The sequence below is a fragment of the Sphingosinicella sp. SM1-17 genome (genome assembly GCF_056821765.1).
Map to the genome: position 1 here is coordinate 384,069 of NZ_JBPDIO010000001.1, position 54,377 is coordinate 438,445.

The 54,377-nt window shown below is 64.3% G+C and carries 59 protein-coding genes (2 of these 59 cut by a window edge); 19 read left to right on the plus strand and 40 right to left on the minus strand.

Annotated features, from left to right (window positions below):
* Positions 1 to 296 carry the end of an SGNH/GDSL hydrolase family protein gene (locus ACRYLT_RS02010; protein ID WP_482662439.1) on the plus strand. Its footprint begins 322 nt before the window's first position, so 296 of the gene's 618 nt are visible here — the last part of the coding sequence; its start codon lies off the left edge, out of view; the stop codon is at positions 294 to 296.
* Positions 297 to 357: 61 nt separating this feature from the next.
* On the opposite strand, the gene ACRYLT_RS02015 is transcribed toward ACRYLT_RS02010, so the two are convergent.
* A complete protein-coding gene (locus tag ACRYLT_RS02015) occupies positions 358 to 1,278 on the minus strand; it encodes a LysR substrate-binding domain-containing protein (RefSeq protein ID WP_482662440.1) in 921 nt (306 codons plus the stop codon).
* A gap of 112 nt (positions 1,279 to 1,390) precedes the next feature.
* On the opposite strand from ACRYLT_RS02015, the gene ACRYLT_RS02020 reads away from it, so the two are divergent.
* The 3 genes from ACRYLT_RS02020 to kynU all read left to right on the plus strand — a co-directional run bounded on the left by ACRYLT_RS02020 (position 1,391) and on the right by kynU (position 4,190).
* Positions 1,391 to 1,585: a hypothetical protein gene (locus tag ACRYLT_RS02020; RefSeq protein WP_482662441.1), complete on the plus strand. Its 195-nt coding sequence runs from the start codon at positions 1,391 to 1,393 to the stop codon at positions 1,583 to 1,585.
* A 419-nt stretch (positions 1,586 to 2,004) separates the two neighbouring features.
* The gene (locus ACRYLT_RS02025; RefSeq protein ID WP_482662442.1) at positions 2,005 to 2,970 is read left to right on the plus strand and encodes an alpha/beta hydrolase; all 966 of its coding nucleotides are present in this window, start codon (positions 2,005 to 2,007) and stop codon (positions 2,968 to 2,970) included.
* A complete protein-coding gene (gene kynU, locus ACRYLT_RS02030; protein ID WP_482662443.1) occupies positions 2,967 to 4,190 on the plus strand; it encodes a kynureninase in 1,224 nt (407 codons plus the stop codon). Before ACRYLT_RS02025 ends, kynU begins: the two co-directional genes overlap by 4 nt.
* On the opposite strand, the gene ACRYLT_RS02035 is transcribed toward kynU, so the two are convergent.
* On the minus strand, positions 4,163 to 4,534 hold the full coding sequence (locus ACRYLT_RS02035; RefSeq protein ID WP_482662444.1) for a VanZ family protein: 372 nt from the start codon (positions 4,532 to 4,534) through the stop codon (positions 4,163 to 4,165). The genes kynU and ACRYLT_RS02035 overlap by 28 nt on opposite strands.
* Positions 4,535 to 4,668: 134 nt before the next feature.
* Between ACRYLT_RS02035 and purC the strand changes: the two genes are divergently transcribed.
* Positions 4,669 to 5,448 carry a phosphoribosylaminoimidazolesuccinocarboxamide synthase gene (gene purC, locus ACRYLT_RS02040; RefSeq protein WP_482662445.1) on the plus strand — a complete coding sequence of 260 codons (780 nt, stop codon included), beginning with the start codon at positions 4,669 to 4,671 and terminating at the stop codon, positions 5,446 to 5,448.
* Positions 5,449 to 5,542: 94 nt separating this feature from the next.
* Here purC and ACRYLT_RS02045 read toward each other — a convergent pair whose 3' ends face one another.
* On the minus strand, positions 5,543 to 6,682 hold the full coding sequence (locus ACRYLT_RS02045) for a peptidoglycan DD-metalloendopeptidase family protein (protein ID WP_482662446.1): 1,140 nt from the start codon (positions 6,680 to 6,682) through the stop codon (positions 5,543 to 5,545).
* Positions 6,683 to 6,810: 128 nt separating this feature from the next.
* Positions 6,811 to 7,614 (minus strand): ferritin-like domain-containing protein, encoded by an 804-nt coding sequence (locus ACRYLT_RS02050; protein ID WP_482662447.1) that lies wholly within the window; start codon positions 7,612 to 7,614, stop codon positions 6,811 to 6,813.
* 42 nt (positions 7,615 to 7,656) lie between these two features.
* Between ACRYLT_RS02050 and purT the strand changes: the two genes are divergently transcribed.
* Positions 7,657 to 8,832, plus strand: a complete 1,176-nt coding sequence (gene purT, locus ACRYLT_RS02055) for a formate-dependent phosphoribosylglycinamide formyltransferase (protein ID WP_482662448.1) — start codon at positions 7,657 to 7,659, stop codon at positions 8,830 to 8,832.
* Here purT and ACRYLT_RS02060 read toward each other — a convergent pair.
* From ACRYLT_RS02060 to ACRYLT_RS02070, 3 genes are all read right to left on the minus strand, one after another.
* Positions 8,820 to 9,368 carry a hypothetical protein gene (locus ACRYLT_RS02060; protein WP_482662449.1) on the minus strand — a complete coding sequence of 183 codons (549 nt, stop codon included), beginning with the start codon at positions 9,366 to 9,368 and terminating at the stop codon, positions 8,820 to 8,822. The genes purT and ACRYLT_RS02060 overlap by 13 nt on opposite strands.
* Positions 9,369 to 9,477: 109 nt before the next feature.
* Positions 9,478 to 9,942, minus strand: coding sequence for a peroxiredoxin (locus ACRYLT_RS02065; protein ID WP_482662450.1), 465 nt, complete (start codon positions 9,940 to 9,942; stop codon positions 9,478 to 9,480).
* A complete protein-coding gene (locus ACRYLT_RS02070; protein WP_482662451.1) occupies positions 9,935 to 12,640 on the minus strand; it encodes a bifunctional [glutamine synthetase] adenylyltransferase/[glutamine synthetase]-adenylyl-L-tyrosine phosphorylase in 2,706 nt (901 codons plus the stop codon). Before ACRYLT_RS02070 ends, ACRYLT_RS02065 begins: the two co-directional genes overlap by 8 nt.
* A 106-nt stretch (positions 12,641 to 12,746) precedes the next feature.
* Here ACRYLT_RS02070 and ACRYLT_RS02075 point away from each other — a divergent pair, with 106 nt between their 5' ends.
* Positions 12,747 to 12,896: a hypothetical protein gene (locus tag ACRYLT_RS02075; RefSeq protein ID WP_482662452.1), complete on the plus strand. Its 150-nt coding sequence runs from the start codon at positions 12,747 to 12,749 to the stop codon at positions 12,894 to 12,896.
* A gap of 12 nt (positions 12,897 to 12,908) precedes the next feature.
* Here ACRYLT_RS02075 and ACRYLT_RS02080 read toward each other — a convergent pair whose 3' ends face one another.
* The 3 genes from ACRYLT_RS02080 to ACRYLT_RS02090 form a co-directional block, all read right to left on the minus strand.
* On the minus strand, positions 12,909 to 13,592 hold the full coding sequence (locus ACRYLT_RS02080; protein WP_482662453.1) for a sigma-70 family RNA polymerase sigma factor: 684 nt from the start codon (positions 13,590 to 13,592) through the stop codon (positions 12,909 to 12,911).
* 78 nt (positions 13,593 to 13,670) lie between these two features.
* Positions 13,671 to 13,808: a hypothetical protein gene (locus tag ACRYLT_RS02085; protein WP_482662454.1), complete on the minus strand. Its 138-nt coding sequence runs from the start codon at positions 13,806 to 13,808 to the stop codon at positions 13,671 to 13,673.
* A gap of 71 nt (positions 13,809 to 13,879) precedes the next feature.
* Entirely contained in the window at positions 13,880 to 14,668 is a 789-nt protein-coding gene (locus ACRYLT_RS02090; RefSeq protein ID WP_482662455.1) for a response regulator, read from the minus strand.
* A gap of 291 nt (positions 14,669 to 14,959) precedes the next feature.
* On the opposite strand from ACRYLT_RS02090, the gene ACRYLT_RS02095 reads away from it, so the two are divergent.
* Both ACRYLT_RS02095 and ACRYLT_RS02100 read left to right on the plus strand, forming a co-directional pair.
* Positions 14,960 to 15,163: a NepR family anti-sigma factor gene (locus tag ACRYLT_RS02095; RefSeq protein WP_482662456.1), complete on the plus strand. Its 204-nt coding sequence runs from the start codon at positions 14,960 to 14,962 to the stop codon at positions 15,161 to 15,163.
* A gap of 30 nt (positions 15,164 to 15,193) precedes the next feature.
* Positions 15,194 to 16,762: a sensor histidine kinase gene (locus ACRYLT_RS02100; protein ID WP_482662457.1), complete on the plus strand. Its 1,569-nt coding sequence runs from the start codon at positions 15,194 to 15,196 to the stop codon at positions 16,760 to 16,762.
* Here ACRYLT_RS02100 and ACRYLT_RS02105 read toward each other — a convergent pair.
* On the minus strand, positions 16,759 to 16,947 hold the full coding sequence (locus ACRYLT_RS02105) for a hypothetical protein (protein ID WP_482662458.1): 189 nt from the start codon (positions 16,945 to 16,947) through the stop codon (positions 16,759 to 16,761). The two genes, ACRYLT_RS02100 and ACRYLT_RS02105, sit on opposite strands and share 4 nt — an antisense overlap.
* Before the next feature lie 361 nt (positions 16,948 to 17,308).
* Between ACRYLT_RS02105 and ACRYLT_RS02110 the strand changes: the two genes are divergently transcribed.
* Complete coding sequence (locus ACRYLT_RS02110; protein WP_482662459.1) at positions 17,309 to 17,440, plus strand: entericidin A/B family lipoprotein; 132 nt, start codon at positions 17,309 to 17,311, stop codon at positions 17,438 to 17,440.
* 59 nt (positions 17,441 to 17,499) lie between these two features.
* Here ACRYLT_RS02110 and tatC read toward each other — a convergent pair whose 3' ends face one another.
* The 5 genes from tatC to ACRYLT_RS02135 are packed head-to-tail and all read right to left on the minus strand — an operon-like array spanning position 17,500 to position 20,360.
* Positions 17,500 to 18,291: a twin-arginine translocase subunit TatC gene (gene tatC, locus ACRYLT_RS02115; protein ID WP_482662460.1), complete on the minus strand. Its 792-nt coding sequence runs from the start codon at positions 18,289 to 18,291 to the stop codon at positions 17,500 to 17,502.
* A complete protein-coding gene (gene tatB, locus ACRYLT_RS02120) occupies positions 18,288 to 18,683 on the minus strand; it encodes a Sec-independent protein translocase protein TatB (RefSeq protein WP_482662461.1) in 396 nt (131 codons plus the stop codon). The genes tatC and tatB overlap by 4 nt, the downstream gene beginning before the upstream one ends.
* Positions 18,684 to 18,706: 23 nt before the next feature.
* Positions 18,707 to 18,970: a twin-arginine translocase TatA/TatE family subunit gene (locus ACRYLT_RS02125; RefSeq protein ID WP_482662462.1), complete on the minus strand. Its 264-nt coding sequence runs from the start codon at positions 18,968 to 18,970 to the stop codon at positions 18,707 to 18,709.
* Positions 18,971 to 18,996: 26 nt separating this feature from the next.
* Complete coding sequence (gene scpB, locus ACRYLT_RS02130; RefSeq protein ID WP_482662463.1) at positions 18,997 to 19,599, minus strand: SMC-Scp complex subunit ScpB; 603 nt, start codon at positions 19,597 to 19,599, stop codon at positions 18,997 to 18,999.
* On the minus strand, positions 19,596 to 20,360 hold the full coding sequence (locus ACRYLT_RS02135; RefSeq protein WP_482662464.1) for a segregation and condensation protein A: 765 nt from the start codon (positions 20,358 to 20,360) through the stop codon (positions 19,596 to 19,598). Before ACRYLT_RS02135 ends, scpB begins: the two co-directional genes overlap by 4 nt.
* 91 nt (positions 20,361 to 20,451) lie before the next feature.
* Between ACRYLT_RS02135 and ACRYLT_RS02140 the strand changes: the two genes are divergently transcribed.
* The 3 genes from ACRYLT_RS02140 (at position 20,452) to ACRYLT_RS02150 (ending at position 23,646) form a co-directional block, all read left to right on the plus strand.
* Positions 20,452 to 21,618, plus strand: coding sequence for an MFS transporter (locus tag ACRYLT_RS02140; RefSeq protein WP_482662465.1), 1,167 nt, complete (start codon positions 20,452 to 20,454; stop codon positions 21,616 to 21,618).
* A 70-nt stretch (positions 21,619 to 21,688) separates the two neighbouring features.
* The gene (locus ACRYLT_RS02145; RefSeq protein ID WP_482662466.1) at positions 21,689 to 22,582 is read left to right on the plus strand and encodes a UDP-2,3-diacylglucosamine diphosphatase; all 894 of its coding nucleotides are present in this window, start codon (positions 21,689 to 21,691) and stop codon (positions 22,580 to 22,582) included.
* On the plus strand, positions 22,582 to 23,646 hold the full coding sequence (locus ACRYLT_RS02150; RefSeq protein WP_482662467.1) for a glycosyltransferase family 4 protein: 1,065 nt from the start codon (positions 22,582 to 22,584) through the stop codon (positions 23,644 to 23,646). Before ACRYLT_RS02145 ends, ACRYLT_RS02150 begins: the two co-directional genes overlap by 1 nt.
* On the opposite strand, the gene ACRYLT_RS02155 is transcribed toward ACRYLT_RS02150, so the two are convergent.
* From ACRYLT_RS02155 to ACRYLT_RS02265, 23 genes are all read right to left on the minus strand, one after another.
* On the minus strand, positions 23,643 to 23,798 hold the full coding sequence (locus ACRYLT_RS02155; RefSeq protein ID WP_482662468.1) for a hypothetical protein: 156 nt from the start codon (positions 23,796 to 23,798) through the stop codon (positions 23,643 to 23,645). The genes ACRYLT_RS02150 and ACRYLT_RS02155 overlap by 4 nt on opposite strands.
* A gap of 72 nt (positions 23,799 to 23,870) precedes the next feature.
* Positions 23,871 to 24,878 (minus strand): beta-N-acetylhexosaminidase, encoded by a 1,008-nt coding sequence (gene nagZ / locus ACRYLT_RS02160; protein ID WP_482662469.1) that lies wholly within the window; start codon positions 24,876 to 24,878, stop codon positions 23,871 to 23,873.
* Positions 24,879 to 24,981: 103 nt separating this feature from the next.
* Positions 24,982 to 25,662, minus strand: a complete 681-nt coding sequence (locus ACRYLT_RS02165) for an SPOR domain-containing protein (RefSeq protein ID WP_482662470.1) — start codon at positions 25,660 to 25,662, stop codon at positions 24,982 to 24,984.
* On the minus strand, positions 25,662 to 27,395 hold the full coding sequence (argS, locus tag ACRYLT_RS02170; RefSeq protein ID WP_482662471.1) for an arginine--tRNA ligase: 1,734 nt from the start codon (positions 27,393 to 27,395) through the stop codon (positions 25,662 to 25,664). The genes ACRYLT_RS02165 and argS overlap by 1 nt, the downstream gene beginning before the upstream one ends.
* A 75-nt stretch (positions 27,396 to 27,470) precedes the next feature.
* Positions 27,471 to 28,625 (minus strand): deoxyguanosinetriphosphate triphosphohydrolase, encoded by a 1,155-nt coding sequence (locus tag ACRYLT_RS02175; RefSeq protein ID WP_482662472.1) that lies wholly within the window; start codon positions 28,623 to 28,625, stop codon positions 27,471 to 27,473.
* Positions 28,622 to 30,451, minus strand: coding sequence for an SPOR domain-containing protein (locus ACRYLT_RS02180; protein WP_482662473.1), 1,830 nt, complete (start codon positions 30,449 to 30,451; stop codon positions 28,622 to 28,624). Before ACRYLT_RS02180 ends, ACRYLT_RS02175 begins: the two co-directional genes overlap by 4 nt.
* A gap of 118 nt (positions 30,452 to 30,569) precedes the next feature.
* Positions 30,570 to 32,054, minus strand: coding sequence for a cell division protein FtsZ (gene ftsZ, locus ACRYLT_RS02185; protein ID WP_482662474.1), 1,485 nt, complete (start codon positions 32,052 to 32,054; stop codon positions 30,570 to 30,572).
* A 110-nt stretch (positions 32,055 to 32,164) separates the two neighbouring features.
* The gene (gene ftsA, locus ACRYLT_RS02190; RefSeq protein ID WP_482662475.1) at positions 32,165 to 33,430 is read right to left on the minus strand and encodes a cell division protein FtsA; all 1,266 of its coding nucleotides are present in this window, start codon (positions 33,428 to 33,430) and stop codon (positions 32,165 to 32,167) included.
* A gap of 13 nt (positions 33,431 to 33,443) precedes the next feature.
* The gene (locus ACRYLT_RS02195; RefSeq protein WP_482662476.1) at positions 33,444 to 34,379 is read right to left on the minus strand and encodes a cell division protein FtsQ/DivIB; all 936 of its coding nucleotides are present in this window, start codon (positions 34,377 to 34,379) and stop codon (positions 33,444 to 33,446) included.
* Positions 34,376 to 35,266: a D-alanine--D-alanine ligase gene (locus ACRYLT_RS02200; RefSeq protein ID WP_482665376.1), complete on the minus strand. Its 891-nt coding sequence runs from the start codon at positions 35,264 to 35,266 to the stop codon at positions 34,376 to 34,378. The genes ACRYLT_RS02195 and ACRYLT_RS02200 overlap by 4 nt, the downstream gene beginning before the upstream one ends.
* Positions 35,267 to 35,285: 19 nt before the next feature.
* Positions 35,286 to 36,188 (minus strand): UDP-N-acetylmuramate dehydrogenase, encoded by a 903-nt coding sequence (gene murB, locus ACRYLT_RS02205; protein ID WP_482662477.1) that lies wholly within the window; start codon positions 36,186 to 36,188, stop codon positions 35,286 to 35,288.
* Positions 36,185 to 37,597, minus strand: coding sequence for a UDP-N-acetylmuramate--L-alanine ligase (gene murC / locus ACRYLT_RS02210; RefSeq protein WP_482662478.1), 1,413 nt, complete (start codon positions 37,595 to 37,597; stop codon positions 36,185 to 36,187). Before murC ends, murB begins: the two co-directional genes overlap by 4 nt.
* Positions 37,594 to 38,760: an undecaprenyldiphospho-muramoylpentapeptide beta-N-acetylglucosaminyltransferase gene (gene murG, locus ACRYLT_RS02215; protein ID WP_482662479.1), complete on the minus strand. Its 1,167-nt coding sequence runs from the start codon at positions 38,758 to 38,760 to the stop codon at positions 37,594 to 37,596. Before murG ends, murC begins: the two co-directional genes overlap by 4 nt.
* Complete coding sequence (locus ACRYLT_RS02220; protein ID WP_482662480.1) at positions 38,757 to 39,965, minus strand: FtsW/RodA/SpoVE family cell cycle protein; 1,209 nt, start codon at positions 39,963 to 39,965, stop codon at positions 38,757 to 38,759. The genes murG and ACRYLT_RS02220 overlap by 4 nt, the downstream gene beginning before the upstream one ends.
* Positions 39,962 to 41,263, minus strand: coding sequence for a UDP-N-acetylmuramoyl-L-alanine--D-glutamate ligase (gene murD / locus ACRYLT_RS02225; RefSeq protein ID WP_482662481.1), 1,302 nt, complete (start codon positions 41,261 to 41,263; stop codon positions 39,962 to 39,964). The genes ACRYLT_RS02220 and murD overlap by 4 nt, the downstream gene beginning before the upstream one ends.
* Positions 41,260 to 42,330 (minus strand): phospho-N-acetylmuramoyl-pentapeptide-transferase, encoded by a 1,071-nt coding sequence (mraY, locus tag ACRYLT_RS02230; RefSeq protein WP_482662482.1) that lies wholly within the window; start codon positions 42,328 to 42,330, stop codon positions 41,260 to 41,262. Before mraY ends, murD begins: the two co-directional genes overlap by 4 nt.
* Positions 42,330 to 43,709 carry a UDP-N-acetylmuramoyl-tripeptide--D-alanyl-D-alanine ligase gene (locus tag ACRYLT_RS02235; RefSeq protein WP_482662483.1) on the minus strand — a complete coding sequence of 460 codons (1,380 nt, stop codon included), beginning with the start codon at positions 43,707 to 43,709 and terminating at the stop codon, positions 42,330 to 42,332. The genes mraY and ACRYLT_RS02235 overlap by 1 nt, the downstream gene beginning before the upstream one ends.
* A complete protein-coding gene (locus tag ACRYLT_RS02240; protein WP_482662484.1) occupies positions 43,706 to 45,121 on the minus strand; it encodes a UDP-N-acetylmuramoyl-L-alanyl-D-glutamate--2,6-diaminopimelate ligase in 1,416 nt (471 codons plus the stop codon). The genes ACRYLT_RS02235 and ACRYLT_RS02240 overlap by 4 nt, the downstream gene beginning before the upstream one ends.
* Entirely contained in the window at positions 45,121 to 46,818 is a 1,698-nt protein-coding gene (locus ACRYLT_RS02245) for a peptidoglycan D,D-transpeptidase FtsI family protein (protein WP_482662485.1), read from the minus strand. Before ACRYLT_RS02245 ends, ACRYLT_RS02240 begins: the two co-directional genes overlap by 1 nt.
* Complete coding sequence (locus tag ACRYLT_RS02250; protein WP_482662486.1) at positions 46,818 to 47,402, minus strand: hypothetical protein; 585 nt, start codon at positions 47,400 to 47,402, stop codon at positions 46,818 to 46,820. Before ACRYLT_RS02250 ends, ACRYLT_RS02245 begins: the two co-directional genes overlap by 1 nt.
* Positions 47,399 to 48,373: a 16S rRNA (cytosine(1402)-N(4))-methyltransferase RsmH gene (gene rsmH, locus ACRYLT_RS02255; protein WP_482662487.1), complete on the minus strand. Its 975-nt coding sequence runs from the start codon at positions 48,371 to 48,373 to the stop codon at positions 47,399 to 47,401. Before rsmH ends, ACRYLT_RS02250 begins: the two co-directional genes overlap by 4 nt.
* Complete coding sequence (locus tag ACRYLT_RS02260) at positions 48,370 to 48,855, minus strand: division/cell wall cluster transcriptional repressor MraZ (protein ID WP_482662488.1); 486 nt, start codon at positions 48,853 to 48,855, stop codon at positions 48,370 to 48,372. Before ACRYLT_RS02260 ends, rsmH begins: the two co-directional genes overlap by 4 nt.
* 289 nt (positions 48,856 to 49,144) lie before the next feature.
* The gene (locus ACRYLT_RS02265) at positions 49,145 to 49,435 is read right to left on the minus strand and encodes a hypothetical protein (protein WP_482662489.1); all 291 of its coding nucleotides are present in this window, start codon (positions 49,433 to 49,435) and stop codon (positions 49,145 to 49,147) included.
* Positions 49,436 to 49,585: 150 nt separating this feature from the next.
* On the opposite strand from ACRYLT_RS02265, the gene ACRYLT_RS02270 reads away from it, so the two are divergent.
* Entirely contained in the window at positions 49,586 to 49,969 is a 384-nt protein-coding gene (locus ACRYLT_RS02270) for a hypothetical protein (RefSeq protein WP_482662490.1), read from the plus strand.
* A gap of 64 nt (positions 49,970 to 50,033) precedes the next feature.
* On the opposite strand, the gene ACRYLT_RS02275 is transcribed toward ACRYLT_RS02270, so the two are convergent.
* On the minus strand, positions 50,034 to 50,513 hold the full coding sequence (locus ACRYLT_RS02275) for a VOC family protein (RefSeq protein WP_482662491.1): 480 nt from the start codon (positions 50,511 to 50,513) through the stop codon (positions 50,034 to 50,036).
* 91 nt (positions 50,514 to 50,604) lie between these two features.
* Here ACRYLT_RS02275 and purL point away from each other — a divergent pair, with 91 nt between their 5' ends.
* The 5 genes from purL to ACRYLT_RS02300 form a co-directional block, all read left to right on the plus strand.
* A complete protein-coding gene (gene purL / locus ACRYLT_RS02280) occupies positions 50,605 to 52,836 on the plus strand; it encodes a phosphoribosylformylglycinamidine synthase subunit PurL (RefSeq protein ID WP_482662492.1) in 2,232 nt (743 codons plus the stop codon).
* A 108-nt stretch (positions 52,837 to 52,944) separates the two neighbouring features.
* A complete protein-coding gene (locus tag ACRYLT_RS02285; RefSeq protein ID WP_482662493.1) occupies positions 52,945 to 53,355 on the plus strand; it encodes a hypothetical protein in 411 nt (136 codons plus the stop codon).
* Between the two features lie 70 nt (positions 53,356 to 53,425).
* Positions 53,426 to 53,596 carry a (2Fe-2S)-binding protein gene (locus tag ACRYLT_RS02290; RefSeq protein WP_482662494.1) on the plus strand — a complete coding sequence of 57 codons (171 nt, stop codon included), beginning with the start codon at positions 53,426 to 53,428 and terminating at the stop codon, positions 53,594 to 53,596.
* 103 nt (positions 53,597 to 53,699) lie between these two features.
* Positions 53,700 to 54,179 carry a bacterioferritin gene (gene bfr / locus ACRYLT_RS02295; RefSeq protein WP_482662495.1) on the plus strand — a complete coding sequence of 160 codons (480 nt, stop codon included), beginning with the start codon at positions 53,700 to 53,702 and terminating at the stop codon, positions 54,177 to 54,179.
* A gap of 165 nt (positions 54,180 to 54,344) precedes the next feature.
* A protein-coding gene (locus ACRYLT_RS02300) for a hypothetical protein (RefSeq protein WP_482662496.1) crosses the window boundary here: on the plus strand, positions 54,345 to 54,377 show its 5' end (the start). 471 nt of this gene lie beyond the right edge of the window; the window shows 33 of its 504 coding nt (coding positions 1-33); its start codon is at positions 54,345 to 54,347; its stop codon lies off the right edge, out of view.

Genomic DNA, 54,377 nt, shown 5'->3' on the forward strand with positions numbered 1-54,377 from the left:
CGATGCTCGACACAATCCTGTCGGCTGGCCTGCCGACCGCGCTCTGTTCGATCTACGACACGCCCAGCAATGCGCCCGACCAGCCGATCGTCCGAACGGCCCTGTCCGTGTTCAACGACGTCATCGCCCGATCCGCATTCGCTCACCGCCTGACTCTGATCGACCTGCGATTGATCTGCAGCAAGGACGAGGATTACGCCAATCCTATCGAGCCTTCAGCGATCGGCGGCGCAAAGATCGCCGCCGCTCTTGCGCGGTTCGCTTCCGGAGCGTCGACCGCCTCCGTCATCGCGTGACACTATCCGGTTCGATTGCCGTTGGCAGGCCTGCAGAGACCTCGGTAAGCCGGTTGGGGTATCAGGCGGGCAGGCTGAACAGTTCCGGCGGCTCCGTCTTTGCCATTTCGTGCACCTCGTTGAGCAGCCAGTCGCGGAAAGCGACGATCTTCGCCTGGTTTCGCCGTCCCTCCGGATATACGAGCCAGTGACTGGTTCCCGGAAAATGGAGATGTTCGAACGGCTGAACGAGCCGACCAGAACCTAGCTCCGCTCGCCAGAACATCGGCGTCATCATCGCGATCCCCGCACCGGCAAAGGCGGCATTAGCCTCCATGACCTGGTTATCGAGAACCAGTCCGGGCAGCGACTCGACTTCTCGTGCCTCGACTCCGACCTCGTGCAGCCAGGATCGCCACCATCCGTCACTCGGGCTTAGCCAGATCACGTCGTGCAACTGCTCGGGATGCTCCAGCCGATGCCGGGCCGCGAATTCGGCACTGCAGATCGGCGTGACGTGCGACCGGAACAGGAAGTGGGCCTTGAGACCAGGCCAGCCGCCACGGCCGATGCGGACCGCGGCGTGGAACTCACCGGTGGAGAAGTCCACGAGACGGTTGTCGGTACTGAGTCGAACCGCAAGATCCGGATGCTTCACCTGAAAGGCACCAAGCCGGGGCGCCAGCCAGGCCGTGGCAAAGGTCTGGGCGGTGCTGATCGACAGGATCGAGCGGTCGTCGGCCACCAGTCCGGAAAAGGCATCCTCGAGCGTGTCGAACGCGGAGCCGACGAGCGGCGAAATTCGTCTTCCCGCCTCAGTGAGCGCGACCCGGCCCTTGGCGCGCGTGAACAGGGGCAGGCCAAGCCGTTCTTCCAACAAGCGGATTTGATAGCTCACCGCGGCCTGGGTCATGCCAAGCTCGACCGCGGCCTGCGTAAAATTCTGGTGGCGAGCGGCTGCCTCGAACACTCGAACGGCACTGAGCGGGGGTATCCGGCGCATCCGAAGTTCATAAGGTCTGCTTATCGTACCTGTCCAGACTTTCGTTGGCGCAGGAGCCCCCCGAGGCGCATCTTCCGAAAACCGGTTCAATCGCTCTGGAAAGGAAAACGAGATGCGCGATGAAATGGATGGCAGGCTCTGGGTCGAGAACCATGACAGCCTCGTGGAGGGCCTGGACGAATTAGCTGGAGGCGTCCGCTCGCTGTTGAATCGGCTGGCAGGCTGGGACGGGACCACTCACCAGCTTCTCGCCTTCGTCGTCGCTTTCCTGATCACCACGCTGACCTTCAAGGCCACCGTCATCTAGGATGGAACCCGCAATGCTGCACGCCCACCCACTTCGATGGCGCCTGGGACTCCTGCTTCGCCGAGCCTTGCGGTCGGCCGAGCTGACCTTCTGCAAGCTCAACCGGATCCAGTTCGCTGCTCCATGGAGTCCGCCGCAACGCGGCTGCTGAGCCTCGCTCCTATTTCGACAATCCCCTCAACCTTTGCGGCCCGTTACTCAGCCGTCCCACCCGATGCGCGCCGGGCTGCGAGTGGGCTTCGCCGATCCCGAACACGGGCTGAGCAGCTCCGCGGCGGCGCTTGAGAGCTGACAGGCGAGGCCCTGTTTCCTTCGGATCCCGTTGCGGATCGGGAGCTGGCGACTGCACACCGTACGAGCACATTGCCTGCCATGATCGGGCCATAGCGGCAGCGCCCGAAATGCGCCAAGGAGCGGCGATGATCGGCTCCAGAAAAGCGCTTGCCCTCACCCTCGCCGCCGCTCTAGCCGCTTGTAGCGTGACCACGAACGGCGATCCCGGCGCAAGCGGCCCAGAGCGAATCCCGAACGAAATGGCTTCCCCGAAGCAGAATCCGGGATCCAGGGAAGCTGGCGACTTCCCGATGGCCTGGCCGGATCTGCTGGAGCGGCCACGCCCCCAGCCGAGTGACACGATAAGCTATGGCGCCGATCCGCTGCAGATTGTCGATCTCTGGCTCCCCGAGGGGCGCGGACCGCATCCTACGGTCCTCATGGTTCATGGCGGCTGTTGGCAAACGGAGATAGCCGATCGAACGATCATGAACTGGATCGCCGAGGATCTGCGCCGACGCGGAATCGCCGTGTGGAACATCGACTATCGCGGCGTCGATCGCGGCGGCGGCTATCCCGGCACCTTCATCGATGTCGCAGCGGCCGCCGATTCGCTGCGCGATCAGGCCGCCCGGCACAATCTCGACATTTCTCGCCTCGTAGCCACCGGCCATTCCGCGGGCGGACATCTGGCGCTCTGGCTCGCAGCGCGGCCGCGCCTGTCGACCGACTCGCCGCTGCACCGGCCTGACCCCATCCCGATCCAGGCCGTGGTCAGCCTTGGTGGGCTTCCCGATCTGGAAGAAGCGGCGCGCCCACCGGGCAGTGGCTGCGGAACCGAGGTGGTCAACCGCATTTCGGGCGGCCGGTACGCCGAGACCTCGGTCCCGCGCTTGGCGCCGCTCGGCGTCGCGCAGGTTCTGATCAACGGGCTTCAGGACCGAATCATTCCGACGCATTATGCCCACGATTATGCCTCGCGCATGCGAGCGGCTGGCGACGAGGTGAGGGTGCGAATGATCGATCAGACCGGCCATGTGGAGCTGATCGCTCCTGAAACCGCAGCATGGGTGGCAGCGGTCGAGGAAATAGAAAGGGCGCTGGGCCGATGACCTTCACCCTTCCCGAGGCCAGAGCCGCGGATGCCGCCGATCCGCTGCGGTCGCTTCGTGACCGGTTCCACCTTCCCGAAAGCCTCATCTACCTCGACGGCAACTCGCTTGGCCCACTACCCAGAGCGACGGCGGCACGCCTGCAGCAGGTCGTCGCCGAGGAGTGGGGCGAGGAACTGATCCGAAGCTGGAACAGCCGCGACTGGATCGGGGCACCGCAGCGCATCGGCGCCAAGATCGCGGCGCTGATCGGTGCGAAGCCGAACGAGGTGATCGTCACCGACTCCACTTCGGTGAACCTGTTCAAGCTCCTCGTGGCGGCGGCGCGCCTGTCGGACCGGCCCGCCTTGCTCTCGGAAGCCGGCAATTTCCACACCGACCTGCACATCGCCAGCGGAGTCGCCGAGCTGATGGACCTGCGGCTCGACATCGCTCCACGCAGCGAAGTGGAAGGGCGGATTGGCCCCGACACCAATTTGCTGCTTCTCACCCATGTCCATTACAAGACCGCCGAGCGCTTCGACATGGCCGATGTCACCGCTCGGGCGAAGTCGGCCGGAGCGCGCGTCGTTTGGGATCTCAGCCACAGTGTCGGCGCCGTTCCGCTTCACCTCAACGAAGCCGGAGTCGAGCTCGCCGTCGGCTGCGGCTACAAATATCTGAACGGGGGCCCCGGCGCTCCGGCATTCCTTTACGTAGCCGAGACGCTCCAGGACCAACTGTCTTCGCCCCTCCGTGGCTGGATGGGCCATGCCGAGCCGTTCGCCTTCACCGACGATTATCGCCCCGCCCCGGGGATCGACCGGTTTCTGGCCGGCACCCCGCCCATCCTCGGGCTCATCGCGCTGGAAAGCGGAGTGGATGCCTTCGAAGACGTCACCATGGAGCGGCTATGGACCAAGTCGCGAGCGATGTTCGACGTCTTTTTCGGCCTGGTCGAGCAGCGCTGTCCGGAACTTGCCTGCATCACGCCGCGAGGCGAAGAGCAGCGCGGGAGCCATATCTCCTTCAGCCATCCTGCTGCCTTCGAGCTGTGCCAGGCGCTGATTGCGGATAACGTGATCGGCGACTTCCGCGCTCCCGACGTCATCCGTTTCGGTCTCACTCCGCTTTATCTCGGCTTCGAGGACATCTGGAACGCGGTAGAGCGGCTGTCGCGGATCCTCGAAACGGGTCGCTGGCGGGACCCGATTTATTCCGTGCGCGGCAAGGTGACGTAGGATCTTGACCGTCGCACAAGGGCCGCTGCACCGATCACGACTAGGACGGCGGCAACATCGGCCAGCCAGTCCATCCACTGTCCATCCCGATGAAGAGCGGGGATCAGTTGCAGCGATTCGATCGCTGCGCCCAAAGCGGTTAGATACAAGCCGAGGCGCAACAGCGAGATTCGCGGATAGGCCAGCAGCGCGAGCCCGGTAAGCTCGGCAAAAGCCATAATGTGCTGAATCTTGTCGCTCGGATTCCCCGGCAGATGGAGCGGGCGCGGAAGCAGCGCCATCACCAGAGCGAAAGCCGCCGCCGCCCAGAAGACGAGGCGCAGGAAAGGGCGGATCCGGTCCATCAAGCTGCCTTGGCGTCGGCACCAGGAGGAAACAAGCCGCCTGTTTGCCCAACCGAAGTCGCTCCTATATAGAGCCGGTCCTTCCAGCCTCGGTCCTTCCGGGGTGCCACTGCAGCCTGACCGGAGCTTTGACCATGTCCCGCCGACGCATGATCTACGAGGGCAAGGCCAAGATCCTCTATGAAGGTCCGGAGCCTGGCACCCTCATTCAATATTTCAAGGATGACGCTACCGCGTTCAACGCGCAGAAGCGTGGTCAGATTGCGGGCAAGGGGGTCCTCAACAACCGCATTTCGGAACATATCTTCACCCTGCTCGGGCAGATCGGAATCCCGACTCATTTCGTGCGTCGCCTGAACATGCGCGAACAGCTGATCCGGCAGGTGGAGATCGTTCCGATCGAAGTGGTGGTGAGGAATGTCGCCGCAGGATCGTTGTCGCAGCGGCTCGGGATCGAAGAAGGCACGCAGCTGCCTCGAACGATCATCGAATATTACTACAAGGACGATGCGCTCGGCGATCCGATGATTGCCGACGAGCATATCGCCTGCTTCGGCTGGGCTAGCCAGGAGGAAATGAACGACATCGCCGACATGGCGATCCGGATCAACGACTTCATGACCGGTCTGTTTGCCGGCATCGGCATTCGTCTCGTCGACTTCAAGCTCGAATTCGGGCGGCTGTGGGAGAATGATTACAGCCGCATCATTCTTGCCGACGAGATCAGCCCCGATGGCTGCCGACTGTGGGACATGAGCTCAGGCGAGAAACTCGACAAGGACCGATTCCGTCGCGACCTCGGCGGCGAGGCCGAAGCTTACCAGGAAGTGGCGCGCCGGCTGGGGCTGCTCAAGGAAGGCGAGACCAACATGGTGCTCGACCTCGACTCGCACCGCAAGATGCGCGGCAAATAGCCGACCGTTTGCCGCAGTTCCGGACCGGAGCTTGAACAACGCAAAAGGCCCCGTCCAGCCGACGGGGCCTTTCGCTTTTCTGCTGCGCTGAAGCTCAGCGCGAGCCGCCGCCCGGACCACCGATCGCCGTCGCCGCCAGCGGAGCGCCTCCCGAGCGGCGCTGCACCGCCAGCAGAACGTCGTCCGACTGCATGAACGGGATCGGGTTAACGGCCCGACCATCGATCCGGACCTCATAATGAAGGTGGCTGCCCGTCGAGCGGCCTGTCGACCCCATATAGCCGATCAGCTCACCGCGACTCACGCGCTGGCCGGCGCGAACCGCCATCCGCGACATGTGGCCGTAGCGGGTCTGGATGCCCTGGCCGTGGTTGATCTCGACCAGATTGCCGTAGGCGCCGGCATATTCGGCGCGGTTCACCAGGCCGTCGGCGGTAGCGTAAATCGGCGTTCCGACGGGCCCGGCAAGGTCGACGCCGGCGTGCATCGCCGACCGACCCCGGAAAGGGTCAGAACGCACGCCGAAGCCGCTGGTGAGATTGGCTCGGTCCCGCAGCGGCTGGGCCGAGGGAATGGCGGCAACGCCCTGCTCGAGCTGCTCGAGACGACGCCAGCTCGCAAACAGTTCGCGGAACCGGGGATCGGCATTCTCCGACTGCGAAACCGCCTCATAGGGCCCGCCGACACCGCTGGAGCGGTGGAATCGGGCGGGATTGAACCCGAGCCGTCGGATCGTCTCGACAGTCTCGCGATAGCGCTGGGTGGCCAGATCCTGGGCGCGTTCGGCGATCATCATCTGCATGCGATCGACCTGGGCATATTGCTGCGAGAGCGGATCGTGCGCTGCCGGTTGAGCTTCGGGAAGAAGCGCGGCAAGCTCATCCGCCTCAGCCTGTCCGGAAAGGACTTGAACAAGGAAAGCCTGGCGACGCTCGAGCAGCGCGGCATGCTGCCGCGCCTGAGCCTTCATGGCGTCAACATCGGCCCGCATTTGCGCCACCTGACGCTCCATCTGCACCACATCGCCGTTCATCGCGCTGACGGCCTGAAAGGTAGCGAAGACCGACCAGACGAGCAGAACAAGAGCAACAAGAGCCGCCGCCATCTGCACTCGGGCGCCGACCGTGAACCGGCGAAGGCTCTTCCCGTCGTGCAGGAAAATATCGCGTGGTTTGAAGAGGCTGCGGAACTTCACGCTTGGGTTCGCGTTGGTCGTCGAAGCAAAAGTCGTCATCATTTTCCCCGGTCGACCCACAACAGGCCGCGCAGCCGCGCATGTCGGCCGACTGATTCAGTTCCTGGGCTTTCGCCCGCTCGATTTACGTCGGAAGGTGCCCACCCCGAACGTGTGGCTGGAGAGTGTTAAACATCTCCGACCCGGGCAACCCCTTGGTAGAAATCGCGGGATAGACCGGCTTGGTCGCGCGCTGAGTCGTTGAATGGCGGCTTAAGCAAGCCCCGGAAATGCTCCCGGATCAGTTGTTGCCAGTGCGAAACGACGGCCAAATCGCGGGATTCGCAGCCGCTGCGGAACCAGTGAGTTCCCGCCGCGACGTGCCGGATTTCGTCGTTGTAGATGCGCTGCAGGATAGCAGCCGACCGGTCGTCGCCGGCCCTTTCGAGGCTCGCGATCGTCGAAGGCGTGACGTCGAGCCCCCGGGCCTCGAGTACCATCGGAACGACGGCCAATCGGGCGAGCGGATCTCCGCGCGTCTTCTCGGCGGCCTCCCACAAGCCGTCATGGGCAGGAAGCGCGCCATAAGCGGAGCCCAATGTTCGCAATCGCCGATCGAGCAGGACGAAGTGCATCGCTTCGTCCGCACCTACCGAGATCCAGTCGTCGATGAACTCGGACGGAAAATCGGCCCCGAACCTTCCGGCCATGTCGAAGGCAAGGTCGATCGCCACGAATTCGATATGCGCGAGCGCATGGATCAGGGCGACTCGGCTTCGATCGGAACCGGCTTTGCCTCGCTTCGGCATTCGTGAAGGCGGCAGCAGGATCGGCCGCTCGGGGCGAGCGGGACGATCCGGCATCGCCACGTCGAAGCGATGCTCCAATCGGCCTTGCCGCCATGATCTTGCCGCCCATCGAGCCGACTTCACTTTCGCCTGCGGCTCCGCCGAAAGCAGTACCGCACGACACGCCTGGGCGATCGAACTCACACCTCTTCCTTCCATCGATCATGGCCTGTACCGGCGTCGGTCATGACTTTCACCGCCAAAATCCTGCTGCTCGGGTCCGGCGAACTGGGCAAGGAGTTCGCCATCTCCGCCAAGCGCCTCGGCGCGTTCGTGATCGCCTGCGACTCCTACGTCGCTGCGCCGGCAATGCAGGTTGCCGACGCTTTCGAAGTCTTCCCCATGCTCGATCGGCTCCGGCTTCGTGCGGCCATCGAGAAACACCGGCCGGACTATATCGTGCCCGAAGTCGAAGCGATCCGGACGGAAGAACTTCAGGCCTTGGAATCGGAGGGCTGGAAGGTCGTCCCGTCCGCTCGCGCCACGGCGATGACGATGAACCGGGACGCGATCCGGTCCCTTGCCGCTGAACAATTGGGGCTGCGCACGTCGCGCTACCGCTTTGCCGAGAGCCTTGCCGAAGTGCGCGCCGCGGCCGAGCATACCGGCCTCCCCTGTGTGGTGAAGCCGGTCATGTCTTCGTCGGGGAAGGGCCAGAGCACCGCCACGACGGCTGCGGAACTCGACAGCGCCTGGGACCATGCCGTGGCCAACATGCGTGGCGACCGCCCACGAGTCATCGTCGAGGAGTTCATCGCCTTCGACTACGAAATCACCCTGCTGACGGTACGCACATGTGACGCTGTTCTCTTCTGTCCGCCGATCGGGCATCGGCAGGAGCGCGGCGATTATCAGGAAAGCTGGCAGCCAATGCCAATGTCTGCGCTCGCGCTCAGCCAGGCTCAGGAAATGGCACGTCGGGTCGTCGACGATCTCGGCGGGCACGGGATATTCGGCGTCGAATTCTTCGTTCGAGGCGACGAGGCGATCTTTTCCGAGCTGTCACCGCGCCCGCACGACACGGGAATGGTCACCCTGGTCTCGCAGAACCTGTCCGAGTTCGATCTCCACGCCCGCGCCGTGATGGGCCTGCCGATCCCGGCCATACGGATCGAGGGAGCCTCAGCCTCAGCCGTCATCCTGGCCGACCGGGAGGCGGACGCCTTCCGCTACCAGGGTCTTTCTGAAGCGCTTGCTTTGGGTAGCTCGGAAGCGGAAGTGGACCTTCGAATCTTTGGCAAGCCCGTTACTCGGAAAAACCGCCGAATGGGCGTGGCATTGGCTCGCGCCGGCAGTGTCGAAGAGGCACGAGCCCTGGCGAGCGCAGCCGCAAGCAAGGTCCGGATCGTCTACTCCGCATAAGCGCCGGCGCGCATCTCTTCCTCTTCTTCCGCCGAATAGGCTTGCTCTTCGACATAGACGTCGCGCGATTTGTAGTCGGGATAGTCCGACGCCTCGTCAGTGCTCACGGGATAGCGGGCGTAGCGCTCGATCCTCGCCGATGCCTCGAGCGCTCTGGGCGGAGTCTCCGCACGCTCGACTTCGGCTTGCGCAAGCACAGGCTCTGTCGGGACGGAATCATCCTCGCTTGGTCCAAAATAGGGAACGACGGCGGAATAGGCATAAGTATCGCGCGCGCTCAGCGCTTCGCAGTCGCCGCAGTCCCGAGAGAACGCTTCGTTGCCCTCTGCCCATCCATATAGATCGCCGAAGCTCGCCTCGCGTGGCAGGATCGAAACCGGATCGATCGCTGCACCGCGATCGCGGGGATGAAGGGCCGGCCCCTGAAAATGGATCGGCTTGATCAGGTCGATGGAGCTTTCGCCGAGATAGACGCCGGTTCCCGCCGCCACCAGCAACGCGGCGCCAAGCACCGGCAATGTGATGATGTTCGCCATGCAACGACAACGAAAGCGCCGGACGTGCCGTTCCCCGGCTTCCAACGCCCAGTCGAAAATCCGACGCAGACCCTCGGGTTCTGATCAGGACGGCGGCGAGTTGTCGGAATCAAGCCAGTTCGCGAGCGGCCTTCAACACTTCCTCGGCATGCCCCGGCACCTTCACCTTGCGCCAGACGCGTTTCACGACCCCATCCCGGTCGACGAGAAAGGTGGCGCGTTCGATCCCCATATATTTGCGGCCGTACATCGACTTCTCGACCCAGGTCCCGAACGCCTCGCACGCCGTTCCATCCGTGTCGCTCGCCAGCCCGACCTTGAGGTCAAATTTGTTCGCGAACTTGGCGTGACTGGTCGGACTGTCCTTGGAAACACCGAGGATCCATGTGCCTGCTTTCTCGAACTCTTCAGCCAGCGATGTGAAATCCTGCGCCTCGCGTGTGCAGCCGGACGTGTCGTCCTTGGGATAGAAATAGAGTACCAGCTTGTTGCCGCCAAAGTCCGCCGGGCTGACCGATTCTCCATTCATCGCGACGAGTTTGACGTCGGGCACCCGATCACCTTCGCTAAGCATTGATATCTCCTTCAGCCGAGCGCACCTTGTGCCACAGAGCGGATATCCTCTGCCGCGCCCCCTCATGGGCCGCAAGCAGGTCCTCCCAGTTTTCCGCCCCGCAGGAGCGCGCGACCAGCTGGCGCGAAGCTTCCGGAGGCTCGAGGGCATCCGGAGCGACCAGCCGTATCATGACGAGCATCCGGGTCAGCAATCGGAGAGCCGGATCGATCGCTTCCGGGACGAGACCTGCCCCAGCGAGCTCGGCCAGTGCCACCTCCAGATGGGGATCAAGCCCGATTCCATGACAAAGCTGCAGCGTCTGCACGGCGAATTCCAGGTCGACGAGACCACCTTCGCCGAGCTTGATGTCGAACGGCCCTCGTGGTGGCTTGTGGGTGGCGATCTCCCTTCTCATTCTTGCGGTATCGGCAATCACCTTGGGTGGATCGTGCGGCAGCCGAAGCACTCGCTTGATGATGTCGGAGAGCTCCGCTTGGCCTTCTGGAGAGCCGAAAACAGGCCGAGCCCGGAGCAGCGCCATATGCTCAAAGGTCCATGCCTTGTCACGCTGATAGCTTTCGAAGCTGTCGGTGCTGATCGCCAGCAGGCCGTCTCTTCCGGAGGGCCTCAAGCGGGTATCCACCTCGTATAGCGGTCCGGCGGCGGTCGGTACGCTCAACGCCGCACTGACGCGTGGCGCCAGACGGTTGAAATAGTCGGTCGCTCCGAGAGGCTTGGGTCCGTCGGACTCGGCTTCGTGCGTCCCGGTGAAAAGATAGATGATATCGAGGTCGGACGCATAGGTCAGAGCTTCGCCACCTAGCCTTCCAAGCCCCAGGATCAGCAGTTCCGAGCCTGGAACTCGGCCGTGCTGCTTCTCGAACTCCGCGACCGCGGCCGCGGCAAGCACATTGATCGCCGCCTCGGCGATTCGGGAATAGCCTTCAGCAGCTTCGATCGGATCAGTGCGGGCGGCGATAAGCTGGACCCCGAGTGCGAACCGGCGCTCGTTCACCCGTCGCCGAACCCGGTCGAGGACCTGCTGATAGTCCTCCTGCGCCCGCTCCCGTTGCCGGAAGTCGCGGACAAGCGCTTCCACCGGAGGGACCGGCGCGAACGCGCTGGTGTCGATCAAGCCGTCGAGAAGCTCCGGCCGGCGTCCCAGCTGCTCCGCCAGCGTCGGTGCATGGCTGAGTATCAAGCCAAGATGCTGCGTGAGCCCTGGACGCGCCTGCAGCAGCCGGTAGAAATTCACTCCGCTCGGCAGGCGATCGATGACGTCCTCGAACCGGTTCATCGCGCGAATCGGGTCTGGGGCCGCGGCGAAGGACTCGATCAGGGTCGGAAGCATCGACTCGAAAGCCTCCCGTGCCGGTGCGGTTCGAAGCGATCGGGCCCGGCCTGACCGCCAGCCGTCGATCCGCGCACGTATCGCGGCCGGCTCGGCAAAGCGAAGCCGCGCAAGTCTTTCCTCCAGGGCTTCACCCTCAGGAAGTCGATCATCCTCGTCAGACCCCAACATGTCGTAGATCAAGGCGACTCTGCTGACATGTGGTTCGACGCCGGCAAGAAGTTCGCGACCATTGGAGAAACCGTGCAGTCGAGCGACGTTGTCGAGCGCGTCGGCGTCGGTCGGCAGACGATGGGTTTGCTGGTCCTCCACCATCTGAAGCCGATGTTCCATCGTCCTGAGCAGTCGGTAGGCGTCAATCAGGACTCGAGAATCGTCGCCACCGATCCGCCCGGCTGCCGCGAGCGCTTGCAGGGCCTCCACCGTTCCGGCGACCCGGAGCTGCGGTTCCCGTCCTCCGTGGATCAACTGGTGGATTTGGGCAAAAAACTCCGTTTCGCGGATTCCACCGCGGCCCCTCTTGAGGTCATAGCCGGGGCCGAATCTCTGCCCCTGGGCATAATGGTCGCGGATCCGGCGAGTGATCGACTGGATTTCCTCGATCGCTCCGAAGTCCAGCGAACGCCTCCAAACGAATGGATGCACCGCATCGAGAAAGTAGCGGCCGAGGGCAGGATCGCCGGCAACATGTCTTGAGCGAATGAAAGCGGCGCGCTCCCACGGCAGAGCGCTCGATTCGTAGTAGCTGATCGCCGCATCGACCGGCAGAGCGATGGGCGTGACCTCTGGCGAAGGGCGAAGCCGCAAGTCGACTCGGAAGGCGTAGCCGTCCTCCGTTCGCTTTTGAAGCAGCTCGACGATCCGTTGCGCAAGTCGAAGCGCCGCCTGATCGGGCTCCTCCCTCGGGCGACGCGGAAGGGTTCCAGGATCGTGAAGGAAGATCAGATCAACGTCCGATGAATAGTTGAGCTCACGCCCGCCGAGCTTGCCGAGGGCGATGATGGCGAAGCCTTGCATCGGTTGATCGGGCGTTCTCTCGGCGAAGGCGGCGGCTAGGGCTTGTCCCAGCGAACGCTCGGCCAAATCCGAAAGTTCGGACATCGCCTGCTCCAGCGAGAACAGGCCGGCGAGATCGGCGAGGCCTATCGCAAGGGCGTGAGCGCTTCGTTCCCGGCGAAGAGCGACCATCGGCTCGCAACCTTCTCCGGCGCTCCGAGCCGCCGCGAGAGCTTGATCGACCTCGCCGCGTGCGATCAGGTCCGCGACTTCGGGAAAATGCTCGAGCTGACGGCGCAGAAAGGGGGAATAAGCGTGAGCGCGCTCAATCGAGGCCTTAACGCGTCCTTCACAATGTGTCTCATTCATGCCACGGCCACGTCACCTTTCCGTTGATCTAACGCAACATTTGCAACCCGGACCAGTGAACATTCGTTAGGGTGCCGTGGAAAAGATGGATTCGAGCAAAGAAGAGATGGCAGATTTCGCCTCCCGCCGCTTCGTGAAGGTGGCTCCGCCCACCGTTCATGCGGGCATCGGAGACGCTTTGCGCCATGCCTTCACGATGGACCGGGAGCTGCGTTCGCTCAAGCGGTTCGAGGATCTGCTCGCTCGCCTCGACTGAGGCGAAACAGTCTTATTCGACTTCCGGGTCTTCCGTGGGATCGCGGTCGCGGCTGAGTTCGTCGACCTCGCCCATAATCGTCTGAAGCGCCGAACGGTCGCTGCTCGCCTGGCTTCGCCTGGAGGGAAGCTTACCCTCGCTCAGCAGATGTTCGAGCGCCACTCGGCCGCGCGCCACCCGGCTCTTGATCGTTCCGACGGCGCACCCGCAGATCTCCGCCGCCTCCTCATAAGCGAATCCGCCGGCGCCGACGAGGATGAGCGCCTCGCGCTGAGGCTGCGGCAAGTGCAACAAGGCGCGTTGCATGTCGGAGAGCTCGATATGCCTGTCCTGGCTTGCGGGAGCGGCGAGCAGCCGGGAAGCGGTAATCTCGTCCCATTCGCCCTTGAAGCGCGCCCGACGCATCTGGCTCAGGAACAGGTTGCGAAGGATGATGAAGGTCCACGCTCGCATGTTGGTGCCGGCCTGAAAGCGCTTCCGGGCCGCCCACGCCTTGAGCAAGGTTTCCTGAACCAGATCATCGGCGAGGTCGCGGCTGCCGGATAGCGAGCGTCCGAACGCTCGAAGGTGCGGAATCACCTGAGCAAGCTGCTCCTTGAAGTCGCTATCGGAGAGCGGCACCGGCGCACCGCCGTCGCTGCTTCCTGTGGCGCGGCTTTCCTCAACTTCAGCTTCCGCCGGCTTTCCGCCCGCCATCAACATGCCCCTACCTTACCCACGCAACAAGGGATTGCGACACCAGCGCCGCTCGACGCCTGGCCGTCAAGATAGACCTCACTGCCAGACAAGCAACAAGATGCCGAAGATTATGACGATCAGACCAACACCCCAGGCAAGGATGTAGCGAGTCATGTGCGGCGTGGTGCCGGCACGCGCGCGGGTCGTGTTGATATGATCAGGTTCTTGGTTCATTGCTGCCGCCGCTCTTCAGGTTCCCTTTGTTACAGCGTGGGAACGCCCGCTCGCCCGGCGGGTTCCGAAGTTCAGGCCGGAACCGTCGCCCGGTCGAAGAACAGGGCTTGAGCGATCGCGGCCTTGACGGTCGAACGCTGGAACGGCTTGGTGATGAGGAAGGTCGGCTCTGGCCGTTCGCCGGTCAGCAGTCGCTCGGGGAAGGCGGTGATGAAAATCACCGGCACCTGAAACTCCTGAAGAATGTCCTTCACCGCATCGATTCCGGAACTGTCGTCGGCAAGTTGAATATCCGCAAGAACCAGCCCGGGGCGGCGGGCCATGGCCTGCTGAACGGCCTCATCGCGAGTCACGGCGACTCCGGTTACGTTATGGCCGAGATCGCGAACGATCGTCTCGATGTCCATGGCGATGATCGGCTCGTCCTCGATGATCAGCACTTCGGCCCGAGTCTGGCGCTCGATCTCCGCGAGAGCTTCAGCCACCAGCCGCTCGACCTCATCGGGAGAAGCCCCGATCAGGTAACCGGCATCCTCCGGCGTGAAGCCTTCCATTGCCGTCAGCAGAAGCGCCTGACGGGACAGCGGAGTGATCCGAGCAAGGCGCGCCTGAGCGATTCCCTCCGCGCCATCGACATGACCGGGCTCCTCCTCGATATTGGCGGAGGACCAGATTGCGTGAAACGTCCGGTAAAGACCGAGTCGCGGATCCACGTCGCGCGGGAAATCGTCGGGAGCAGCGACGATCGCTTCCAGCGTCGCGCGGACGAAATTGTCGCCATGAGTCTGGCTTCCGGTGAGGGCGCGCGCGTAGCGCCGAAGAAATGGAAGGTGGGGCGCGAGTTCCTGGCCAAGCGACATTCGTTGCGACTCCTATACGATCCCTGCCTGCCTATGGGATGCTGGGCAGACTCAATGCAAGCCCCGCGAATGGGGCAAAGGTGAGCGAACGACAGGCATGGGCAATCCCTCCCCGTCCTCGCAAAAGGCTGGAACCATCGTCGGACTTTTTTGTTTCCAAGTCCGCGCGGTCCCGGTAATCGGGCCGCCGTGTCTGTTGCCTGCGGGCGGGATGGCTAAACTGGCTGCTCCATTCAGACACCGGAACCAAGCTGCGGGCGCGGCACTGCAGGCCGCGAGGGGTGTGAGATCTTGAGCTTTCAGGACGACAGGGAAGGCCAGCGCAGGCGCCGAACCGATCCCGATAGCGAGACTGCCGACGCAACTCTCCCGGGAAAAAAGAAGAAGCGTTCGGCGGAAGGGCCGGTCGGGGACGCGTTGCGCTCCGCCTATCAGCGCGTGATCAACGAGGACGTACCTCCGGAAATGCTCGATTTGCTCGGAAAGCTCGGATAATCCACTGCGCTAGATGACGTCGAGGCGATCGTGACGGGCGGCAGAGGCTGGCTCGCCTCCCGGTGGAGCCGGTTACCCACCGGCGCCAAGATGCTGTTCATCCTCACTTTCGCACTGCTGCCGCTTGGTGTGGTTGCGGTTCTTGCTTCGGTTTACAGCGCTCGCGAGAACAGCGAAAACCGCGCCGAGGAAACATTGGCGCGGCTCGACGTCAAGGCTCAGCGCCTGAACGAGCTGCTGGCACGAAGCACCGACGCAATGCGCGCCGCAAGCGCCGCGATCAGCGCCGCGCCGGGCGACAACCGCCTTTGCGAGGCCGTTCTTCGCCGGCTCGCTTCGCTTCAGATCGCTCCGGGTCGCTACGCCTTGTACGGCGCCAACAACCGACTCCGTTGCGCAACCCGCCAGTTCGTTCCCGAAGTTGCTGCTCGCGGCGGTCAATCGAGGACTGACCTCGAGATCAGTCCCGATGGCGAATATCTCCGGTTGACGGTCTATGGCGACGATGGCTCGCTCGAAGGAATCGTCGAATTCGATCGCGAGGCGCTGAGCCGGCTCACCTTCATCCCTGGAACTCGCGCCGACTTCAATCTCGAGCTGGTCGGCGACAGCGGGCGAATGCTTCTTCGTTCAGACTACCGCCCCGTGCCGTTCGTCCAGACCGTGAGCGACGCCGCTCCGATCGAATCCGGCGAACTGCAGCTCCGGATCGTTCTCGGTGCCAATCCGATCCGCACCATCGACCTGCTCGTCATCCTGCTGCCGGTGCTCATGTGGTTCGCTGCGGCGATCATCGGCTGGTGGATCGTCAATCGGATGCTGCTGACGCCGCTCGCGAAGATTCAGCGCGTCGTCTCCTCCTACCAGCCTGGCGACCGGCCGCTCGAACTTCCTTCACTGGCGTCGCCGGCCCGCGAGATTGGCGAGCTCGGCGACGCGTTCGACAATGTGACCAAGACGGTCGCTCGACACGAGGCCGAGCTGGAGGCCGCGGTCGAAAGGCAGACCCGGCTCGTCCGAGAGGTCCACCACCGGGTCAAGAACAACCTTCAGGTCGTCGCCTCGCTTCTCAACCTTCACTCGCGCGGAAGCTCGAACGAAGAAGTTGCGGCGGCTTACGCTTCGATCCAGCGGCGCGTTGATGCGCTCGCGGTCGTTCATCGCAACCATTATGCGGAGCTCGAGGAGAATAAGGGCGTGGCTCTGAAGCCACTCATCTCCGAGCTCGCGGCGAACCTTCGCGCGACCGCGCCAACAATTGCCGCGGGGATGCAGATCCGGCTGGACATCGAACCGTTCCACGTAACTCAGGACACCGCCGTCTCGGTCGCCTTCCTGGTGACGGAGATATCGGAGTTCGGGATGCTGTCGGGAGCCGGCTCAATCTCGATCGTGCTCGAGGCGGAGGAGCCGGGCTATGCGCGTCTGGCGATCGAAGTCGACAGCCTTGCAGGAGAAGGCGGAAGCGACGGAGTTCTTTCCGAGCGCTTCGACCGGATCATCACGGGCCTTGCCAGACAGTTGCGCTCGACACTGGACCGGGACCCCGCCAGCGGTCGCTATTCGGTGAAAGTGAATGTCGTCGACAGGGAGCGTTAGCCCGATCGATCATCCGCGCTGTCGAACTCATCGCCATAATCGGGTTTCCCCGCCGCTTCTTGTCGCGCACGGGCGAGATCCTCGGTTGTCTGTCCCGATTCGATAGCGGCATCCGTGTTCCGCTTCGCATCCTCGTCAACTCCATCGATGTCGGAACTGGGCGGCGTTTTCGGTGGCTTGGTCACTGAACGTCTCCTTTGCCGCCTTCAACCGGTCGCCGAAGCCCAGGTTGCGACCGGACGAAATTGTATCAAAATTTTTTGCATCTCCCTGGAACCCGCTCCGTACTGCGTCGTTGAGCAGTCCGGATAGTGACCTTTTGCCCCCCCGCTCTCGCTATCCAGAACATGGGCCCGGACGCGCTAACCTCCCCCCCCCCCCGGTAGCGCATCCGGGCTCAACTTTTTTTCCGAACTCCCTCCGCCACACCTTGCGACTTCTGCCCGAGCCGTTTCGGCCCGGTCACGGAACCTATGTCCGCAGCTACGCTTTTAGCGGCATCAGCTCCGGGGCGCTGTGCTGCCCGGAGGGTTCAGGAGACGGACTATGAAGAAGCTGCTCGTCGCCGCCGTACTGGCCAGCGGTCTGGTGCTTTCCGCCTGCAATACCGTTCGTGGAGCCGCCAACGACGTCGAGTCGGTGACCGACTGCGCCGACGGCGTTGATAACAATTGCTGAAGCGAGGAAACGGATAAAGATGATCGCTTGGCGCCGCCCTTGGGGCGGCGCCTTTCTTTTCAAGCGTCGGTTCCGCTCGCTTGTCGCGCTCGCCGCCGCTCGGTGAACCAGATCGCCACCAGCGAGACTTCGTAGAGCAGCACCAGCGGGATCGCGAGCAGGAGCTGCGAAACCACGTCCGGCGGAGTCAGCACGGCAGCGATGACGAACGCGACCACTATGGCATAGCGACGTCCGCTCTTGAGCTGGAGCCGAGTCACCAGCCCGGCACGCTCCAGCAGCATGAGCAGCACCGGCAGAAGGAACGCCACGCCGAAGCCGAAGATGAACCGGGTGACGAACGACAGATAATTGCCGACCCCCGGTAGCGCCTCCTGCTGCACGCCTCCGACATCGCCTTCGAAGCCGAGCAGGAAGTGGAGGGCGACCGGCATGGCGACATAATAGGCCATCGCGGCCCCAGCGAGGAAAAGGAAGGGCGTCAACAGGAGAAACGGCGCGAAGGCTCGCTTCTCCTTCGCATACAGGCCAGGGGCGACGAACTGCCAGAGCTGGTTGGCTAGGATCGGGAAGGAGATCATCAGGGAAGCGAAGAAGGCTACCTTGATCTCCACGAAGAAGGCCTCGAAAACGGCCGTATAGATCAGCCGGTCCTGCCCGGCTTCGAGCAGCGGTTGAACGAGAAAACCGAAGATCGGCCGGGCGAAATAGAGACAGACGCCGAAGGCCACCGCGAGTGCGGCGAAACTGTACAGCAGCCGCCGTCGGAGTTCGACGAGGTGATCGAGCAGGGGCGCCTTGGTGGCGTCGAGGGACTCTTCCTCGTCCACGCTACGATTCGCGTCCGTCACGACAGGTCGCTCGCAGGAGGCGGAGCCGGAGGAATGGGAGGCGCAGAAGGTCCGGATGCCGGGATCGGCGGGGCCTTTGAGCGAGGGCCGGCCGATCCGGACTCACCCGCCGGCTCGACCGCAGCAGGCTTGCCCCAGTCGCTCTCCGGCGGCGGCAAGGGATGCTCACGCATGATCCGCTCGTTGTCGGCCTTCCACTTCTTTTCCATTTCCTCGAGTTCGGCCTCGCGCATCATTGCGTCGAGTCCGGAGCGGAAATGGCGCGCCATGCCCCGGGCACGAGCGACAAACCCGCCGACGGTGCGCATGACGCGCGGCAGGTCCTTGGGCCCGATTATCACCAGGGCCACCACAGCAATGATCAGAAGCTCGGCGGAGTCGATACCAAACATGGGCTGCCCCTTCGGGGCTGGCTCTAGTGCCGGTCGGCTTCGGAAGCGGAACCGCGCTCGGCGGGCGCCCCATCAGGCGCAGGCGCAGGACGCTGATCCACCGTCCGGCCGTCGTCAAGACGGCGCGGCGCGGCAGACGACGCTTCCTCGTCCTCCGTCATTCCCTTTTTGAAGCTTTTGATCCCCTTTGCGACGTCCCCCATCATGTCGGAAAAACGGCCTTTGCCGAACAGCAGAAGGATGACGAGTCCGACGACGAGCCAATGCCAGAGGCTGAAACCACCCATTTGAAATCTCCTAACGTCGGATGAATCTAGGCGTCTTCGCCGTCAGTTTCCAGTTCGACCTCTTCCGAGGCCTCGAGTCCGAGCCGCTCCAGCGCCGTATCAACGGGATCGAGCAGCCCGGCCGCCTTCAGATCGTCGATTCCGGGAAGGTCGCGCCGACTCCCTAACCCGAAATGGGTTAGAAATTCCTGAGTGGTGGCGAAAGTTAGCGGCCGGCCCGGGACTTCACGGCGTCCCGCCGGCCTGACCCACCCGGCTTCCATCAGTACGTCGAGAGTGCCCTTGCTGATTTGAACGCCGCGGATCGCCTCGATCTCGGCGCGACTGACCGGCTCGTGATAGGCGATGATCGCCAGGGTCTCGACCGCCGCCCGGGAAAGTTTTCGGCTTTCCTCCTTCTCCCGGCGGAGGATATGCGCCAGGTCGGCTGCCGTCTGGAAGTGCCAGCGCCGTCCACGTTCGACCAGCTCGATGCCACGACCGGAATAGTGATCTTGCAGCTCCGCCAGCGCCGCCTTCACGTCGATTCCGGCGCCGACATAGGCGGCGATATCCTCGACGCTCAGCGGCTCCTCGGCCGCGAACAACGTCGCCTCCACGGCTCGAACCGAGTCTGGAAGCTCTCTCATGCCGCCCTCACGTAAAGCGGTTCGAAACTGCCTTCCTGATCGATCTGGACCTTCCCGAGGCGCGCCAGTTCCAGCGTCGCCACGAAACTGGAAGCGAGAGCGGACTTGCGGAACTCCGAATCCTGAGTTTCGGGAAGGAAAGCTTCGAGCCGAGTCCATTCGAGCCTGGCTCCGACCATCCGTTCCAGCCTGTGAATCGCTTCGTCGAGAGTCATCACCGGGCGACGGGCAACGACATGGACGGCCGGCTCGTTGCGAGCGCGGATGATGCCGTAAGCCGCGATGAGGTCGTAAAGATCGGTCGTCCAGGCGGCACGGCGCACGACCCTCAGCCCCTCGGGCGCTCCCCTCAAGAATACGTCACGGCCAATCCGATCGCGGGCGACGAGCCGAGCCCCGGCCTCGCGCATCGCCTGCAAGCGCTGAAGTCGCAGCTGCAGGCGCATCGCCAACTCGTCCGGGCTCGGGTCGACCGTCGGGTCCTTGGGCAGTAGCAGACAGGATTTGAGATAGGCAAGCCAGGCTGCCATCACGAGATAGTCGGCGGCGATCTCTAGACGAAGCCGCTTCGCGTCGGCGATGAAGGCGAGATACTGCTCGACCAGGGCAAGGATGGAGATCTTGGTTAGATCGACTTTCTGAGCTCGCGCAAGCGTCAGAAGCAGATCGAGCGGCCCTTCCCATCCCTCGAGGTCGAGCGTCAGCCGATCCTCGCCGGAGGCGGCTGGGACGACATCGAACTGATCCTCGGATTCGCTCACGGCTCGAGCCTAAAGCCGAGCTTCGGGGGGCGCTAGCCCGGGGGCGAAGCCGGAGATAAGAGCGGCCCTCGAAATCTGGGGATAATCTGCCTTGACTGAGACTGGGGTAGCTCGCCCTCAGCTGGCGCTTGGGCTTGTCGTCACCGCGACCGTGCTGGGGCTGATGGGGACCGATCTCGTGCTTCCCGCCATCCCGTCCCTGCCGGAGACGCTTGGCGGCGGCCCGGCGGCGGCGCAGCTGGTGCTCGCCGCCTATGTCGGCGGCACCAGCATCGGACTCCTCGCCTTTGGCGCGCTTGGCGACCGCTTTGCCACCCGCAATCTCTTCATCGGTTCGCTGCTTCTGACCGGGCTCATCTCCTTTGCTTGCGCATTCGCGCCGTCCATCGAATCGCTGATCGCCATGCGCGCGCTTCAGGGCGCTGTCGCCTCGGGCCCGGCGGTCTTTGCCCCGGGCATCGTTCGAGCGATGTTCGACGAGGCCGGTGCGGTGCGCGCAATTGGCGCTCTGGCCAGCATCGAAAGCCTCGCACCGGCGCTGGCACCCATAGCGGGGCTGTGGCTTCTCCAGCTCGGCGGCTGGAAGCTGTCGTTCCAGTTGATCGGGGCGGTCGCGTTCCTTCTAGCGATCATCAACCTCCTCCTGCCGCTGATCCCGCAGACCAGCCGCCGGCCGAAGGGCAAATATATCCGCCTGGTGTCGGATCCGGTCTATCTGCGATACGCCCTCAGCCAAGCGTTCGTCCTCGGCGGCCTTCTCGTCTTCGTCTTCGGAGCGCCTGCACTGTTCGTTCGGAGCCTGGGCGGCTCACTGACGGATTTCATCGTGATGCAGGCGGCTGGGATCATGACTTTCATCCTCGCGGCCAATTTCGCCGGCCGGTTGGCGGTCCGTTTCGGCGCGGAGCAGATGATCACGTTCGGGACGCTCCTGGCCTTGGCCGGCGCCGCTTCGAACCTCGCGTACGGGCTGGCCGGAGGTCACGATCCAATCGTCATCGCCCTGCTCTTCATTCCGGTGAACAGCGGACTCGGATTTCGTGGACCCCCCGGATTCTATCGCGCGGTGCTCGCCTCCCAGGGCGACGACGCCCGTGGCAGCGCACTCGTGATCCTCGCCATCATGGGCGCGACCGCGATTGGAACCGCCGCCGTCGCTCCGTTCATCGAGCAGGGGCTGGTGCCGCTCGCTCTCGCCGCCTTTGCCCTTCAGATCGGTGCCACGCTCTGTTTGCTGATGCCGCGCCTTCAGAATTAGTGGCACGATTGATTCCAAATGTAACAATTAACGCCGATTCTGCGCCCGGGAGCCAAGGCGGGAGGCGGAGATGCACTCAGGGTTGTCGGCGGCGGGGCAAGCCCCCGATCCAATCCGCAAACTGATTTCAAAGAACGACAAGAGGATCGGCCCATCCGGAGCGCCTCGCCGGCGCTACCGAACGGTCTGGATCTCAGACATCCATCTTGGGACTCGCGGCTGCAATGACGTCCTCCTGCTCGACTTTCTCGATCATGTGGACAGCGACACGCTCTATCTCGTCGGCGACATCATCGATGGCTGGCGGATGAAGAAGCGCTTCTACTGGCCCGAGCGCCACAATGCCGTGCTTCGGCGGGTGATGAAGCGGGCGAAGCATGGAACCAAGGTCGTCTACATCCCCGGCAACCATGACGAGATGTTCCGTCAATTTGCGGGCATGAACTTCGGCGGCGTCGAGATTCGGCGCAAGGCGATCCACAAGACGGCCGACGGTCGGCGCCTCCTGGTCCTGCATGGCGATGAGTTCGACGCCGTCATGCTGGCCCACCGCTGGCTCGCCTTCCTCGGCGATGCCGCTTACGAACTGCTGATGAAGCTGAACGTCGTGGTGAACATCGTTCGCCGCCGACTGGACCTGCCTTATTGGTCGCTTTCCAAGCACGCCAAGCACAAGGTGAAGAATGCGGTCGAGTTCATCTCCCGCTTCGAAGAGACGGTCGCTCATGAAGCTCAGCGGCTCAAGGTCGACGGGGTCGTGTGCGGCCATATTCACACGGCCGAAGAGCGTCGGTTCGGCGACATCGTCTACTATAATGACGGCGATTGGGTCGAAGGCTGCACGGCTCTGGTGGAGCATCAGGACGGGCGCATGGAAATCCTTCACTGGGCAGAGGAAATTGCGGCTCGCTCGGTTTCCGAACGGCAGCTCGCTGCGGCTAAGCCGCTCAAGGTCGCCGCCTGATGCGGATCCTCATCGTTACCGACGCCTGGGCACCGCAGGTCAACGGGGTCGTTCGGACGCTGGAGTCCCTGCGACGCGAACTGCGACGGATTGGGCATCAGGTGGAGGTCATCTCGCCGGACCAGTTCGCCTCGGTGCCCTGCCCGAGCTATCCGGAGATCCGCCTCGCTCTTGCTGGCACGAGGGCCGTTGGACGGCGGATTGCCGCGGTCGCCCCCGACGCTCTTCACATCGCAACCGAAGGGCCACTCGGCCTTGCGGCCCGCCGGTGGAGCGCCAGGCAGGGCTTCCAGTTCACCACCGCCTACCACACTCAGTTCCCGGAATATCTCGCCGCGCGCACGAAACTGCCCCCGGCCTTGTTCTGGCGCTACATAAGATGGTTTCACCGTCCGGCCCGGGCGATCCTGGTCTCCACTCCAACCGTGGCCCAGCAGCTCCGCGCCCAGGGTCTGACACAGACGCGCCTGTGGGGGCGCGGCGTGGACCTCTCCTGCTTTCGGCCCCAGCAGCCGCTTCATCCCCAATTTGCGGGGCTGCCGCGACCGATCCAGCTTTATGTCGGACGAGTGGCAATCGAGAAGAATGTCGAGGCGTTTCTCGAGAGTGGATTTGACGGGTCCAAGGTCGTCGTCGGGGACGGTCCGGCGCTGGCAGCGCTCGAACGTCGCTATCCCGAAGCGCTGTTCCTCGGCGCCCTGCGCGGCGAAACGCTCGCTTCCGCTTACGCTTCGGCTGACGTTCTCGTCTTTCCTAGCCGAACCGATACGTTCGGGCTGGTGATGATCGAGGCACTCGCCTGCGGTACTCCAGTGGCGGCGTTTCCGGTCCCAGGCCCACGTGACATACTCGACGATCATGTCGGGGCCATGGACGAGGATCTCGCCACGGCCATCGGTGCGGCGCTTTCGAAGAGCCGGATCCGGTGCGAAGCCTACGGCCAGAGCTTCAGTTGGGAAGCCAGTGCTCGTCAGTTCGAGAGCGCCCTGGTGCCGTTCAAGCCCGGTTCGATCGTCCAAACCGCCCAACCGGCGACGGATGCGATTGCCTCAGCGGTCCTCTAGGGAACCGGTACCGCAAGATCCCGGGCCATGGGTCGAAGCCGCCTCGACAGGGCCAGCTTGAAACCACGCCATGCCGCAAGCAGCAGGCAGGCGCCGATCTTGGCGATCATCAGCAGCAGGCTGAACAGACCGCCTGCGAAGTCGCGTAGCATCGTCTTCCTCCATCTTCGAGGACGCGATGGAGCAATGATAGCCGGTGATTGTGTCGGTTCTGCTGCAATTCCTCAGGCGAGCGCGAGGAGTGTATCGCGCTTTGCAAGCAGGTCGTTCAGCTTGTGAGAAGGTCCCGCGGCAACAGCTAGTCGCTCCGCCACCCTCTCGAGTCGCTGCTCCGCCTCGGTTCCGATCTCAGGGAGCGCGTCGGCAATGCTGATCGACTCCTCCAGTCTTGCCGAGCAGTGAAGCGCGAGATCGCAGCCAGCACCGATCACGGCCCGGGCGCGATCGGCGGGCGACCCGCTCAGTGCATTCATGGCGATGTCATCGCTCATCAGCAGACCCTCAAATCCGATGCGTCGCCGAATGATGTCGTTGATGATGATCGGCGAAACGCTGGCGGCTCGTTCGGAGTCCCACGCCGTGAAGAGAATGTGCGCCGTCATCGCCATTGGCGCGTCCTTCAGGGCGATGAAGGGCGCCAAGTCGATCGCAAGCTCGTCCTCGGCAGCGTCGACGACGGGAAGCGCTTCGTGGCTGTCGCTGGCGGCACGCCCGTGGCCGGGAACATGCTTGATGACTCCGAGAACGCCGCCCCGCTCCAGGCCTTCGAGGATCGCCTGGCCCAAGGCGGCAACCTGCATCGGCTGATCGCCCAGAGCTCGGTCGCCGATCACCGCGTGAGCGCCGGGCTGACGGAGGTCCAGGGAGGGCCAGCAATTCACGTTGACTCCGACGCCGGCCAGCACGGCCGCCATCGCCTCGGCGTTGACGCGAGCCGCTTCGATGGCGCTGATCGGCGCCTTTTCGTAGAGTTGCGCCAAACGCGCCGGAGCGGGAAAATCGGGCCACTCAGGCGGCGCCAGCCGCGCGACTCGCCCGCCCTCCTGATCGATCAGGATTGGAACGGCGCGCCCGGAAAGATCGCGGAGCGATTCCGTCAATGCACGCAGCTGTTCGCGATTTCGGCAGTTGCGAGTGAAGAGGATGTAGCCGGCCGGATCCGCTTCGCGAAAGAAAGCGCGTTCATCCGGAGCGAGGGTCTCGCCGGCGAGGCCCAGGATTGCGGGAATCATTCTCGCGCCATAGCCAATTCAGTCGAATCCGACACAGGCTGGCGATCGCGGATCGACAGGGAACCGCCGCCGACCGAACGCATTGCTCGGATTCGCAAGTGTTTCAGCTGACGATGGTGCAATCCTCGCCGGCAACCTGCAGACGCCGGCAGATGCCCGCTGCATCCGGACCGTTGGCCCGCAAGCGATAGAGCGTGCGGCCGCCGGTCTCGACCGGGATGATCGAATGGTTCAGCGGCGCCAGATAACGGAACCGGCCCGAGAGCGCGCGCCAGGCACGGGTGGCGCTGGCCTGGCTGGAAAAAGCGCCAAGCTGAATCGTTGTCCCCGATGCGGCGGGCGCGGGACGAGGTTCGGCCCGGGAGGGCTGAGCCTTGGGCCGGGTCTGCGACGGAGTCTGAGCCGACGGCGCCGGTTGCGTACGGACCGGCGCCTCCGGCACTCCATTGACGTTCAGATTGCCTTTGGGTTCGGCGCCCTCGCTGGCCGCAAAGGCGGTATCCCCTTCCCCAGCCACGTTCATGCCGCCAGGGTCGCTGGGCTTGACCTTGTAGTCGCCTTCGGGAGCGGCGATCACCTCACCCTCGCCGCCGCCGTCGCGCGACCGGTTGCCAAGCCAGAAGAGTCCGCCGACGATCACGGCGATCGCGAGCAGACCGATGACCACGGCCGCAATCAGCTTGGCTGCCGAAGGCCCGGCGCGGTCGTCTTCCTCTTCGACGGCTTCGAGCCAGGGAAGGCGGTCCACGTCCTGCGGCTCGTCGAAAGTGCGGGAATCGCCCATCAAAGCATCTCCTCGACGGCCTTCACGCCCATCAGGCTGAGACCGTTCCGGATTATCTGCCCTATCGCATCGGCAAGTTCCAGACGCGCGCGTGTCAAATCGGGACTCTGTACCAGGAGGAAACGCTTTTCAGGGTCGTCATTCCCCTTGTTCCACTGCGCGTGGAAGGCGGCAGCAAGATCATTCAGATAGAAGGCGATCCGATGTGGCTCATGCGCCGTAGCCGCTCCTTCAACGATCCGCGGAAATTGCGCAGCGAGCTTCACCAGCGCCAGTTCGTCGTCGTCGAGCAGCGAAAGATCGGCCTTTGCGGGCAGTTCGAGCCCAGATTCGCTCGTCCGCCGATGCAGGGAACAGATCCGGGCGTGCGCATACTGGACGTAGAAGACCGGATTGTCCTTGGACGCTTCCACCACCTTGGCGAAGTCGAAGTCCATCTGCGCATCGGCCTTGCGGGTGAGCATGGTGAATCGAACCACGTCCTTGCCGACCTCGTTCACCACCTCGGCCAGGGTGACGAAGTTGCCCGCTCGCTTCGACATCTTCACCGGCTCTCCGGCGCGCAGCAGTCGAACCATCTGAACCAGTTTGACGTCGAACGGTACCTTGCCTTCCGTCAGTGCCGCGACCGCGGCCTTGATGCGTTTGACGGTTCCAGCATGGTCCGCGCCCCAGATGTCGATCAGCTGATCGGCCTTCTGCGCCTTCTGGAAGTGATAGGCCAGATCGCCGCCAAAATAGGTCCAGCTGCCATCGGACTTTCTGATCGGTCGATCCTGGTCGTCCCCGAACTCCGTTGCCCTGAACAGAGTGAGTTCGACCGGCTCCCATTCGTCGTGCGGATCAAGGCTCTTCGGCCGCTCGAGCACGCCTTCATAGACGAGACCCCGCGCCCTGAGCGTTTCCAGGGCCTGATCCGCAAGCCCCTTTTCATGAATCTCGGCTTCGGATGCGAATATGTCGTGGTGGATCCCGAGCATCGCCAGATCCGACCGGATCTGATCCATCATCATCGCCACCGCGGTCTTCCGGAAGGGCACCAGCCAGTCGCTTTCCGGCGCTCCGACGAAGCGGTCACCATGTTCAGCGGCCAGCCTCTCTCCCACCGGCTTGAGATAATCACCCGGATAAAAGCCCTCGGGGATTTCGCCAATATCCTCGCCCAGCGCTTCGCGGTAACGAAGGTGAGCCGAGCGGGCGAGCACGTCCACCTGTCCGCCGGCATCGTTCACATAATATTCGCGCACGACCTTGTGCCCGGAATATTCGAGAAGGCTTGCAAGTGCATCGCCCACCACGGCGCCGCGGCAATGCCCCATGTGCATCGGGCCCGTCGGATTCGCGGAGACATATTCGACGTTGACCCGCTGATCCCGGCCCATCCGGGATCGGCCATAATCCTCGCCTCCGGACAGGATCGCACGCAGCTCCTCCTCCCAAACCGCCCGGACGAGACGAATGTTGATGAAGCCGGGCCCCGCCAGGTCGGCCGCCTCAACCTCCTCAAGGGCCCGAAGCTTCGGAACGATCAGCTCCGCCAGCGCCCGCGGGTTGGTGCCGGCGCGCTTGGCGAGGACCATGGCCGAATTGGTCGCAAGGTCGCCATGGGCGGGATCGCGCGGCGGTTCGACGGCAACGGCCGAACGGTCCAGTCCGGGCGCCAGCGCCCCTTCTGCTTCGAGACTGTCGAGCGCCGCGTCGATATGCGCGGCGAAACGTGCGTAGAGCGTCACTGCCAGTTTCCGTCTGAAGGGACGGGCGGCTCTAGCGGATGGCCGAAGCGATTTGAAGCGGCCTAGGCCGGAGCGTCAGAATCCTTCGGGCAAGTTGACGGGGCCCAGCAGTTCAGCATGGCGATTGATCGCGTAGCGATCGGTCATCCCGGCCATGAAGTCGCCAATCGTTCGAATCACGACCCCGGGCTCCGACGATGACGGCCGCCATTCCGGCGGCAGAAGGGCCGGTTCCGCCCGGTACGCCGCGAAGAGTTGAGCGACGAGACGGCGCGCCTCCTCCTTCACAGCCCTCACGGGCGGCGCATCGTACATCCGGGCGTAGAGGAACGCCTTCAGTTGCCGCTCCTGCGGTTGCATTTCTTCCGAGAAGCCGGCCAGCGGGCCCCCGGCCCGACGCACCTCATCCACGCTCGCGATCCCCTGGGTGCGCCGCCGAGTCTCGGCAAGGACATCGTTGACCATGGCACCGATCTGCTCGCGGATCAGTTCGGGGACCAGCCGCTGGTTTGGAACGTCGGGATAACGCTCCCGGACATTCTTCCAGCATTGTCCGACCAAGGGGACATCGAGCAATTCGTCGAGGGTGAAGAGCCCGGCGCGCAAGCCGTCGTCGATATCGTGATTGTCGTAGGCGATGTCGTCAGCAATCGCTGCAACCTGCGCCTCAAGACTCGGCCAGGTTTCGAGTTCGAGCGGGAATTTCGAATCGGCCGCCGCGAGCGCCCAAGGCGCTTGCTCGACCGGACCGTTATGCTTGGCCAGGCCTTCCAACGTTTCCCAGGTCAGATTCAAGCCCTCGAAGCGAGGATAAGGGCTTTCCAGCCGCGTCAGCAGACGGATTGTATGGGCATTATGGTCGAAGCCGCCCGCTTCGGCCATCGCCGATTCGAGCGCTTCCTCCCCGGCGTGACCGAAGGGCGGGTGGCCGAGATCGTGACCGAGGCAAAGCGCTTCGGTCAGATCTTCGTTCAGCCCGAGCGCTCGCGCCATGGTGCGACCGATCTGGGCGACTTCGATGCTGTGAGTCAGACGAACCCGGAAGTGATCGCCGTCCGGAGCGACGAAGACCTGCGTCTTGTGACGCAGCCGACGGAATGGGATGGAGTGGATGATCCGGTCTCGATCGCGCTGAAAGGCGTCGCGCGGACCGCGGGTGCCACGATCCTCCTCCCCATGCTGACGTCCGCGAGAATGTCTGGGATGGGACGCGAAAGGGGAAAGGTTCATCGGCCGGTCTGCAGCCGCTCTATCTCCTGGCCAGCCGGGCTTGTCCAGGCAAATGCCGCCACATTCTTCTGGGCAAGCGCGTTGACGAACGCCTGTGCCTCCGCTGTCGTGGCGAAGGGGCCGACCAGCAGCCGATTGGTCGCCCGCAACGGAGTCGTATAGGCTGAGCGCCCGCGAAGCTGCTGAGGCGCCAACGCACGCAGCCGTTCGAACTCTCTGGGCAGGGCATTGCGGTCTGCGCCGCCAGCAATCTGAACCCAGTGACGGCTCGGATGGGCCGGAGCAGCGGCACGTGATCGGGATCGACTGGGAGTTGTCCTTGCGGCCTCGCGAACGGTTCGCGCCTGAACCGGTGCGGGAGCCGAGTTGCGGGCCGGTTCAGCCGATCGAACCGACTCCGGCTCCTGGGGGAGCGACCTGACGAGCGAGGCAATCTCGGCGAGTGAGCTAGGCCCAGCCGCTGCAGCCTCGGCAACTGGAGCAACCGCGGGCGAAACGGAATCCGGCTGCTGCTGAACCACGGAAAAGCCCGGACTGCTCGCGTCGGCCGGAGTCTGGACGGGTCGCTGAACCGTCGGTTGGGCCGGCTGCTGTGAGGCCGGGACTTCGGTCGATCTGATCCGGGAGGGTTCCGGCCGCGAAACCGAACGGGACTGCGAGCCCCCGATGGCTGGCGCGGGAGGATTTGCGAGGTTGGCCGGCGCCTGGAAACGCGCGGGCGTCGATGGCTGGGGCTGCGGCTGAGACTGAGGCGCCGCAGTTGGGGCGGTTCGGCGTGGCTCCGCGGCGGCGATCTGAACCGGGGGCCGCTGCTGCGGGCCCGTTGACCTCTGCTCGCGGCGGACCGGTGAGCGTGAGCGCGAGCCGGGGCCCACTCGCTCGGCGGTCTCCTGGCTTCCTGGTCTGCGTCGAGACGCTCGCCCGCCTTGCTCGGCTGCCGGGCGCTGAGACCGAGCCCCCGCTGCCGCCTCGGGCGCAACGCCGGCCAAAGCGAGGGCGCCGGGATAGGGGCGGGTATCGGCGCTGCTCGCCAACGCTCGGCCGTCGCTGGGAAAATGACCGAAATGCACTGCCATCGCCTTCTGGCCCGGGCTGAGACTTGGGAGGCGCGCGAGAAAAGGCGCCATCGCCTGGGCAATGGCTGGAGGCATGACGGACTGCGCGGCTCGATTGGCTCCGGCAGCGTCGCCGGTCAAAGCCAGGACGAACACTTGCGTGCGCCAGGCAGCGCGATCGTTCCGGCGCAGCTGATCGTCGATCAGCCGGGTCGCAGGGGCGCGCTGACCGCTGATGGCCAGCGACAAGGCCAGACGCCGCCGGATCTGCGGATCCTCGCGGTTGCGCAGGGCGAGGGTATAATCCTGCTGGGCACGGCGAGGATCGCCGATCATGTCGAACGCGAGGCCCCGGTCGCCGGCAATCTCCACCTCGGGGGCCCCGAGGGTCCGTGCGTCCTCAAACAGCCGCAGAGCGGCTTCCGGCTGCTCGAGGTGAACGAGCGCGGTGGCCATGCCGGCCTTCACTCGCGCCTCGCTCGGCGAGACTTCGTCCGCGCGCCCAAAGAAGGACAGCGCAGCCTGGTAATCACCGGCGTCGAGCGCAGCGCGGCCGGCGCCGATCAAGGCGGAAAGGCTGCGTGGATTCTCCGCGAGGGCGTGAAGGTGGCGCCGGAGCTCGGCCCCGCTGTCAGTCCCGAGCGGCTGAACGACAGCCCCGGGAGGAACTTGCGCGCTGACGGACGCAGGCGCGACGATTGCGCCAACGATCGCTCCCGGCGCCAGCAGCCACAAGCCGCGGCGGCTCCCCCGCATCGTCGATGAAGTCATGCCTCCGATAGACAGGCGCTTACCTGTATGAGCAATGACTCCGCTGGGCCTGCTGCGGTCAGCCGGTCAGCGGCGGCGACGAACGGGAGTTCTCCCCGCCTGGACGGCGAGAATCGCCTTACTGGTTGCCCTGACGGTTCAGGAAACGGGGGATATCCAACGGATCGCGCCCGCCGGCGCGCAACCGCGGCCCTTCTTCCTCGTCGACCTGCGCCTTGGCTGCCCCGCGAGCGATGTTGGACATCCGCTCGAACAGCGTGCCCCCTGCCTCGCGGGCCGGCCTGGGCGCCGGTTCGACGGGAGTTTCGTCCTGAGTGAGCCAGGTGCGACGCCCGGTCGGCGGCGTTTCGACCGTCTGCGCCTGCTCCGGTTCGTCCGGCGTATCAAGCAACAATTCGTCACCGGATTCGTCATCTTCAGGCTGGTCGAGCGCGAGTTCCGCGGGTGCCTGGGTCGGCTCATCGATCAGGTTGAGCGGTTCCTCAGCGGTTCCTGCCACCGACTCCGGCGGCGTGAGGGTGATCGGCGCAGCCCTGGGCGCCTCGGGAGGCGCAACCTCGGCCCTCGACCCTTCGCTGTTGCGAGCCCCCGGAAAGGCGAAGACCTTCGCCTGCAGCGGCGGCGCCTGAGTCGCTTCCTCGACATCAATGCCTGTGGCCACGACGGAAACGCGGATCTTCCCATCCAGATCGTTGTTGAAAGCCGATCCCCAGATGATGTTCGCGTCGGGGTCGACCAGTTCCTTGATGTGATTGGCGGCCTCGTCGACCTCCATCAGGCGCATGTCCTCACCGCCGGTGATCGAAATGATCACGCCCTTGGCCCCGCGCATGGAAACGCCGTCGAGCAACGGATTGGCGATCGCCTGCTCGGCTGCCTCGATCGCGCGATTGTCGCCCGAAGCTTCGCCAGTGCCCATCATCGCCTTGCCCATCTCGCTCATGACCGAGCGGACGTCCGCGAAGTCAAGGTTGATGAGACCTGGCATCACCATGAGGTCGGTAATCCCGCGAACGCCTTGTTGAAGGACCTCGTCCGCCATCATGAACGCTTCCTTGAAGGTCGTGTTCGGATTGGCGATGCGGAAGAGATTCTGGTTCGGAATAACGATCAGCGTGTCGACATGCTGCTGAAGCTCGGCGATTCCGGATTCCGCCGAGCGCGCCCGTCTTGCCCCTTCGAAGCTGAAGGGCTTCGTCACGACCCCGACGGTGAGGATCCCGCGGTCGCGAGCGGCCTTGGCGATTACCGGCGCTGCACCAGTGCCGGTGCCGCCGCCCATGCCCGCGGCGATGAAGCACATATGAGCACCCTCGATCGCCTGCTCGATCTCGTCAATGGCTTCCTCGGCGGCAGCCTTGCCGATCTCGGGACGGGAACCGGCACCTAGTCCCTGGGTGATCTTCAAGCCCAACTGGATCTTGCGGTCCGCAAGGCTGTGGTTGAGCGCCTGGGCGTCCGTGTTCGCGACGATGAAGTCGACTCCCTGGACGTCCGACTGGATCATGTTGGCGATGGCGTTTCCACCGGCACCACCAACTCCGATGACGCTGATGCGCGGGCGCAGTTCTTCCACTTCCGGACGGATGAAATCGATGCTCATGCCTTGTCTCCCCTGTGCCCAAGCGCCGTGGAACGCGTTCCCGCTAAGCCCTTTTGCACGATGCGATTCTTCGGTGCGAGTAAAAAGTTAACGCGATCCACAACATTTCCTCAGTACTGAGTCCTGAAAGCCGCTATCAGGCGCTGAACGATGTTACCGGCCGGTCTTTCCGCGGCTTCCGGCGTGGCGAATCCGACGCGCAGATCGAGCTCGTCCGAGGCTGCGAACTGCGCCAATCCGGCGAGTGTTGAAAAAGCGGGGCCGCTATGCGCTTCCGGAAGGCCCGGCATGGTCGGTCGCCCGATGCGGACGGCTCGGCCAAGCACGCCTTGCGCATAGTCGGCAATGCCCTTCAATTCGGCACCGCCGCCCGTCAGCACGACCTGGCGACCGAAGGGACCCGAAAAGCCCAGCTGCTTCAGCGCAGCTTCGATCTGGGAGATGAGCTGCTCCAGACGCTGGCGGATAACGGCGACGAGCTGGGCTCGAGCGATCCGGCTGGCTTCGATCCCTTCCTGGCCGCCGGCGATCGGCGCCAGTTCGATCATATCGTGATTGTCGCGGGGCGAGGTCATGGCCGAGCCGTAGAAGCATTTGATCCGCTCGGCTTCCGTCCGCCGGGTTCCGAAAGCGGCGGCGATGTCGTCGGTGATGTCGCTGCCGCCGACCGGAAGCGACTTCAGTCCCACCAGCATTCCACCGGCAAAGACGGAGACGTTCGTGACGCCCGCACCCAATTCGACCAACGCAACGCCCAACTCGCGTTCCTCGTCACTCAAACAGGCCTTTCCGGCAGCAACCGGAGAAGCGACAATGGCTTCAACGCCCAAATGGGCGGATCGGACGCAAAGGTCCAAATTCTTCACTGGAGCCGGATCCGCGGCGACGACATGGATGTCGACAGCCAGCTTGTCGGCGTGGAGACCGCGCGGGTTCTTGACTCCGTTCACTCCATCGATCGTGTAGAGCGCCGGCATGGCGTGAAGGATCATCCGCCCGCCCGGTTCGATCGACTGCCGGCCCGCCTCGAGCAGCTGATCGATGTCGCTGCCGGAGATTCGCTTGCCGCCGGTCGAAACCTCGACACTGGCGACGTTGCTGAGCAACCCGCCTGCCGAATAGCCAACAAACACCTGGTCGATATTGGTCCCGGCGATCCGCTCCGCCTGCTCCACCGCCTCGCGAATGGCGATCTCGCTTCTCTCCATGTCCGCGATGAATCCGCGCTTCACGCCCCGGCTTTCGCGCTGCCCCGATCCGAGGATTCGAAGGCGACCATCGCCCTCCGGCTCGGCGATCATCGCCGATACCTTCGATGAGCCGACGTCGAGGGCGGCGACGAGATTGCGGACAGGAGGCGGAGGCGTCCGGCGCATCAGGGCTTCGGCCTCATATCGTCCTCGACAGGTCTTCGCCCGGAGCGGGGGCGGGCGGCGGCGGCGCGAGTTCGGGAACGCTTCGACCGGGCTGGCGGGTCAGCCGGACGATCATCCGCCCCGGGATGCGCATGTCGATCCGAGCATAGCCTTGGCCGAGCAACGGCGATTGCTGGTCCATCAGCTGAAAGCGCTGGATCGAGCGCCGCGCGGATTCTTCGCCTTCGGGAAGGCTCAGCAGTTCGCCGCTCTGGAATCGAAGATCCCAGCGGCGGTCCCCCACCCAGGTGGCGCCGGCGAGCTGAGGCCGGAGCCGAGGGGCGGCGTCGAGCAGGGCATTCAATGTCCCGAGATGGCGATTGGCCGCGGGGCCGATGACGAGCGGGAGATCCGGCATCGCATCGATCCTCACCGGCTCCAGGACGACCCCATCGGCGTCGATCAGGCTGAGCCGTTGATTGTGTTGCCAGATTGCTGCGGGCTGGCGTTCGACGACGTCGATCACGAGGGTATCCGGAAGCCGGCGTGAAACGCGGGCCTCCTTGATCCATCCGAACTCGAGCAACCGGGCGCGGGTTCCGTCCAGATCGACGAGCGGCATCGCCATCGAGGGCTGGTCGAACGCGATATTGTAGATGGCGAGGCGAGAAACGCGCTGAGCGCCGTTGATCTCAACCCGCTTCATCGCGAAGCCGGCATTGCCGACCCCCTCGGCAAGGGCGGATCCGGCCAGCTGCGGTACCCGGAACGCCAGTGCGGCAATGACCGCGAGAATGGCGAGGATCAGCGCAAGCGTCCAGCCGCCGAACCGACGCGCCGCGCCGGCGGGCAGCCCGAGCGAAGCGCCAAGACCGCTGCCCTTGGACTTGCGAGTATTGACCGAGCGGCCGGAAGCCCGCGGCTTCTGTCGCCCCCGCGTAGGCCCACCCCTGGCGATCCGAGCGGTCATAGGGCCGCCTCGACGATTCGCTCGACGAGCTCTGCATAGCCGATGCCGCGAGCCCGCGCCTGCTCCGGCACCAGGCTGAGCGGAGTCATTCCCGGCTGAGTGTTCACCTCGAGCAGGTAGAGGCCGTCGACTCCCTTCGCCTCGTCCCAGCGGAAGTCCGACCGCGACGCCCCCCGGCAACCCAGGATCCGATGGGCCTTCTGGGCGACGCCGAGCGCCGCCTCACGAACGTCGGCGGGGATGACGGCCGGGCAGACATGCTCGGTCAGCCCGTCGGTATATTTTGCGTCATAGTCGTAGAAGCCGGACTTGGGCCTCAATTCCGTCACTTCGAGCGCTTCGTCGCCGAGCACCGCCACGGTAAGCTCCCGACCGGGGATGAACGGCTCGGCCAGCAGCCGGTCGAACTCCTGCCATGGCCCCCGCGCGTCCCGCGAGATCGGGTCGCCGTAATTGCCGCCGGAACGGACGATTGCGACCCCCACCGACGAGCCCTCGTTCACGGGCTTGAGCACATAAGGCCGCGGCAGCGGATCCTCGAGGTAGAGACTTTCCGTCGAAACCACCTTCCCCTGGGGCATCCGGATGCCGTGGGGAACGAGGACCATCTTGGTCAGCTCCTTGTCGATCGCGATGACCGAAGTCTCGACTCCGCTGTGGGTATATCTGATACCCATCAGGTCCAACATTCCCTGGACGGTGCCATCCTCGCCAGGGGTCCCGTGCAAGGCGTTGAAGACGATGTCCGGATCGGCCTCGACCAGCCGCTGGGCGATGTCGCGGCCCATGTCGATCCGGGTGACTTTATGTCCTCGGCTCTCCAGTGCCTCGGCGACGCCGTTGCCGCTGGTCAACGAAACCTGGCGTTCGGCCGACCAGCCTCCCATCAACACGACGATGTGAAGCCTATCCACGGGCGACCCCCACGCGCTGTATTTCCCACTCCAGCATGATGCCCGAATGATCCTTCACCCGTCGGCGCACTTCTTCGCCGAGGGCCTCGATGTCGGCAGCGCTGGCACTGCCCAGGTTCAGGAGGAAGTTGCAGTGTTTCTCCGACACCTGGGCATCGCCGATCCTGAGCCCGCGACAGCCGGCTTCGTCGATCAATTTCCACGCCTTCGTCCCTGGCGGGTTCTTGAAGGTGGACCCGCCAGTCCTGGAGCGAAGCGGCTGCGAAGCCTCCCGCTCCGCCGCGATCCGGTCCATTTCCGCCTGAATTGCCGCCGGATCGTCGATGTGCCCGCGGAAAGTCGCGCCGACGACGACAGCGCCCTGCGGCAGCTCGCTATTCCGATAGCTATAGCCGAGTTCCTCGAGGCCGAGGGTGATGAGCTGGCCGGAGCGCGTCACGATTTGGCAGTCGACAAGGATATCCTTGACCTCGCGTCCATAGGCGCCGCCGTTCATCCGAACGAATCCGCCCACCGTTCCGGGAATGGAACGCAGGAACTCCAGGCCGCCAATGCCGGAGTCTCGCGCTGTCGAGGAAACGAGGATCCCGCTCGCGCCTCCACCGCAACGAAGCGTCGTGGAATCGAGCCTCTCGACCTTCGCGAATGGCTTGCCGAGACGCACGACAACGCCGGGCACACCGCCGTCACGCACGATCAAGTTGGAGCCCAAGCCCAAACCCATGACCGGCACGACGGGATCGAGGCTAGCGACGAAATCCGACAGGTCGTCGACGTCCTTGGGTTCGAACAGCCACTGCGCGGGGCCACCCGCCTTGAACCAGACGAGGGGAGCCAGCGGCCCCTGCTCGGTGAGACGGCCGCGCACTCGGGGCAGGTCCGCCACCGGGCTCATTTGTTCAGCCTCGCCTGGCGAATGCCATCGGCCATTCCGGCCGCCCACTTGGTGATGTCGCCGGCGCCGAGGCAGATGATCATGTCGCCGCGAGCGGCGATATCCCGAAGCCGGCGACAGGCGTCTTCGGCGCTCTCGACGGTGCAGACCGCGCGGTGGCCGCGCTCCTTCAGCCCCTCCACCAGAGCGGCATGATCGACGCCTTCGATCGGCTCTTCGCCGGCGGCGTAAACGGGTGCCACCATCACGATATCGGCATCGTTGAATGCGCCCTGGAACTCGTCCATGAGGCTGTGAAGACGGGTGTAACGATGCGGCTGAACAAGCGCGATCACCCGTCCCTTCGCGCCCTCGCGCGCTGCCGAGAGAACAGCCCTGATCTCGACCGGGTGGTGGCCGTAATCGTCGATGATGACCGCACCGTCCACTTCGCCGACGCGAGTGAAACGGCGCTTGACGCCGTGGAATCGCTCGAAGCCACGGGCGATGACCTCATCCGCAATGCCGAGCTCGGCCGCGACTCCGATCGCCGCAAGCGCATTCTGGACATTGTGCCGTCCCGGCATCGGCAGTTCGATTCCGGAAATCGTCCGGGCCTCGCCCGAACGATCGCGGATCGACACGTCGAACCGATTCCCCCCCAGAATCGGAGTGACATTGTCGCCGCGCACGTCGGCCTGCGCGGCAAAGCCGTAGGTGACGACCCGCCGGTCCCTCAGACGAGGGATGATCGACTGGACTTCAGGATGGTCGACGCAGAGCAGGGCGGCACCGTAGAACGGCACATTCTCGACGAATTCGACGAAGGCGTCCTTGACGGCGTCGAAGCTGCCATAATGATCGAGATGTTCGGGATCGATGTTGGTCACCACCGCGATCGTTCCGTCGAGGCGGAGAAAACTCCCGTCGCTCTCGTCGGCTTCAACGACCATCCAGTCCGAGCTTCCGAGCCGGGCATTCGAGCCGTAGGCGTTGATGATTCCGCCGTTGATGACCGTGGGATCGATCCCACCGGCGTCGAGCAGAGCCGCGACCATCGAGGTCGTCGTCGTTTTTCCGTGGGTCCCGGCAACGGCGATGGTCGACTTGAGGCGCATCAGCTCGGCCAGCATTTCGGCTCTGCGGACCACCGGAATACGCCGCTCGTAGGCCGCCTGGACCTCCGGATTGTCCTTCTTCACGGCGGTCGAGATGACGACCACTGCGGCGTCGCCGAGATTTTCCGCCTTGTGGCCGATCGAGATCGGGATGCCGCGCTGCCGCAGACCCTCCACCACATAGCTCTCGGCCATGTCCGACCCCTGCACGTCATAGCCGAGAATGTGCATCACCTCGGCAATTCCGGACATGCCGATGCCGCCGATTCCAACGAAGTGGATCGTTCCGATCTCGGTTCCGACTCCCCTCATGCCGGCACCCCGTTGGGAACGTTGGGCTGCAGGATGGAATCGCGCACGAACTGCGGGTCGGCGCCCGGATGGCGGGCGATCCGCTCGACCAGATCGGCGAGCGCCTTGGCGGCTTCGGGCTTGCCGACGGCCTTGGCCCGAGCGGCGGCGTTGGCGAGTGCCTCGGGATCGAGGGCGAGCTTCTGCATCTGCTTGGCGAGCTCGACTGGAGTGAAGCGCGACTGCGGGATCATCCGGGCACCGCCGGCCTTCGCCATCTCTCTCGCATTGGCCGTCTGGTGGTCGTCGGTGGCGGAAGGCAGAGGCACGAGAATGGCCGGCCGGCCAGCGGCCGTCAGTTCGGCAATGGTCGACGCGCCCGCGCGGCCGATCACGAGATGCGCCCAGGCAAGTCGTTCCGGAAGGTCCGGCAAATAGGTGGCGAGGTCGGCCGGAATCCCGAGCTCGGCGTAGCGCGCCCTGACCTGATCGATATCTTCGGCACGGCACTGTTGGGTCACCTGCAGGCGCCGCCGAAAGTGTTCCGGCAACAGGCCCAGGCCTTCGGGAACCACGTCCGAGAGAATTGAAGCGCCCTGACTGCCGCCCGTCACCAGCAGACGGAAGATGCCGTCATCGGCAAGCGGCGGAAACGGCTGCTCGCCGATGGCGACGACTTCATCGCGAACGGGATTGCCCACGAACTCCACCCGGTCGCGGGCGCCGCCCGGCAGTCTTTCGACGTGCGGATAAGCCGTGGCAATGGCATCGACCTTTGCCGCGACAAGCCGGTTCACCCGGCCCAGCACGGCATTCTGCTCGTGGATGGCCGTGGGAATCCGGTCGCGGCGAGCGGCCAGGAGAGCGGGAAAGGCCGGATAGCCGCCGAAGCCGACGACCGCCGAAGGCTTGAACGTCTCGTACAGCCGAAGAGCCATCGCCCGGCCGGTGAGGATGCTTCGCGCGGCCCGAAACCAGCCGATCGGGCCGCCGGCCAGCCGTCCGGCGGGAAGCACATGGACCTGAACCCTGTCGAACAGCCCGGGAATGCGTGAGCCGCGATCGTCGGTGATCAAGGCCACACGATGACCGCGCAGCAGCAGCTCCTCGGCAAGCGCATGGGCGGGCATCATGTGACCGCCCGTTCCGCCGGCGGCGAGCACATAGTGGCGGGACATGCTCATTTCGGGCCGCTCCACTTCACCACATAAGGGGAGCGATGAAGGTAGGGGTTGCGACGACTGAAGGCGAGGAGCAGTCCGAAGCCGATCGACAATGCGACCATGGACGATCCGCCGTAGGAGATGAAAGGCAGCGTCATGCCCTTGGAGGGCGCGAGATGGACGTTGACGGCCATGTTGATGAGGGCTTGGAGCCCGAACTGCCCCACCAGGCCCGCAGTGGCCAAGACCAGGAACCGATCTTCCTCGTGCAGCAGGCGGATCAGCACCCGGGCAACGATCGTGATGTAAAGCAGCGCGATGGCGAGACAGGCGATGATCCCGAATTCCTCGCCGATGACCGAGTAGATATAGTCGGTATGCGGCTCGGGCAGAGTGAACTTGCGCGTACCGGCACCCGGACCGGCGCCGAACAGGCCGCCCGCCGTCAGCGTTCGCAGCGCCGCTTCGACCTGATAATTGTCACCCTCCGCGAAGAGGAAGCCATCGATCCTGACCCTTGCGACATCGTAGAAGAAATAGGCCAGAACGATGGCGGCGAGCCCGGCGACACCGAGAGCGCCGAGGATCCGAAGCGACGCGCCCGACAAGGCTAGGAGCATCACCCACGCCGCGACGAAGATGATCGTTTCGCCGAAATTGGGCTGCTGCATCAGGAGCATGGCGATCACGCCGGTAATCAGGCCGGTAAGCGGCACCACCGGCAGCGTTGGATCCTTGTCCTTCAACGAGAGCAGCCAGGCGATGGTGACGATGTAGAGCGGCTTGAGGAATTCCGATGGCTGGAACTGGGTGAAGCCGACTCCCAGCCAGCGACGGGCCCCGTTCACTTCCTGGCCAATGATCGGCACAAGAAAGAGCAAGGCGGTAAAAACGGCTGTGCCAAGGATCGACAGGCGCCGCGCCTTCGACTTGGGAAGCATCGACACGGCAATCATTACCGGGACGGCCAGCATGATCCAGACGAGCTGCCGGTAGAAATAGTGCAATGGAGCGAAGCTCATGCCCGCGCCCGAATAACGGGTCGCCGCGGCCGGCGACGCCGCCGCCACCGCGATCAGGCCGATGGAAATCAGCACCGCGACCAGGATCAGGAGGACCTTGTCGATCTCCCAGAACCAGCGGCCGATCGCACTTCGATCGGATCGGCCGAGGCGGGCCGACTTCGCCGCCGCCACCGGTCCAGCACCCATGCCTGCCACGCTCATCCCAATGCCTCCACCGCGGCTCGAAACGCTTCACCGCGCGCCTCATAATCCCTGAACTGGTCGAACGAGGCGCAAGCGGGGGAAAGCAGAACCACTTCTCCGGGCGCCGCTGCACGAGCCGCGCACCTCACCGCCTCGACGAGCAATTCGCATTGCTTTACAGGGACTTTGCCCTCAAGCAAGCGGGCAAACATAGGACCGGCCTCGCCGATCGTGTAGGCAGCGCGAACATGATCGAGATGCTGCTCGCAAGGACCGAGATCCTCGCCCTTGGGGAGGCCGCCCAAAATCCAGTGCACATTCGGAAAGGCGGCCAAGGCCGGCGCCGCAGAATCCGGATTCGTCGCCTTGCTGTCGTTGACGAACAGGACTCCGGACTTCTCGCCGACCGGCTCCATCCGATGCGGCAGCCCGCGGAAAGTGCCGAGCGCATCCAGGACCTTGTCACGCTCGATCCCCAGCGCGAGGGCGGCACGCACGGCGACGGCGGCATTGGCCAGGTTGTGCGGCCCTGACAGCGAATCGGACAGCCGGCACTCGATGTCTCGGCGCCCGACCGGGTCGGGATATTCCCTTGAACGAAGGCTCAGCATGCCGCCACGGAAGATATTGGTGAGGCTGCGCACGCCCGGTTCACGCTCGTCCCAGACGGCAAACCCGTCAGAGTCCTGCATGGCAAACAGGCGTGCTTTCGAGCGCTCATAGGCTTCGAAGCCGTCATATCTGTCGAGATGATCGGGCGTGACGTTGGTCAGGACCGCGACGTCGCAGGCAAGGCTATGGGTGAGATCAATCTGATAGGAGCTCAGCTCCAGCACGTAGACGCCATCTTCCGGCAGCGGCTCCTGGCCCATGATGGGATAGCCGATATTGCCAGCCATGGTGGCGGGGCGCCCTGCACATCGGACGATGTGGCAGATGAGGGCCGTGGTCGTCGACTTGCCGTTGGTGCCGGTCACTCCAATCACCTGGTGCGGCGGCAGGGTGGCCCGCGCCTGAGCGAACAGCTCGATGTCGCCGATGATCGGCACGCCTGAAGCCCTCGCCTTCTCGGCAATCGGATGACGGTTGAGCGGCACGCCCGGTGAGACGACCACACCGTCATAGCCGGTCAGATCGGCGCTGAGCAGGTCGCCGATCTCCGCCTTGCCGGCGACGGCAGCTCGAGCCTCCTCGCGATTGTCCCAGGCAAGTACCTTGGCGCCGCTCGCCACCAGAGCCTCGACACTGGTCAGGCCCGAACGGGCGAGGCCGAGCACCGCGAAGCGTTTGCCAGTGAAGGCAGGGCTCGTGATCACCGCAGTTTCAGAGTCGACAGGCCGGCAAGGGCGAGGACGAAGCTGATGATCCAGAAACGGATCACCACTGTCGGTTCGGACCAGCCGAGCTGTTCGAAATGGTGATGGATCGGCGCCATCCGGAAAACGCGCTTGCCGGTACGCTTGTAAACGAAGACCTGGATGATCACGCTCATCGCCTCGACGACGAACAATCCGCCGATGATGCCGAGGACGATCTCGTGCCGGGTCGCCACTGCAATCGCGCCGAGCGCTCCGCCCAGAGCCAGGCTGCCCGTATCCCCCATGAAGACCGCTGCCGGCGGCGCGTTGAACCACAGGAAGGCCAGGCCCGCGCCCACGATCGCCGAGCAGAGCACCGTCAGATCGCCAACTCCGAGGACAAACGGGATCCCCAGATACTGGGAATAGATGGCATTGCCGACGAGATAGGAGATCAGCAGAAACGCCAGACTGGCGATGATCACCGGCATGGTGGCGAGCCCGTCGAGCCCATCCGTCAGGTTCACCGCATTGCCGAACGCCACGACGACGAAGGCGGCAAAGGCGATGTAGAATGGCCCGAGATCGATAACCGGGCCATTGTAGAAGGGGATGTAGATCTCGGTTCCCGCACCCCAGGTGATGATGGCGCAGCCGACCGCTGCCACGGCAAACTCGGCAATCAGTCGCGTTCGACCTGAAACCCCCTTGTGATGGCGCTTCTTCACCTTGTCGTAATCGTCGAGGAAGCCGATGAGTCCGAAGCCGACGGTGATGAACAGACAGGCCCACAGATAGCGATTGGAGAAATCCATCCACAGCAGCATCGATACGGTGAGCGAGGTCAGGATCATCAGCCCGCCCATCGTCGGCGTACCCCGCTTGGCGAGATGGGATTGGGGGCCATCGTCGCGGATCGGCTGCCCCTTGCCCTGTCGGACTCGAAGCCAGCCGATGAAGCGGGGCCCGATCAGCAGGCCGAGAAGGAGCGCCGTTGCGGTCGCCCCGCCGGCGCGGAAGGTGATGTAACGGAAGAGGTTGAGAAGCCCGGGAAAACCCAGCTGTTCGGCGATCCAGAGAAACATCAGTCCACCCCGCCCGAAAGCGCCTCCACGACGGCGGCCAGTCCAATCGAATTGGAACCCTTGACGAGCACGACGTCGCCAGGCCCGATCACCTCGCGGGCGACCGTCAGGGCCTCGGCCGCGTCCGCGACATGGGTCACCTCCACCGTTCCAACAAGCGCCTGCGCGAGCGCTTCCATCTCTTCGCCGACCAGGATTGCACGGTCGACCCGTGCCGCGCGGACCGGATCGGCCAGAGCGGCGTGAAACTGCTCGGTCTCGGCCCCGAGCTCGCGCATCGCACCAAGCACGGCGATTCGGCGACCCGTCACCTGTTCCTCGCCGAGCACGCGCAAGGTCGCGGCCATCGAAGCGGGGTTGGCATTGTAGCTCTCGTCAATGATCAGAGCCTCGCCGCTCCCCGCGGCGGCGCGCAGCCGCTCGCCTCGGCCCTTGATCCCGCCCAGTTCGGCCAGCGCCAGCCCAGCCGCGGCAAGGTCTCCGCCGACCGCTTCGACGGCGGCGATCACCGCCAGCGCGTTGGTCACCCAATGCTCGCCGGGCTGCGCGATGGTGAAGCTAAGCTGACCTTTGGGAAGCAAAGCGGTCACCATCGTCCCGCCGGCAGGGGCTCGCAGAGCGTAGGCCGCCCGGACGTCCGCTCCGTCGCCGAGGCCGAAGGTGACGATGTTCGCGGCATAGGGCCGCGCCGCCGCGATCAGCCGGTCGCGGTGTCGACTGTCAAAGGGCACGATCGCGGTCCCGCCCGGTTCCAATCCCTGGAAGATCTCGCCCTTGGCGTCGGCGATGCCCTCCTCGCTGGAGAAGAATTCGCGATGCGCGGAGGCGATCGCGGTGATTACCGCGACGTGGGGGCGCACCAGCCGGGTCAGCGCCGCGAGCTCCCCGGCCTGGCTCATCCCCATTTCGAACACGCCGAAACGCGTTTCGCGGCCCATCCGAGCAAGGCTCAAGGGCACTCCGGTATGATTGTTGTAGCTCTTCACGGAGCGATGGGCCTGGTCCGGAGCGGCGCGGTCGAGCGCCGCGTACAAAGCCTCCTTTGTGCTGGTCTTGCCAACCGAACCCGTAACTCCGATCACTCGAGCCTTGGCACGGGCGCGCGAAGTACGCCCAAGCTCGTTGAGAGCAGCGGTCGTGTCCGCCACGCGTACGTGCGGTCCCTGGATCTCCTCGGACACCAAAGCACCGGCGGCGCCGGACGCGAAGGCCTGTTCGACGAAGCGATGCCCGTCGGTCGTTTCGCCCTTCATCGCCACGAACAGGTCGCCGGGACCGATCTCCCGCGAGTCGAAGGCAACGCCGCCGGCTTCGAAGTCCCCGTTCACCCTTCCGCCCGTTGCGGCGGCGATCTCCCCGGCGGTCCAGAGCGGGGTCATGCTGCACACTCCCGTGCAACGCTGACGTCGTCGAACGGCAGAATCGAGTCGCCGATGATCTGGCCCTGCTCATGGCCCTTGCCGGCGAGCAGGATGATGTCGCCCGCTCTGGCTTCCGCGACAGCCTTCTGGATCGCTTCCCTTCGCCCCGCCACCTCGAGCGCTTTCGGCGCACCTTCGAGAATGTTGCGGCGAATGACGGCGGGATCCTCGCTACGCGGATTGTCGTCCGTGACAATGACGAGGTCGGCCAACCGGGCCGCGACCGCGCCCATCTCGGCACGCTTGCCGACATCCCGATCGCCGCCAGCGCCGAAGACGATGATCAGTCGTCCTGGCGTGTGCGGCCGAAGCGCGTCGATCGCTGACTCGATCGCATCGGGAGTGTGGGCATAGTCCACGTAGATCGGGGCTCCCTCGCGAGTGATCACGGCCCGCTCGAGCCGCCCGCGAACCGGGTGGACCCGGGAAAGATTGGCCAGTGTTTCTTGGAGACCACCGCCGCTGGCGATGACCAGCCCGGCGGCCGTCAGCGCGTTGGCGGCCTGATAGGCTCCGATCAGCGACAAACTCACCTGATGAATCTTGCCGCCCGCTTCGATCGTCAGCTTCTGACCCAATTCGGTCGTCTGCCGGTCGACCAGCTTGAGCGCCTCGCCGAGCCTGCCGACGGTCATCACCTTCAGGCCGCGCCGCCGCGCCCTTCGCGCCACCTCTTCCGATTTCGGATCGTCGGTCCAGATCACAGCGGTGCCGTCGGGCTCGACCACTTCTTCGAACAACCGCATCTTCGCCTCGAAATAGGCGTCCATCGTGCCGTGATAATCGAGATGATCGCGGCTGAAATTGGTGAAGGCGGCAGCTCGAACGGGCAAACCCTCGGTTCGATACTGGGCGAGTCCGTGGCTGGATGCTTCGAATGCCGCATGGGTGATCCCCATCCGCTTGAGGCCGGCCATGTTCGACAGAAAGGTGACGATATCCGGGGTCGTCAGACCGGTCGTCACCTGGTCGTCGGCGGTTGTCACCCCCAGAGTTCCAATGCTGGCGGAAGGGTGGCCCGACATTCGCCAGAGCTGACGGCAGAGCTCGACATTGGAGGTCTTGCCGTTTGTCCCTGTGACCGCGACCACGATTTCCGGAAAGGGCTGGAAGAATTGTGCCGCAAGCCTTGCAAACTCCCGCCGCGGTTCATCAGCGACGATGTGGGCAGCCCTCTCGACCTTGGCCTGGGGCCGAGCCACAACCGCAATCGCTCCAGCGTCGACCGCCGCCGGAATGAAATCCTCACCGTTGAAGCGTGCGCCATTGAACGCGCCGAAGACCGTTCCTGGAGCGACTTTCCGATGGTCGATGGCGAAGCCGGTGACGGTGGGTCCGTCCTCACTTCCGGTCAGCGTGCCCAGGCGCATCACTGTCCCCGGTCGTCGGCGACGAGGGGCACCAGCTGCGAAGTGTCGATGTCGCGGCTGTCGTCCGGGATCACCCCGAGCAGCGGTCCGGTGCGCGAGATCACTCGCGAGACCACCGGTGCCGCCGTCCAGGCGGCAGTGGTCAGAAAGAAAGTTTCCTGATTGCCTCGGGGAGCGTCCATCATGACGAGCACCACATAGCGCGGCGAGTCCATCGGGAAAGCGGCTGCGAAGGTGGAAACATTGACTCGTCGCGAATAACCGCCGCCTGCCGCAACTTTCTCCGCGGTTCCGGTCTTGCCGCCGACCCGAAAACCGGGCGCCTCTCCGCGCCGGCCCGTGCCGTGCTGAACGATCATGCGCAGAAGCTGGCGCATCCGAAAACTGGTTTCCGGCGAATAGACCCTTCGCCCCTGCGGCGCGCGCCCGGGAGGAACGCGGAGCAAGGTCGCCGGGCGCCACACTCCCCCGTTGACCAGCGCCGCATAGGCGCTTGCAAGATGGAGCGGAGTGACGGCGACACCGTGGCCGAAGCCGCTGGTGAGAACGGTCGCTCGGCTCCACTCGCGCGGCCAGAGGGTGCGGGTACGTTCGCGCAGCTCGATATGGGCAGGTTCGTGGAAGCCCAGCGCCCGGAAGGCGGCCTGCATTCGCTCGGGTCCCATCTCGTCGGCGATGCGGGCCGTGGCGATGTTCGAGGAGTGAACAAGAAGCTCGGGAACGGTGATCGAGCGGCCAAGCGGGTGGTCGTCGCTGATCCGGAAGCGACCGATCGCCACCGGCGAGGCCGCGTCCCAGCGCTGGGCCATGGAGGTAACGACCCCTGCTTCCATCGCCGCGGCAACGGTGATCGGCTTGAAGACCGAGCCGAGCTCGTAAACCCCCATCGTCGCGCGATTGTAAAGAGCGCTCGAATCGGAGCGGCCGGCGGCATTGGGGTTGAAGGTCGGGGCGGAAGCCATGGCGACGATCTCGCCGGTATGGACGTCCAGCACGATCCCGGTGCCGCCTTCCGCCTGAAGCGAGCTTACGGCGGCACCCAGCTCCGATTCCATGGCAGCCTGGACTCGGCTGTCGATCGACAGGGCGAGCGGCTGGGCCCGAGTCGTCGGGTCCGTCAGCCGATCCTCCATCACCCGCTCGATTCCGGCAACGCCACGGCCGTCAAAGTCGGTCCAGCCGAGAATGTGGCCCGCCATGGCGGTCTGCGGATAGAGCCGCTCCGGCTCGCGGTTGAAGACGATTCCGGGCTCGCCGAGTGCGTTCACCGCCGCGACCAGCTCAGGCACGGCGCGGCGGGCAAGGTAACGATAATTGCTGTCGGCGCTGAGGATTTGTCGGTATTCGGCGACGCTGCGTTCGGGCATCAGCTCGTTCAGCCTTACCGCCAGTTCGTTTCGGTCGCCGATGATCCGGCGCGGATGAACGCCGATCGTCCACGCGTCGATCGTCCTTGCGAGCGTGACTCCGTTACGGTCGACGATGTCCGCGCGCGGCGGGATCAACGGATTGACCAGAGCCGACGTCCCGGAGCGATCCGTAGAAACCTGGAGATAGCCCAGCCGAAGCACGATCAGCGCGGTCACGCCGGCAAACAGCAGCAGCATCAGCATCAGCCGCTGGTAAGTCAGGGTCAGGGCTTCCGGGCTCTCTCCATGGGCTGCCGGGCGTTGAAGTTGCGCGGCGATTGTTGCCATCAGTTGCGCTGGCCTCCGGAATCCTCGGCTCGCGCCTCTTCGCGAAGCTCACGCAGTGTCTGTTCGCCGATCAGGCTCGAAGAACGCGCCTGAACCGCCGATCGGACCGGCGCAGGAGCGACTTCCGCGGGAAGCTGGAGACTGGCCCGGCGCAGGAGCGGCTGAGCCGGGGCTGGCGGCGGATTCTCCACTGCGGCGGTTCGGACCCTCGGCGCCTGAGCAGAAGGCACAGCGGGCCCATCCGTCGTGGCCGAAGCCATGCGCACCTGACGTCGATTGTCCAGGGCATCACCCTGGACGTCGAATCGCGCGAGACTGACGCTGCTCTCCAGGAACTGATCCGCCACCGGCGCGGACAGCGCCAGCACCTCGGCATTCCACTGCTCGAGCTGCGAAAGGCGACCGCGCGTCGCGAGTTCGGTCTGAAGCGCCCGGATCGACTGCTGAGTGGCAACGATCCGCCGTTCGACACTCGCCAGCTCCGCGCGTTCAGCGGCGACCTGAAGCGACAGCATATAGCAGCAGAGGGCCGCGGTTCCCACGGCGCCTACCCATGCGACAGGCTTGAAGCCCCTGGCGATCATTCTCGACTTCCTTCCGGTCTGCCGGACCAGGCCGGCGCAGATGTTCGTCGCGCCGCCCGCAATGTGGCGGACCGGGCGCGGGGATTGGCGGCGATCTCGGCCTCGCCCGGGCGAACGGGCCTTGCGACCGCCTCGAAACTTGGGACCGGACCGATTTCTCTGGGAGCCGGCAGGTGCCGCGAAGCCGAAGGCAGCGCACCGCTGCGCGCCCTCAGGAAACGCTTAACGATCCGATCCTCGAGGCTATGGAATGTGACGACGGCTAGGCGGCCGCCCGGCTTCAATACCTGTTCTGCGGCCGCCAGCCCGCCCTCGAGCTCCTGAAGCTCCTCGTTTATGTAGATTCGAATGGCCTGAAAGGTTCGCGTTGCCGGATCTTTCTTTACCCCCGGATGGTGGCCCGCCGCCCGGCGGACGATCTCGGCAAGCTGGCTCGTTCGCTCGATCGGGCGCCCGGCGACGATCGCTCGGGCGATCCGGCGAGCCTTCGGCTCCTCGCCATAATGAAAGAGGACGTCGGCGATTTCACCTTCGTCCGCCTGGTTGAGAAACTCGGCGGCGCTTCGTCCCTCCTGGGACATGCGCATGTCGACCGGGCCATCCGCCGCGAAGGAGAATCCGCGCTCCGGTTGATCGAGCTGCATCGACGAGACGCCGATGTCGAGAGTCACGCCGTCGACGGCTTCAACGCCGCGGGCGGCCAGCGCCTGACGCATCCGGGAAAAACGCTCCGGAACTAGCGTCAGGCGCCCCCCGCTCGAGGCGACCAGCGCTTCGCCGCATCGGATCGCATCGGGATCACGATCGAAGGCGAAAACGCGGGCCGCCCCTCTTTCGAGAATGGCCTGGGAATAGCCGCCTGCGCCGAAGGTGCCGTCGACATGGGTCTCGCCGGGGGCAACGGCGAGAGCGTCAACGACTTCGTCGCGCAGCACGGGAATGTGCGGTGGGTTGATTGCAGCCGGGCTCACGCCGCGAGCCCCTTCTCTTCGAGGCGATAGGCCGCGATCTCGCGCAGATCCTCGTCGCCACTTTCGAGCGCTCGCCTGGGGTTCCAGAGCTCGAAAGTCTCGCCGGCACCGATGAACAGGGCAAGATCCTCGATCTGGGCCAGCTTGCGCATCACCGGGGGCAGGATGATTCGGCCGCTGGTGTCGTAGGGGGCGGACTCGGTGAGGCCGAAGGTGCGGCGAGCGCGGCTGTAATGTGCACGAACGTCGACTCCGCGCTCTTCGTCGCGCAGGCGGCGACGGCGGACGTCTTCCAGGAGAGTCGCCTTGTAGGCCGAATCGTAGCCGACGAGGCAGGGTTCCGTTTCGTGCTTGCCCAGGACGATCAGCTTTTCCGGCGAACGGCGCTCGACGATCGAACGCACGAAGGACGGCACGGAGAGACGCCCCTTGGCGTCTACCGCGTTGAGCGCGCTCCCATTGAAGAGGTGCTCGAGTTCCAACTCAGGTCCGTCCCCAAACGCAGACCTTCCCTGTTCACCGGTGCGCGTCGACGCGCCGGCGTGGTGTCGCGGCTGAACAGGAAATGCCCCTAACTAGGCCTCGGTGGATAACCCAAAGACCTTGGGATTGGAAGGGATTTTCATGCCATTTTCGGGGATTTCATGCCACGAGATGGATATTCGCGGTCTGTTCTGGTCTTTGTACGATATTTGTTCCGTGCTTAGGGGCTGTGGATAAGTCGGTGGGTTGAGCCAGCAGCAGGATCTGCAGGCGAATCCTTCAGCGAGATTAGCGGGCAGGCTCTTGGTCTGAGGGCGGAGCGGGTTCGGGAGCTGCCGAATTGGTCTCCGCCTTGCCGGGGGCGACGCCAAGCTCGGCGAGCGGCTCCGCTTCTGCCTTTGGAGCGGGCGGAACCGGCGTTTCGGCAGGCGCACCGGCTTCCTGTTGCTCGATCAGATTGGCCGTGATCGGTTCCTCGACAGCGGGCTGGCTCGTGAAAACGGCTGCCATCAGAACGGCGAGAAAGACAAAGGCCAGGCCGGTCAGCCCGATCCTTACCCGCTGCATCGTCGCTGTCATCTTTCCACGCACTCTGTTACCAGATTTAGTCGGTGCCAAAGCATTTGTCGAACCCCCGACCCGGGTTCGTCGAAGAAATCGCTGCGGCGCGACAATTCGCCACAAAGTCGCGCTTGACGTGGCATGCTGCACCCGCGAAGGGGCTCGTCCATGGAGAAGACCCGTTTCCTCGCCGCCGCTGCCATCGCGGCGTCCGCCACCCTCGCGGCCTGCAACAGCGAGCCGGAGGCGATTTCCGTCAACCAATATGACCCGCAGGCTGAGGCACTCAAGAATGCGGCCCCGGTCGAGGCGCCGCCGATCATCCAGGCGAGCCGGACCTATCGTTGCGCCGACAATAGTCTCGTCTACATCGACTTCCTGTCGAACAACACGGCCAACGTCCGAACGGACCGCGGCGGTGTGCCGGTTGCCGTGCTCACCGCCGAGGGCGGCAACCCGCCTTATACGGGCTCCGGCTATTCGGTCAGCGCCAATGACGAGCGGATCACCTTCACCACTCCGGACAAGCCGGCGCAGACCTGCCGCGCCTGATTTCTGACGATCAACATCGAGGGCCGGCGACGCCGCGCCGGCCCCGGTCCTTCCGCCCCTTAGCTCAGACCGGCTTCGGCTGCGGGCCGAACACGATCTCCATCCGACGCTGGATCTCCTCGCCGCCAACGTCTTCGATATGGGTGGCGAGGCTCCAGCGATGACCGAACGGATCCCTCAGGGTCCCCATCCGATCACCCCAGAATTGATCCTCGGGCGGCCGCTCCTCGATGGCCCCCGCCTCGATCGCTCGGGAATAAGCGGAATCCACATCGGGAAGGTAGATCAGCAGGCTGGCGGTCGCTCCGCCTCGCTTCACCGGACCGAGCAACTCCATGTCCGGAAACTCATCCGCAAGCATCACGTGTGAGTCGCCGATCCTGATCTCGGCATGCGCGATCCTGCCGGAATCACCCATCGGCATCCGCAGCACCTCCGTCGCGCCGAATGCACGTTCATAGAACCGAATCGCCTCGGCGGCTCCGTCGACGATCAGGTAAGGCGTAACACTGTGATAACCCTCGGGTATCGGGCGGACGTTCATGGGACCCTCCTTCCATGTGAACAAAAGGTGATCCCCATAGTGTCGCGGAGTTTCTTCGACAAACCGAATTCGATGAAATAGAGGCGCGCGCATGCCGAACAGCATCACCCCTGAGACCGTCGCCGAGCATGGCCTTTCACCGGAAGAATATGAGCGCGTCCTTCACGCTCTCGGACGCGAGCCGAACCTGACCGAGCTCGGGATTTTCTCGGTGATGTGGTCGGAGCACTGCTCCTACAAGAGTTCCCGGATCCACCTGAGGAAGCTTCCGACCAAGGCCTCGTGGGTCATCCAGGGTCCAGGCGAGAATGCCGGAGTCATCGACATTGGTGATGGTCAGGCGGCGATCTTCAAAATGGAGAGCCATAACCACCCCTCCTATATCGAACCCTATCAAGGCGCGGCGACCGGGGTCGGCGGAATCCTGCGCGACGTTTTCACCATGGGCGCCCGGCCGGTGGCTAACCTCAATGCGCTGCGCTTCGGCCGGCCGGACCATCCCAAGATGCGGCATCTCATCGCCGGAGTCGTCGCCGGGATTGGCGGCTACGGCAATTGTGTCGGCGTTCCGACAGTCGGCGGCGAAGTCAATTTCCATCGCGCCTATGACGGCAATATCCTTGTCAACGCCATGACGGTGGGGATCGCCGACTCGGACAAGATATTCTATTCGGCCGCCGCAGGCGTGGGGAACCCGGTCGTCTACGTCGGCTCCAAGACCGGCCGAGACGGGATCCATGGCGCGACAATGGCCAGCGCCGACTTTTCCGAAGACAGCGAGGAGAAGCGTCCGACCGTTCAGGTCGGCGATCCGTTCACCGAAAAGCTGCTGATCGAAGCCTGTCTCGAACTGATGGCATCCGACGCCATCGTCGCCATTCAGGACATGGGCGCCGCCGGACTGACTTCGTCGAGCGTCGAGATGGCGAGCAAGGGCGGCGTGGGCATCGAACTCGACATGAATGCGGTTCCGTGCCGCGAAGAAGGAATGACGCCCTACGAGATGATGCTTTCCGAAAGCCAGGAACGCATGTTGATGGTGCTGAAGCCTGGCCGGGAGGCCGAGGCGGAAGCGATCTTCCGCAAGTGGGAACTGGATTTCGCGGTGATCGGGCGGGTGACGGACACCGGTCGGCTGGTCCTCAAGTGGAACGGGGAAACGGCCGCCGATATCCCGCTGGGGCCGCTCGGGGACGATGCGCCCTGCTATGATCGCCCCCATGTGAGGACCGAGCCGCCGGCACCGCTCGCTCGTGCCCCCGAGTGCCACAATATCGCCACCGACCTGCTGAAGCTGATGGCGACGCCGGACCTCGCGTCCCGCCGGTGGATCTGGCAGCAATATGATCAGAAAGTTGGCGGCGACACGCTCCAACCTCCGGGCGGGGATGCCGCCTTGGTCCGGGTCCACAACACGAAGAAGGCGCTGGCCCTGACCACCGACGTCACTCCGCGCTACTGCTATGCCGACCCCTATGAAGGGGGCAAGCAAGCCATCGCGGAAGCCTACCGCAACATCAGTGCGACGGGCGCACGCCCGCTTGCCGCCACCGACTGCATGAACTTCGGTAACCCGCAGCGGCCGGAAATCATGGGGCAGTTCGTCGGATGCATCGAAGGCATGGCCGAGGCCTGTGCCGCTCTCGAATTCCCGATCGTGAGCGGGAACGTATCGCTCTACAACGAAACCAAGAATGAAGACGGAAGCGGCAGCGCCATCCTTCCCACCCCGGCAATAGGTGGGGTCGGGCTGATCAAGGATTGGGAGAGCGCCGTCGGAATCGCCTTCAGGGGCGTGGGCGACGTGATCGTCGTCATCGGCGAGCCCAAGGGTCATCTCGGGCAGTCCCTCTGGTTGCGCGAGCTTCATGGCCAGGAGGGGAAGGACGCCGGCCCGCCGCCACCCGTGGACCTCGAAGTCGAGGGAAGAGTCGGCGCGTTCGTCCGGGCGGCCATCGCCGGCGGAGCGATTACTGCCTGTCACGACGTGTCCGATGGCGGGATCGCGGTGACGCTCGCCGAAATGGCTCTCGCCTCGAATATCGGCGCCCTGATCAACAAGGCCCTCCCCGGCGGGCGCGCCGCCTATTTCGCCGAGGACCAGGCGCTTTACGTCGCAACCATCTGCGACAATTGCCTGCTTACCTTCCTTGCTCGAGCCCATGCCGCAGGCGTGGAAGTGGAAGCGATCGGGCGCACCGTCGGCACGCGATTGATCTTCGAGTTGCCCGATGGCGACGATTGCGTGTCGATCGAGGAGCTTCGTTCAGCGCACGAGAGCTTCTTTCCGCAACTCATGGGCGCGAGCCTGGCGGCGGCCTAGTCGCCAACGGCGCTTCAAGGAAGGTCCGGATCTTCGCAATGTCGGCGGCTCCCGAGCTTCGCGGCCCTCTGGCACCTTCCCACGGCTTGGCGATTGAACAGCGGCCAAGTGTCTTCAGGCTATAGCGGCACTCCGCTTGCCCGGAAGCTGTCGCTCAAGCCGGGTCTTCGGATCTGGTGGGACGGGATGCCGCATTCGGTTCAGGAGGAGATCCGGCGCGACGGCCTTGAATTGACCCTTCTGGATCGCCCGGAGGCGCCGATCGATTGCGCCCATATCTTCGTCAGCGCCCGAGTCGAGATGAAGCGCAAGCTGGCTGCGCTGAGGCCGCTACTGTCATCCGCAGGCTTTATCTGGGTCAGCTGGCCCAAGAAGGCATCCAAGCGGCCGACTGACATCAGCGAGAACGCCATTCGCGACTTCGTTCTGCCGCACACCGACATGGTGGATATCAAGGTCTGCGCCATCGACTCGATCTGGTCCGGCTTGAAGCTCGTCGTTCGTCGGGAGCGACGCTAGGCGATTCTTCTTTGCCATTCGGCAACGGCGCTATTGCGAGCCAGTCGCATTATCGATACATCCGATCTCCATGATCGTCTGCGTCTGTAACGCGATTCGCGAATCCGAAGTGCGCAACGCCGCGCGCAGCGGCGCCTCATGCCCGACCAGCGCCTACAAGCTGTGCGGCCGCAAGCCGCGTTGTGGCCAATGCTTCTCATTCGCACGCGAAATCATCGCCGCGGAGCGGAACGCGGCTTGAAAATCCTTTTCATTATCGGCTAATTTTTCGCAGTTTTCTGCCGTTTTTGCGGTGCTTTCCGGTTTCGCCTGCGTTATAGGCTCAGGCGAAAAGGAGACCCGCAATGAAGGGCGACGAACAAGTCATCCAGCATCTCAACGAGACGCTCAAGAACGAGCTCACCGCGGTCAATCAATATTGGCTGCACTATCGGATGCTCGACAATTGGGGGATTGCGCGCCTCGCCGAATTCGAGCGCCACGAATCGATCGACGAGATGAAGCATGCCGACCGTCTGGCAGAGCGCATCCTCTTCCTCGAGGGGCTGCCGAACTTCCAGATGCTCGGGCGGCTTCGTGTCGGTGAGAATGTCCAAGAGATATTGCGGGCCGATCTCGAACTCGAACGGGAGGCGATCGTTCAGCTCAAGGGAGCGATCGCGCATGCGGAAAGCGTGCGCGACTATGTAAGTCGCGACCTCTTCTCCGAAATCCTGGAAAATGAGGAAGATCATGTCGACATGCTCGAAAAGCAGTTCGACATGATCGAACAGATGGGGCTGCAGAATTATATCCAGTTGCAGAGCAAGCCCGCCGAAGACTGAGCCGCTGGCCAGCACCCCTCCTGTCTGATGGCCGATCCCTCATGGTCGGTCACCGGGACCGGGTTTCCACAGGGCTTGCCTTGAGTCGGCGCTAGCGTTTAGCCTGATCTCCGATGCGGCCCTTTCCTTTGGGGCGGCAACCTCAATCTCGTACCAGGAGACGCAATGACCTTCCGCAAGCTTTTCCTCGCCTCCGCC

Bases quoted from the DNA above. Each gene is read 5' to 3' on its own strand.
- ACRYLT_RS02015 (WP_482662440.1), bottom strand. From the start codon at position 1,278: ATGCGCCGGATACCCCCGCTCAGTGCCGTTCGAGTGTTCGAGGCAGCC.
- ACRYLT_RS02020 (WP_482662441.1), top strand. From the start codon at position 1,391: ATGCGCGATGAAATGGATGGCAGGCTCTGGGTCGAGAACCATGACAGC.
- ACRYLT_RS02025 (WP_482662442.1), top strand. From the start codon at position 2,005: ATGATCGGCTCCAGAAAAGCGCTTGCCCTCACCCTCGCCGCCGCTCTA.
- kynU (WP_482662443.1), top strand. From the start codon at position 2,967: ATGACCTTCACCCTTCCCGAGGCCAGAGCCGCGGATGCCGCCGATCCG.
- ACRYLT_RS02035 (WP_482662444.1), bottom strand. From the start codon at position 4,534: ATGGACCGGATCCGCCCTTTCCTGCGCCTCGTCTTCTGGGCGGCGGCG.
- purC (WP_482662445.1), top strand. From the start codon at position 4,669: ATGTCCCGCCGACGCATGATCTACGAGGGCAAGGCCAAGATCCTCTAT.
- ACRYLT_RS02045 (WP_482662446.1), bottom strand. From the start codon at position 6,682: ATGACGACTTTTGCTTCGACGACCAACGCGAACCCAAGCGTGAAGTTC.
- purT (WP_482662448.1), top strand. From the start codon at position 7,657: ATGACTTTCACCGCCAAAATCCTGCTGCTCGGGTCCGGCGAACTGGGC.
- ACRYLT_RS02060 (WP_482662449.1), bottom strand. From the start codon at position 9,368: ATGGCGAACATCATCACATTGCCGGTGCTTGGCGCCGCGTTGCTGGTG.
- ACRYLT_RS02065 (WP_482662450.1), bottom strand. From the start codon at position 9,942: ATGCTTAGCGAAGGTGATCGGGTGCCCGACGTCAAACTCGTCGCGATG.
- ACRYLT_RS02070 (WP_482662451.1), bottom strand. From the start codon at position 12,640: ATGAATGAGACACATTGTGAAGGACGCGTTAAGGCCTCGATTGAGCGC.
- ACRYLT_RS02075 (WP_482662452.1), top strand. From the start codon at position 12,747: ATGGCAGATTTCGCCTCCCGCCGCTTCGTGAAGGTGGCTCCGCCCACC.
- ACRYLT_RS02080 (WP_482662453.1), bottom strand. From the start codon at position 13,592: ATGGCGGGCGGAAAGCCGGCGGAAGCTGAAGTTGAGGAAAGCCGCGCC.
- ACRYLT_RS02085 (WP_482662454.1), bottom strand. From the start codon at position 13,808: ATGAACCAAGAACCTGATCATATCAACACGACCCGCGCGCGTGCCGGC.
- ACRYLT_RS02090 (WP_482662455.1), bottom strand. From the start codon at position 14,668: ATGTCGCTTGGCCAGGAACTCGCGCCCCACCTTCCATTTCTTCGGCGC.
- ACRYLT_RS02110 (WP_482662459.1), top strand. From the start codon at position 17,309: ATGAAGAAGCTGCTCGTCGCCGCCGTACTGGCCAGCGGTCTGGTGCTT.
- tatB (WP_482662461.1), bottom strand. From the start codon at position 18,683: ATGTTTGGTATCGACTCCGCCGAGCTTCTGATCATTGCTGTGGTGGCC.
- ACRYLT_RS02125 (WP_482662462.1), bottom strand. From the start codon at position 18,970: ATGGGTGGTTTCAGCCTCTGGCATTGGCTCGTCGTCGGACTCGTCATC.
- scpB (WP_482662463.1), bottom strand. From the start codon at position 19,599: ATGAGAGAGCTTCCAGACTCGGTTCGAGCCGTGGAGGCGACGTTGTTC.
- ACRYLT_RS02145 (WP_482662466.1), top strand. From the start codon at position 21,689: ATGCACTCAGGGTTGTCGGCGGCGGGGCAAGCCCCCGATCCAATCCGC.
- ACRYLT_RS02150 (WP_482662467.1), top strand. From the start codon at position 22,582: ATGCGGATCCTCATCGTTACCGACGCCTGGGCACCGCAGGTCAACGGG.
- ACRYLT_RS02155 (WP_482662468.1), bottom strand. From the start codon at position 23,798: ATGCTACGCGACTTCGCAGGCGGTCTGTTCAGCCTGCTGCTGATGATC.
- nagZ (WP_482662469.1), bottom strand. From the start codon at position 24,878: ATGATTCCCGCAATCCTGGGCCTCGCCGGCGAGACCCTCGCTCCGGAT.
- ACRYLT_RS02165 (WP_482662470.1), bottom strand. From the start codon at position 25,662: ATGGGCGATTCCCGCACTTTCGACGAGCCGCAGGACGTGGACCGCCTT.
- ACRYLT_RS02175 (WP_482662472.1), bottom strand. From the start codon at position 28,625: ATGAACCTTTCCCCTTTCGCGTCCCATCCCAGACATTCTCGCGGACGT.
- ACRYLT_RS02180 (WP_482662473.1), bottom strand. From the start codon at position 30,451: ATGACTTCATCGACGATGCGGGGGAGCCGCCGCGGCTTGTGGCTGCTG.
- ftsZ (WP_482662474.1), bottom strand. From the start codon at position 32,054: ATGAGCATCGATTTCATCCGTCCGGAAGTGGAAGAACTGCGCCCGCGC.
- ftsA (WP_482662475.1), bottom strand. From the start codon at position 33,430: ATGCGCCGGACGCCTCCGCCTCCTGTCCGCAATCTCGTCGCCGCCCTC.
- ACRYLT_RS02195 (WP_482662476.1), bottom strand. From the start codon at position 34,379: ATGACCGCTCGGATCGCCAGGGGTGGGCCTACGCGGGGGCGACAGAAG.
- ACRYLT_RS02200 (WP_482665376.1), bottom strand. From the start codon at position 35,266: ATGGGAGGCTGGTCGGCCGAACGCCAGGTTTCGTTGACCAGCGGCAAC.
- murB (WP_482662477.1), bottom strand. From the start codon at position 36,188: ATGAGCCCGGTGGCGGACCTGCCCCGAGTGCGCGGCCGTCTCACCGAG.
- murC (WP_482662478.1), bottom strand. From the start codon at position 37,597: ATGAGGGGAGTCGGAACCGAGATCGGAACGATCCACTTCGTTGGAATC.
- murG (WP_482662479.1), bottom strand. From the start codon at position 38,760: ATGAGCATGTCCCGCCACTATGTGCTCGCCGCCGGCGGAACGGGCGGT.
- ACRYLT_RS02220 (WP_482662480.1), bottom strand. From the start codon at position 39,965: ATGAGCGTGGCAGGCATGGGTGCTGGACCGGTGGCGGCGGCGAAGTCG.
- mraY (WP_482662482.1), bottom strand. From the start codon at position 42,330: ATGTTTCTCTGGATCGCCGAACAGCTGGGTTTTCCCGGGCTTCTCAAC.
- ACRYLT_RS02235 (WP_482662483.1), bottom strand. From the start codon at position 43,709: ATGACCCCGCTCTGGACCGCCGGGGAGATCGCCGCCGCAACGGGCGGA.
- ACRYLT_RS02240 (WP_482662484.1), bottom strand. From the start codon at position 45,121: ATGCGCCTGGGCACGCTGACCGGAAGTGAGGACGGACCCACCGTCACC.
- ACRYLT_RS02245 (WP_482662485.1), bottom strand. From the start codon at position 46,818: ATGGCAACAATCGCCGCGCAACTTCAACGCCCGGCAGCCCATGGAGAG.
- ACRYLT_RS02250 (WP_482662486.1), bottom strand. From the start codon at position 47,402: ATGATCGCCAGGGGCTTCAAGCCTGTCGCATGGGTAGGCGCCGTGGGA.
- ACRYLT_RS02265 (WP_482662489.1), bottom strand. From the start codon at position 49,435: ATGACAGCGACGATGCAGCGGGTAAGGATCGGGCTGACCGGCCTGGCC.
- ACRYLT_RS02270 (WP_482662490.1), top strand. From the start codon at position 49,586: ATGGAGAAGACCCGTTTCCTCGCCGCCGCTGCCATCGCGGCGTCCGCC.
- ACRYLT_RS02275 (WP_482662491.1), bottom strand. From the start codon at position 50,513: ATGAACGTCCGCCCGATACCCGAGGGTTATCACAGTGTTACGCCTTAC.
- purL (WP_482662492.1), top strand. From the start codon at position 50,605: ATGCCGAACAGCATCACCCCTGAGACCGTCGCCGAGCATGGCCTTTCA.
- ACRYLT_RS02290 (WP_482662494.1), top strand. From the start codon at position 53,426: ATGATCGTCTGCGTCTGTAACGCGATTCGCGAATCCGAAGTGCGCAAC.
- bfr (WP_482662495.1), top strand. From the start codon at position 53,700: ATGAAGGGCGACGAACAAGTCATCCAGCATCTCAACGAGACGCTCAAG.